Raw genomic sequence first — 54,327 nt, forward strand, 5'->3', positions numbered from 1 at the left:
TGCCCGAGGGCGCGGACGAGGCGGACAACGTCGAGGTCAAGCGTCACGGCAACCCGCGCAACTTCAGCTTCACGCCGCTCGAGCACTACCAGATCCCCGCGGCCAAGCCCGGTCTCGACTTCGAGACGGCGGCAAAGCTGTCCGGCAGCCGCTTCGTCGTCCTGCGGGGCGCGATGGCGCGGGTGCACCGGGCGCTGGCGCAGTTCATGCTGGACCACCACGTCGAGGTGAACGGCCTTGCCGAAACCTCGACCCCCGTGCTCGTGCGTGACGAGATGATGCTGGGCACCGGCCAGCTGCCGAAGTTCGGCGAGGACAGCTACCAGACCACGAACGGCTGGTGGCTGATTCCCACCGCCGAGGTGACACTGACCAACCTCGTCAACGGCGAGACGGTCGAGGAAGCCTCGCTGCCGCGGCGCCACGTCGCCCATACGCTGTGCTTCCGCTCCGAGGCGGGCAGCGCCGGGCGCGACACCTCGGGCATGCTGCGCCAGCACCAGTTCGAGAAGGTCGAGATGGTCTCGGTCACCACGCCCGAGCAATCCGAGGCCGAGCACGAGCGCATGACCCTTTGCGCCGAGTCGGTGCTCGAGGCGCTGGGCCTGCCCTATCGCCGCATGCTGCTCTGCACCGGCGACATGGGCGCGGGCGCGCGGCGCACCAATGACCTCGAGGTCTGGCTGCCGGGGCAGGACTGCTACCGCGAGATCAGCTCCGTCTCGACCTGCGGCGCCTGGCAGGCGCGGCGGATGAACGCGCGCTACAAGCCCGCGGGGGGTGGCAAGCCGGACTACGTGCACACGCTGAACGGATCGGGGCTGGCCGTGGGCCGGACGCTGATCGCGGTGCTCGAGAACGGGCAGCAGGAGGACGGCTCCGTCACGCTGCCCGAGGCGCTGCACCCCTATCTGCGCGGCGCCACCGGCATCGACGCCGAAGGCGCGCTCGTCTGAGGCGCCCGCAGGGGCAAACTGGCTGTCGACTTTACTGACGAACTGGTCTAATGGGGCGGGTCTGCCCTGCGGGGGCGGCCCCTCGCGGCGCCGGCGCCGCCTTCCACTCCAGATCGGCCTTCCATGATTGACACCCTCTCAGAGGCGCTCGCAGAGCGCGGTTACGCCACGTTGACCCCTGTTCAGGAGGCGGTGACCGATCCTGAACTCGAAGGCGCGGACCTTCTGGTCTCGGCGCAGACCGGCTCGGGCAAGACGGTGGGCTTCGGCCTCGCCATCGCGCCGACGATCCTCGAAGAGGGCGGGCGCTTCGGCCCCGCCGAGGCGCCGCTGGCGCTGATCATCGCGCCGACGCGCGAGCTGGCCTTCCAGGTCGCGCGCGAGCTTGAGTGGCTCTATGGCCGCACCGGCGCGCGGGTCGCGACCTGCGTCGGCGGCATGGACATGCAGGGCGAGCGGCGGACCCTGTCGAAGGGCGCGCATATCGTCGTCGGCACCCCCGGCCGGTTGCGCGACCACATCGGCCGCGGCTCTCTCGACATGACCTCCCTGCGGGCCGTCGTCCTCGACGAGGCGGACGAGATGCTCGACCTCGGCTTCCGCGAGGATCTGGAATTCATGCTGGGCGAGGCGCCGGAGGGTCGGCGCACGCTGCTGTTCTCGGCCACCGTGCCCAAGGCCATCGCCACCCTCGCGCAGCAGTACCAGCGCGATGCGGTGCGGGTGCAGGCGCAGTCCAAGGGCGGCCAGCATGCCGATATCGCCTACCAGGCGCTGCGCGTCGTCCCGCACGAGATCGAGACCGCGATCGCCAACATGCTGCGCTTTCACGATGCCGAGAACGCCATCGTCTTCGCGAATACCCGCGCCGCCGTGGCGCGGCTGACCGCGCGGCTGTCTAATCGCGGCTTCGCCGTCGTCTCGCTGTCGGGCGAGCTGAGCCAGACCGAGCGGGGCCATGCGCTGCAGGCGATGCGCGACGGGCGGGCCCGGGTCTGCGTCGCCACCGATGTCGCGGCGCGCGGGATCGACCTGCCGAACCTCGACCTGGTGGTGCATGCCGAGCTGCCGACCAATACCGAAGGGTTGCTGCACCGCTCTGGCCGGACGGGCCGCGCGGGGCGCAAGGGCGTCTCGGCGCTGATGGTGCCGCCGAAGCTGACCAAGAAGGCCGAGCGTCTGCTGGGCTGGGCCAAGGTCAGCGCCGAATGGACCCAGCCCCCCACCGCCGAGGAAATCCGCGCCAAGGACGAGGAGCGGCTGCTCTCGCACGAGGTCTGGGCCGCCCCCCTGGCCGAGGAAGAGACCGCCATCGTCAAGCGCCTGCTGGCCGAGCGCAGCGCCGAGGAAATCGCTGCCGCCTGCCTGCGCCTCTATTCCGCCGGCCTCTCGGCCCCGGAAGAGCTGTCGGATGCCAGCGCCCGCCCCGAGCGGGCCGAGAAGGCGCCGCGCCACGAGCGCGAGCCCTTCGGGCCGAGCGGCTGGATCTCGCTCTCCGTGGGCCGCAACGAGCGGGCCGAGGCACGCTGGCTGCTGCCGCTGCTGTGCCGTGCCGGCGGCCTCGACAAGGACGCCATCGGCGCGATCCGGGTGCAGGGCTCCGAGACCTTCGTCGAACTTTCCGAGCCCAGCATCGCCGGCTTCTTCGCCGGGCTGGGCGCTGACGGCCAGCTTGAAGAGGGGATCAAGGCGCGCCGGGTCGAGGGCACGCCCGACTTCGGCGCCCCCACCGGCGGCAAGCCCGCGCCGCGCGGCAAGCCCGGCGGCAAGCCCGCTGGCAAGCCCCCGCGCGAGGAGCGCCGCGCGCCCCCCGCGGAGCGGGCCGAGGAAACCTCGCGCCCCGCGCCCGAGCCCGCCGAGGCGCGTGCGCCCGAGGCCGCGCCCGACGAGCGCCCCGGCGCCGTGGTCAAGCGTGACTGGCAGGACAAGCCGCGCGAGGAGCGCCCGCGCAAACCCGGCGGCTTCGCCGGCAAGGGCGGCGCGCCCAAGCGCGACGGCAAGCCCGGCGGTCCGCGCAAGGACGGCGGCAAGCCCTATGAGGGCGGCAAGCCCTATGCCGGCAAGCCGGCAGGCAAGGGCGCCCCGGCCCGTGACGGCAAGCCCGGCGGCGGAAAGCCCGGTGCTGGCAAGAGCTTTGCGGGCAAGGGCGGCTCCGGCAAGCCCTGGGCCGGTAAGGACGGCGCGGGCAAGAAACCGGGCGGCAAGCCCGGCGGGCCGAAGCGCGGCGCGGATGCGCGCGACACCTCCAAGCGGTTCACCCCGCCCACCGATCGCGGCGGCGCCGCGAAGCCCCGGCGCAAACCCTGAGGGGAGGGGGGCTCAGCCCCCCTCGGCCCAGTCCCAGGGGACGGTGAATCCGTCCAGCGCCCGCGCGGCGCCGGCCTCGTCCGCGGGGCCGTCGCTGCGCAGTTTCGCGACGAGGCCGCGGCGCTGATCCTCGACGACCTTCTCGACATGGGCCTTGACCCCGGCCTCTCCCAGCGCCGCGTCGAAGACGCGGGTGATGGCGCGGCGGCGCAGGTCGGGCTTGAAGATCTTGCCGACCGCCGTCTTCGGCAGCTCTGGCAGGATCTCAACGTGCTTGGGGCGCGCGGCCTTCTCGTGCACCGTCTTTTCAAGATGCGCGCGCAGCTCCTCTGGCGTGACGCTGGCGCCCGAGACAAGCTCCACATAGGCGCAGGGCAGCTCTCCGGCATGGACGTCGGGCTGGCCGATGGCCCCGGCCATGGCGACGGCGGGATGGGCGGACAGGGCCTCCTCGATCTCGGCGGGGTCGATGTTGTGACCGCCGCGGATGATCAGGTCCTTCGACCGGCCGGTGATCCAGATGTAGTCATCCTCGTCCATCCGGCCCAGATCGCCGGTGCGCAGGTAATGCCGCCCGCTGCCGGGATCGATCCAGTAGAGGCTCTTGTTCTTCGCCTCGTCGGTATAGGTGTGGCGGGTCACGCCGGGGCTGGCGACGCAGATCTCGCCCACGGTGTCCGGCCCCAGCGGCTGGTCCGTGCCGGGGCGTACGATCCGCACCGAGGTATAGGGGAAGGGCAGGCCGATGGAGCCGATCTTCTTCTCGCCGTCGGGCGGGTTGACCGACACGAGGCAGGTTGCCTCGGTCAACCCATAGCCTTCGCAGATGGTCACGCCCGCCGCCGCCTCGAACCGCTTGTAAAGCTCGACCGGCAGCGGGGCGGAGCCGGAGAAGGCCAGCCGCAGCGAGGAAATGTCCGCATCCACCGGGCGCTGCATCAGCGCCGACATGGCGGTCGGCACGGCGATGATGAAGGTCACGCGCCACCGTTCGATCAGCTTCCAGAAGTTGTCGAAGACGCCGTCGCCCCGGTAGCCCGCCGGGGTCGGCATCACCAGATGCGCGCCCGAGGCCAGCGCACAGCCCATCGCCACGACGGCGGCGAAGACATGGAACATCGGCAAGGGGCAGATCAGCACGTCGCTTTCGTCGAAGAGCAGCCGCTGGCCGATCCAGCCGTTGTAGACGAGGCCGCTGTAGCGATGCTCAGCGACCTTGGGCATGCCAGTGGTGCCGCCGGTGTGGAAGCGGGCCGAGACGCGGTCGCCGGCGCTGTCGGCGAAGGTCAGCTGCTTGGGCTGGCGCGCGGCCTCCTTGTTCAGGTCGTAGACGAGCGCCCGGTGCGCCGCCCTCACCCGCGGGCGGATCAGCGGCACGGCAAGGCGCTTCACCCCGGTCAGGTAGCGCGCGAGATCGACCTCGAGCACGGTCTCGACCGAGGGCGCCTGCGCAACCGCCTTCGCCGTCTTCTGGCCGACGTCGGTCTTGGGAAAGCCGCGCAGGGTCACCACGACCTTCGCGCCGCTCTCGCGCAGCAGGGCGGCGATCTGCGCCGGTTCGAGCAGCGGGTTGATCGGGGCGACGATGCCGGCGATCTGCGCGCCGAGGTAGGTGGTCACCGCCTCGGTGCAGTTCGGCAGCAGCATGGCGACGGTGTCGCCCTCGTTCACGCCGAGGCTGCGCAGCAGGTTCGCGACCTGGACGCTGCGCTGGTGCAGGGTCTGCCAGTCCAGCGTTTCGGCAGGGGCATCGGGGTCCGAGAACAGCTGGAAGCTGAACGCGGGACGCCCGGGATGCCGCCGCGCGGTGCGCGTCAGCAGTCCGTGGATCGTGGCGGGCTGGTCCTGAGAGGCCCAGTCGCCCTCAGCTTCGATCGCAGCGCGATCGGCGTAACCGGCGTAGCTCATCGCTCCTCCCTCGATGGCTTGCGTGACCCGAGGCTGGCCTGCAAGGCCTGATGAAGCAAGTCTGACCTTGCGTTCAAGGTTCCGCCGCCGGGTTATTCGGCCGCCATGCCACCGGCGAACTGAAGCCGCGCCAGCCGCGCGTAAAGCCCGTTCTGCGCCACCAGGGCGTCATGGCTGCCCGAGGCGACGATGCGCCCGTCCTCGAAGACGAGGATGCGGTCGGCCTTCTTCACCGTCGCCAGGCGGTGCGCCACGATCAGCGTCGTGCGCCCGCGCGCCAGCGCGTCGACGGCCCGCTGCACCGCCTGCTCGCTTTCCGCGTCAAGCGCGCTCGTCGCCTCGTCCAGCAGCAACACCGGGGCGTCACGCAGGATGGCGCGGGCGATGGCGATGCGCTGCTTCTGCCCGCCCGAGAGCATCACGCCGCGCTCGCCGACGTAGCTGTCGTAGCCGCCCGGCAGGGCCATCAGGAAGTCATGCGCGGCGGCGGCGCGGGCGGCGGCCTCGACCTCGGCATCCGTGGCCTCTGGGCGGCCGAAGCGGATGTTCTCGCGCGCGGTATCGGCGAAGATCACCGGGTCCTGCGGCACCAGCGCCAGCGCGTGGCGGAAGTCCTGCCGGGCCATGCGGTCCAGCGGCACGCCGTCCAGCCGCACCTCGCCCGAGGCCGGGTCCCAGAACCGTAGCAGAAGCTGGATCACGGTGGACTTGCCCGCGCCCGAGGGGCCGACGAGGGCCACGGTCTCGCCCGGGCGGATGTCGAAGCTGACGCCGTCCAGCGCAGCCGTGTCGGGCCGCGAGGGGTAGTGGAAATGCACGTCGTCGAAGCTGATCGCGCCGCGAAAGGCGGGGGCGGGCAGGGGCGTGGCGGGATCGGGGATCGCGTCGCGCGCCTGCAAAAGCTCGACCAGCCGCTCGGTGGCGCCGGCGGCACGCTGAAGCTCGGCCGAGATCTCGGTCAGGGCGCCGACGGCGCCGGCTACGATCACGGCATAGATGACGAACTGCGCCAGCTCGCCCACGCTCATCTGGCCGGCGCTGACGTCGCGGGCGCCGATCCACAGCACACCCACCAGACCGGAGAAGACGAGGAAGATCACGATCGCCGTCATCAGTGCCCGTGTGGCGATGCGGGCCTTGGCGGCGCCGAAGCTGCGCTCCGTGACCGCGTCGAACCGGTCGCGGCTGCGCGCCTCGTGGGTGAAGGCCTGCACCGTCTGCACCGAAAGCAGCGTCTCTGACGCCCCGCCCGAGGAGGCGGCGATCCAGTCCTGATTCTGCCGGCTGAGCGTCCGCACCCGCCGGCCCAGCGTGACGATGGGCAGGATCACCGCCGGCACGATCAGCAGCACCAGCCCCGTCAGCTTGGCCGAGGTCACCAGCAGCAGCACCAGCCCGCCCGAGAGCATCAGCAGGTTGCGCAGCGCGACCGAGGCCGAGGAGCCGATGACCGAGAGGATCAGCGTGGTGTCGGTGGTAACGCGGCTGAGGACCTCGCCGGTCATGATCCGCTCGAAGAAGGCGGGGCTCATGCCGATCATCCGCGCCATGACGGCCTTGCGGATGTCCGTCACCACCCGCTCGCCCAGCCGGGTCACGAGGTAGTAGCGCGCCGCCGTCCCGGCGGCGAGCAGGGCGGCAAGGCCGAGGGCGGCGGCGAAGTAGCTGTCGACCAGCTGCTGCTGCCCGACCTCGAAGTTGTCGATCACCCGCCGCACCGCCAGCGGCAGCGTCAGGCTGATCGTCGCCGTCAGCGACAGCGCGAGAAGGGCGAGGACAAGGGTGACCCGGTAGGGCCTCAGGAAAGGCCAGAGCGCCCGCAGCGCGCCGAGATCGCGCGAGCGGCCCCGCTCGCCGTCCTTTGCCGGTGCCTTGAGCGGGTCGCGCGGAGTGTCGCGGACCGCGGTCTGGGTGTCTGTATCGGCCATCTGGCCCCGCTTGTGGCTGCGCTTCGACCTAGTCCCACAGGGCGAGCGCTGCAAGTCCGTCGGACCCGCTGGCGCGGGGGCGGGGCCGGACCCCTGCGCGGGCGGGTCCAGGGCGGAGTGGGGCACGCGCAGCAAGGTCTGCGCGTGCCATGGTGAGCCGCTATGGAAACAATACCCTCGTGACCGTCCTTGACACGCCGGCTCGGTGCACCTGTAGTTGATCACGCGGCAGAAAATGTCGTTTTCCTGACTATTCGGTTAATTAGAGTGCGGTCCCATTAACTCCCTCGATTCCAGGTCCTCCTTCGACGCCGCCACCCGTTGCGCCCCCGACCCGAGGGCGAGCTTCACCCGGGGCTGGTTCTCGGAGCAGCCGCGGGCGCTGCAGGATGCCGTGCTGCGGCACGCGATGCGGCGGTTTTACGACACGGGCGCCTATACCCACCATATCGGCGACGAGGCGAGCGGGCTCTTCGGGCTGTGCGAGGGGAGTTTCGGTGTGATGGTCGCCAACCGGCGCGCCGGGCTGCTGCTGGGGCATATCTTCCGTCGCGGCGCCTGGTTCGGGCAGGGGCCGCTGCTGACCCGCAAGCCGCGCGGCCTCGCCTTCCGGGCGATGGAGCCGTCCACGGTGCTCTACCTGCCGCTCGGCGCCATCGACCTGATCGCCCGCGAGCTGCCCGATGCCCGGCGGCGCCTGATGTCGCTGAGCGAGTACAACCAGGCCACGGTGATCGAGGCGATCTCTGACCTGCTGCTGCGGCGCGCGGACGAGCGCATCGCGGCCCTTCTGCTGCGCCTGTGCGAGGCCGACACAGCCACGGGTCCGGTCACGCATGTCGTGACGCAGGCCGAGATGGCAGAGATGTCCAATGTCTCGCGCCCCACGGCGAATGCCGTGCTCAGGCGCTTTGCCCGGCAGGGGGCGATCTCCATCGGCTATGGCACCATCACGGTGACCGATGCAGCGGCACTTGAGGATTTTCTGGCGCAGGAGGCCTAGGCCCCATTTGCGGGCCGGCGGCGTGGAGCGGGTGGCGGGAATCGAACCCGCACGTTCAGCTTGGAAGGCTGACAGGCTACCACTACATCACACCCGCGCTGGAGCGAGGGGTTAGACGAGCGCCGCGCAGGGGTCAAGCGCCTGCCGGGTCCTCCAGCCGCAGCACGGCCTCGCCCGCCGCCAGGGCGCCGCGGGCCCGGTCGTAGCGCAGGTAGGCCAGCGCGCTGTCGCCGGCGACGGTGTGCAGCGTCCCGGCCTCCCGCCCCTCGGCGCTGATCGCGGCGCCCGGCTCTGCAATGCCCTCGATCCGCACCCGAGCGAGGCCCTTTCGCAGCTCGGTCTTGTGCTTCATCCGCGCGGCGATCTCCTGCCCGACGTAGCAGCCCTTGCGGAAATCAACGCCGTTCAGACGCTCGAACCCGTACTCGAGGATGTAGCTCTCGGGGCCGAGTTCCCGGCCCCATTCGGGCACCATGGCGGCCACCCGCAGCGCGTCCCAGTCGCTGCCGTCATCGCCGCCCTCCTCGCCGTAAAGCCGCCAGCCCATGGCGGGATCGCGCGGGTCGGGCAGGGCGCCCGCGGGCGGCGTGCCGGTGCCGCGGCGGACCTGCAGCGGGCTTTCGGCTAACGCCACCTTGGCGCGCAGCTTGTACATCGACAGGCGCTGGAACAGCTGCGGCGCGACGGCGGCAGGGGCGTCGATCAGCAGCCCCTCGGCCTGGCCGACGACGAAGAAATCCGCGATCAGCTTGCCCTGCGGCGTGAGCAGCGCGGTATAGACGATCCCGCCGCCGCGCGTGCGGGTCACATCGTTGGTGACGAGGTTCTGCAGGAAGTCCTCGGCGTCCTCGCCGGTGACGGAGATGAGGGTACGGTCTGTCATGCCCCCCATATAGGGGCGCGATCCGCCGGCGTCAGGTGTCCTCGCCGGTGGAATGGCTGCGCATCTGCAGCGCGTGCAGATCGGCGTAAAGGCCGCCGCGGGCGATCAGCTCGGCATGCGTGCCCTGCGCCACGACGCGCCCATGCTCCATCACCACGATCTTGTCGGCATCCGCGATGGTCGAGAGGCGGTGCGCGATGACCAGCGTGGTGCGCCCCTCGCTCAGCCGGTCGAGGGCGGCCTGCACCATCGCCTCGGAGCGGGTGTCGAGCGCGCTCGTCGCCTCGTCCAGCAGCAGGACAGGGGCGTCGCGCAGCAGCGCGCGGGCGATGGCGACGCGCTGCCGCTGCCCGCCCGACAGGGCCGAGCCGCGCGTGCCCACGGGCGTGTCGAGGCCCTGCGAGAGCTGCGGCAGGAAGTCCGAGACATGGGCCGCGTCCAGCACCTCCTTCAGGCGCTTGTCGGTGACCCCCTCGCGGCCCAGCAGCACGTTGTCGCGCAGGCTCTCGTCGAAGAGCAGGGCGTCCTGGCTGACGACGGCGATCTCGGCGCGCAGCCGCTCCAGCGTCATCTGCTGCACTGGCAGGCCGCCGATCCTGACCTCGCCGCTGGCGGGATCGATCAGCCGTGTCAGAAGGTTGAAGACCGTGCTCTTGCCGGCGCCGCTGGCACCGACCAGCGCGGTGGTCTTGCCGGCGGCGGCGGTGAAGCTGACCCCGTGCAGTACCGGCAGATCGCCGTAATGCAGATGCACGTCGGTCAGCGCGACCTCGGGCGGAGAGCCCTCGGGCTCGCGCGGCCGCGCGGGCGAGACGACCTTCGGCTCGGCGTTCAGCACGCTGCGCACCCGCTCGATCCCGGCGGCGGCGTTCTGCCACAGGCCCGACATGTTGCCCAGCCGGCGCAGCGGCTCGAACACGAGGCCCATGGCGGTGAAGAAGGCCATGAACTCGCCCACGGTCTTGTCGCCGGCCGCAATCTGCGTGCCGCCGACGTAGAGCACGCCCAGAAAGCCGAGACCCGCCATGATGTCGACCATCGCCGGGATCGTCCCCTGTCCGAGGGAGGAGCGCACCTGAGCCCTGACCCGGCTGCGGGCGAGCTTGTCGTAGCGGCGGGACTGGTAGGCTTCGAGGCCGTTCAGCTTGATCGGGGCGATGCCATGGAAGACCTCGTCGAGGCGCGTGGACATCAGGCCCGAGATCTCGCGCGCGGCCCGCGCCCGCTTGCGCACGTAGCGCTGCAGCACGAGGCTGGGCAGGATCAGCACCGGCACGCCGACGAGGGCGGTCAGCGTCCACCAGACGTCGACCCGCATCGCCACCACGAAAAGCGCGATGACCGAGACCGCGTCCCGCCCGGCGCCGGTGACGATGCTGGACCAGATCTGGTTGATCGCCGCGACATCGCCCTGCACCCGCTCGATCAGGTAGCCGGGCGGGTGGCTCTGGTGCCAGGCCCCGTCGAGCCGCATGATATGGCGCAGAAGATCGCCGCGCAGACGCTCCATCGTGCGCTCGCGGACCGAGGTCATCATCACCCGCTGGCCTAGGCTGCTGATGCCGCGCATGGCGAAGATGCCGAACATGCCGAGGCCGACAAGCCAGAGGATCGAGCTTTCGCCCTGCACGAAGGCGCGGTCGAACATCGGCTCGATCATGCCGGCGAAAAGACCGAGAGAGCCGCCCTCGATCGTCATGAGGATCAGCGCCAGCGTGAGCTGCTTCCAGTGCCGCTTGAGGTAGTGCTGCCACAGCCAGACGAAGAGGCCGCGGGCGGCCTCTGTATGGGGGCTGTCGTCCGGATCGGGGCGCGGCATCTTCATGCGAGGCCTCGCTTTCGCTTGTAGCTTTGCTTGATCGACTGGGGGTCGTATTCGGTTGCCACCCAGTCCTCGATCCCGATCGAGGCGCTGGCGTGGCGCGCCGCGTAGACATCGAGGATGTGATCCAGCACGCCGGTCTTGCCGCGCCGCAGGTGCAGGTAGCGCCAGTGCAGCTGCGTCTTCGCCGTTTCCACATCCGCCCCCTCATGCGCGAGCAGGTAGAGCGCGCTGGCGAGGCCCGCCCGGTCGGCGCCGGACTTGCAATGCATCATGAAGGGCCGCTCCACGCTGCGGAACAGATCGAAGAGGCGCAGCAGGTTCTCGCGCTGGGGCGGCTTGTTGGCGTTCAGCTTGGTCGTCACCAGCGTCATCCCGAACTGGGCGCAGCTCTCGGTCTCGAAAAGATAGGACGGCTCCTGCGGCTCGCCGCGCAGGTTGATGACGCTGCGCACGCCGAGGTGGGCAAAGCGCTCGAGCCGGCCATGCGTGGGATGGTTTGACCGCCATACCCCCGGCGCCACCTGCCATTCGTTGGTCCAGTAGCGGCGCAAAAAGACGTGGTCGTGCACGATCAGGTTCATCGTCGCGAAGAAGCGGCCCTCGGCGTCCCCGAGGTGGTGGTGGGCGCCGTGGCGGATGCGCTGCTGGAACGCCGCGATCCTGCTGAAAAGTGCCATTGAGCCGCCTGTCGTTGCGGCGCCTCATTAGGCGCTGGGCCGCGCTTGGGCAAGCTTCGCCATGCCGCGGCGGGCGCAACGGCGAGGCCGGGCGCATGGATTGACGCCGGGTGTGGGCGGCGTAAGGCTCCGCCGCGACGCAGTTTCGAAAGGTTGTCCAAGATGTCGCTCGCCCATGGCCGCTCCTACCTCGCGATTCCCGGCCCCTCGGTCATGCCCGACCGGGTGCTGCAGGCGATGCACCGGGCGGCGCCGAACATCTACACCGGAGAGCTGCACGTCCTGACCGACAGCCTGTTTCCCGACCTCAAGGCGCTGGCCCGCAGCACGCAGCACTGCGCGATGTACATCAGCAACGGCCATGGCGTCTGGGAAGCCTCGCTGACCAATGTGCTCAGCCGCGGGGACGCCGTGCTGTCGCTGGTGGTCGGACGATTCGGCGCCGGCTGGGCCGATGTCGCCGCCCGCCTCGGGGCCGATGTCGAGGTGATGGATTTCGGCATGGAGACCGATGTCGACAATGCGCGCCTGCAGGCGCGGCTGGAGGCCGATACCGAGCACCGGATCAAGGTGATCACCACGGTGCATGTCGATACCTCGACCGGCGTGGTCAACGACATCGCCGCCATGCGCGCGGCGATCGACGCGGCGGGGCATCCGGCGCTGCTGATGGTCGATTGCATCGCCTCGCTGGGCTGCGACCGGTTCGAGTTCGACGCCTGGGGCGTGGACGTGATGCTTACCGCCAGCCAGAAGGGGCTGATGACGCCGCCGGGCATGGCCTTCGTCTATTTCTCGGATCGCGCGGCCGAGGCGCGCAAGAGCGCGGGCATGGTCACGCCCTACTGGGACTGGGCGCCCCGCGACGAGGCCGAGCAGTTCTACATGAACTTCGGCGGCACCGCGCCCACGCACCACCTCTACGGTCTGCGCACCGCGCTCGACATGATCAATGAAGAGGGGCTCGAGGCGGTCTGGGCCCGGCACGAGACGCTGGCCCGCGCGGTCTGGGCAGCCGTCGAGGCCTGGGGGCAGGGCGGCTCCATGCGGCTGAACATCCGCGACGCGGCGAAGCGCTCCTGCGCCATCACCTCGGTCGGGATGGCCAGCGGCGAGGCCGACCGCCTGCGCGCCTGGTGCGAGGAGAAGGCCGGCCTGATCCTGGGCATCGGCCTGGGGCGCGACGACAGCAGCGCCTGGTTCCGTATCGGCCACATGGGCCACGTCAATGCCAACATGATCATGGGCGCGCTCGGCACCATCGAGGCGGGGCTGACGGCGTTGCAGATCCCCCATGGCGAAGGCGCGCTGGGTGCCGCGGCGGCGGTGATCGCCGAGGCGTGAGAAAGGGGGGGGGCGCTGCCCCCCGCCGGCCTGCGGCCGCCTCCCCCCGGAGTATTTCGCAGAAACATGAAGAAGGGGGCAGCGGCATCGGGCGGGGCGATCACCGATTGTGCAGCCGGATGCCGCGCGGAGGGCCCTTTGACCCCAGGACACAAAAAAGCCTGAATCTCGCTTGACAGCACTCTTCCCAAGATTGTGTTCTTCCGTGAGGAGGCACAGTCATGGCGATAGACGTAGATATGTCCCGGCAGATCTCGGTCCTGCGGCCGATCTGCATCTTCTTCATGATGACGGTTCACGTGAACCCGGGCTTCTCGGGCCAGCCGCACGACTGGCCGATGGTCCTGATCGGCACGCTCGAGGTCAATATCCTGGGTAGATCGAGCGTGGCGGCGCTGAGCTTCATCAGCGGGCTGCTGCTGGCGATGACCGCAGAGCGCAGCACGCTGGGCGACCAGATGCTGCGGCGCCTGCAGACTGTCTACCTGCCGATGGTCTTCTGGGCCTCTCTCTTCGCGGCGCTCTGCCTCCTGCCTGCCCTGCTCGGGGCACCGACCTCAGCCTCCAGGACGCTGCAGGGTCAGGGCCCGGCGCTGATCCTGATCGAGGGCATCCTGAACCTCTTCGGAGAGCCGGTGTCCCCCGCGCTTGGCTACCTGCGCGATCTTGCGGCGGCGAGCGTGATCACGGCGCTGATCCTGCGGGTGCCGCGGCTGAACCCCGGCTGGCTGCTGCCGGTGATCCTCGGTCTCGCGCTCTTCGACCTGCTCGAGCCGCTGGTGCTTCGCCCGAGCATCCTGCTTTTCATGGTTGCGGGAGCCGCCTTCTACAGGACCGGTCTGCCGCTGCGGGTGCCGCGCTGGGCGGCGATGGCGGGCGCGGCCCTCGTGCTGCTGGCCCACCGGGACATCGGGAGCAGGATCGCGCAGCTGGGCGAAGTCACCTATCTGACCTTTCTGTCCCATACCATCGTGATCTCGATGCTGTGGATGGTCTGGAAGGGCGTCTTCGGCGCGCAGACCACCGGGCTCTACATCGTCTTCTTCCTTGGCGCGCCTCTCGTGGCCTTCAGCGTCGCGAAGCTCGCTTACGGCGCAATCGACGCACTGCCGCCGGCGCTTCAGACGGCGATGCGCGGCAAGGTGCGCCGCCGGCCCCAGGCCGACGCGGGCGGCAGGGGGGCTGCGATCCGCTCCGGCGGCTGACCGGGACGTCAGCCGCGGGCGTCTTGCAGCGCCCCTGGCAGGGCCTCGGCGAGGCGGGCGAGGTCGGCCTCGGTTCCGGCGCTGATGCGGATGCAGCGGCTGAGCGGCGCGGGGCCGGGCATGCGCACGAAGACTCCGCGCGCGGCGAGGCCGGACAGAACGCGGGCGGCGAAGGCGCCGTCCTGCCCGCAGTCCACGGCGGTGAAGTTCGCGGCGCTGGGCAGGGCGGCCAGGCCGTTCCCGGCGGCGATGCCGGCGATGCGGTCCTGCGCCTGCGCCACCTTGCCTCGGACCTGCGCCAGCCAGTCCTGATCGCCAAGCGCGGCAAGCGCGCCGGCCTGCGCGATGCGGCCCATGCCGAAGTGGTTGCGGACCCGGTCGAAGCTGGCGATCAGATCGGCCGGCCCGAGCGCCCAGCCGACCCGCAGCCCGGCAAGGCCGTAGGCCTTGGAGAAGGTGCGCATGCGGATCACGCGCGGATCGGCGGGATCGATCCGCGGCGCGGCGGGGGCGAAATCGACATAGGCCTCGTCGAGCACGAGGAGCGCGCCTTCGGGGATACCGTTGACCATGCGCTCGATGACCTCGGGCGGGTGGCAGGTGCCCATCGGGTTGTCGGGATTGGCGAGGTAGATCAGCTTCGCGCCGACCTCGCGCGCCTTGTCCAGCAGCGCCCCCGGATCCTCGTAATCACCGCGGTAAGGCACCTTGTGCAGCATGCCGCCGAAGCCCGCGACATGGAAGGCGAAGGTTGGATAGGCGCCCTCGCTGGTGACCACGGCATCGCCGGGGCCGACAGTCAGCCGCACCAGCAGGCCGAGCAGCCCGTCGATCCCTTCGCCGAGGCGGATATGCTCCGCCCCGCAGCCGTGGTGGGCGGCGAGGGCGGCGCGCAACTCCTGCGCCTCGGGGTCGGCGTACATCCAGACCTCTGCCGCCGCCGCGCGCATCGCCTCCACGGCGCGGGGGGAGGGGCCGAAGACGCTTTCGTTGGCGCCGAGGCGGGCGGCGAAGGGGCGGCCCGCCGCCCGCTCCAGCGTTTCGGGCCCGGTGAAGGGCACCGTCGCCGGCAGCCCGGCGGCGAGCGGCGTGAGCCGCGGGTCCGTCACGCGATCTCGTCCAGTCGGGCGATGGCCTCGGCGAGGCGGGCACGCTCCTCCATCCGGGCGGCGAGGTTGGCGCGCGTCTCGGCTACGACCTCCTCGGGGGCGCTGGCGGCGAACTTGGGGTTGTTCGCCCGGCCCTCAAGGCCGCGGATCTCCTTGTCGAGCTTGGCGAGGCTCTTCTCCAGTCGCGCCTTCTCGGCACCCGCGTCGATCAGGTCGGCCAGCGGCATCGCCAGCGTCGCGCCGGGCAGGGGCACAGTGATCGCGCCGCGGGGCGCCACTTCGGCCTCTGTCACTTCGCCGATCTTCGCCAGACGGCGGATCATCGCGGCATTCGCCTCCCAGGCCTGGCGGACCTGCGCATCCGCGCCGATCAGCACCACCGGCACTTCGAGGCTGGCGGGCACGTTCATCTGCGCGCGGGCCGAGCGGACGCCGTCGATCATCGCGATGGCCAGCCGCATCTCGGCCTCGGCCGCCGGATCGGCAAAGCTGTCCTCGGGCCGGTCGGCATGGACCAGCATCTTCGGGCGGTTGCCGGTGGTCTGCCACAGCTCTTCGGTGATGAAGGGCATGAAGGGGTGCAGCAGGATCATGCAGCGGTCGAGGACATAGGCCATGACGGCGCGCGTCTCGGCCTTCGTGGCCTCGTCGCCGTCCATCAGCAGCGGCTTGGCAAACTCGACGTACCAGTCGCAGACCACGCCCCAGGTGAAGGCATAGAGCGTGTTCGCCGCCTCGTTGAAGCGGTAGGCGGTCAGCGCGGCATCGACCTCGGCCCGCGCCTTGGCGGTCTCGGCGAGGATCCAGCGGTTGACGGGCGCGGTCGCGGCGGGGGCGGCGGTTTGCGTGGCGTGCCCCTCCCAAACGCCGTTCATCTCGGCGAAGCGGCAGGCATTCCACAGCTTGGTGCCGAAGTTGCGCGTGCCCTTGATCCGGTCGAGCGAGAGCTTCAGCACCCCGCCCATCGCCGCCATCTGCGCATTGGCGAAGCGCAGCGCATCGGCGCCGAACTCGTCGATGATGTCGATGGGGTCGATGACATTGCCCAGCACCTTGGACATCTTCACGCCCTTCTCGTCGCGGACGAGCTGGTGCAGGTAGACGTCGTGAAAGGGCACCTCGTCCACGGTGGCAAGCTGCATCATCATCATCCGGGCGACCCAGAAGAAGAGGATGTCCTGCCCGGTCACGAGGACGGAGGAGGGGAAGTACTTCTCCATCTCTTCCGTCTGCTCGGGCCAGCCCATCGTGCCGATCGGCCAGAGGCCGGAGCTGAACCAGGTGTCGAGAACGTCGGGATCGCGCCAGACCGGGTAGACCAGCTTCGAGGGGTCCTGGTTCGTGGCGTAATCGGCCAGGCTCTGCGCCAGCACGTCCAGCGCCTCGGCCCGGTCGGCGACCTCGGTCACGCGGGCATGGCTGAGCGGGGAGGGGAGATCGGCGATCTCGTCCTGGAAGGCACTCGTCACCTCCTCCAGCGCCTCGCCGGTGTGCATCACGGCGCCGGTGTGCACCATGCCGCCCTCGAGCAGCAGGCCGAGGACATCGACATCGTCGAGGTTGCCGTCGCCGCCCGAGACGGGCGTGCCGAGGTCGAGGCCGTACCAGACCGGGATCCGGTGCCCCCACCACAGCTGGCGGCTGATGCACCAGGGCTCGATGTTCTCGAGCCAATGGTAGTACACCTTCTCGCCGCTTTCGGGCATGATCCGCACGCGGCCGTCACGCACGGCGTCCAGCGCCGGGCCGACGATCTTCGCGGTGTCGACGAACCACTGGTCCGTCAGCATCGGCTCGATCACCACCTTGGAGCGGTCGCCGAAGGGCTGCATGATCGGCTTGTTCTCGACCAGCGGGATGGCGTTGCCTTCCTCGTCGGTGGTCATCACGGCGAGGCCTTCGTCCGTGATCTGCGCCACCACCGCCTCGCGCGCCTCGGCGCGGTCGAGGCCGCGCAGCTCGTCGGGGACGAGGTTGATCGCGGCGACGCTCGCCTCGGTCCAGTCCTCTTCGCCGCGGGCGATGGCCAGCGCGGTCGCGGCCTCTTCGGCATAGGGGCGGCCGTCGGCGCGCATCGCGCCCTTGGTGTCCATCAACGCATAGAGCGGGATGCCGTTGCGCTGCGCGACGCCGTAGTCGTTGAAGTCATGCGCGCCGGTGATCTTCACCGCGCCCGAGCCGAAGGTCGGGTCGGGGTAGCTGTCGGTGATGATCGGGATCAGGCGCCGATGCTCCTTCGGGCCGACGGGGATTTCCACGAATTTGCCGACGATGGGCGCATAGCGTTCGTCCGAGGGGTGGACCGCGACGGCGCCGTCGCCCAGCATCGTCTCGGGGCGCGTCGTGGCGATCGAGATGTAGTCCCGCGTCTCGCGCAGGGTGACCGTGCCGTCCTCGTCCTTCTCGACGTACTCGTAGGTCTCGCCGCCGGCGAGCGGGTACTTGAAGTGCCACATGTGGCCGGCGACCTCGGTGTTCTCGACCTCGAGGTCGGAGATCGCCGTCTCGAAATGCGGGTCCCAGTTCACCAGCCGCTTGCCCCGGTAGATCAGGCCCTTGTCGAACATCTCGCGGAAGACGCGGATCACGGCGTCGTGGTAGGCGCCGTCCATGGTGAAGACCTCGCGGTCGTAGTCCATGGAGCTGCCCAGCCGCCGGTCCTGCCGGATGATCGTGCCGCCGGAATGGTCCTTCCAGGCGCGCACCCGCTCCACGAACTTTTCGCGGCCCATCTCGCGCCGGGTCTCGCCGCCTTCCTTGGCCAGCTCGCGCTCGACGACAAGCTGGGTGGCGATGCCGGCATGGTCGAGGCCGGGCTGCCAGAGCGTGTCGAAGCCGCGCATCCGGTGCCAGCGCGTCAGGATGTCCATCAGCGTGTGGTTGAAGGCATGCCCGGCATGGAGAAAGCCGGTGACGTTGGGCGGCGGCAATACGATGGAGAAGGTCTCGCTGCGCGAGGCATTGGCACCGGCACGGAAGGCGCCCGCCTGCTCCCACATCTGCGAGATCCGCGCCTCGGCGGTCTTCGCGTCGAAGGTCTTTTCCATCGCCATGATAAGGCTCCCGTCTTGGCCTTGGCTCTCTAGCGCGGCGGCGGGGCAAGGGAAAGTGCGCGGGGCAGGGGGCGAGGGAATTGCCCTGCGCCGCGCTTCGTTAAGATCGTTGCCATGCCTCATCGGCTAAACCGGGGGTGCAGGAGGCGGCAGGCAGGCGAGGATGGCCTTTCGGGACTGGATATTGGGCGCCTTCGGCCGGCGCCCCCGGCTGGAGGAGGCCGCCGCGCCGCGGCGCGGTCCCGCCACGCATGTGGTGATCCTCGACGGGACCATGTCCAGCCTCGCCCCGGGGCGCGAGACCAATGCCGGCCTGACCTACAAGCTGCTGCGCGAGGTCGGCTGGCGCGCCAACCTGAGCCTGTATTACGAGGCGGGGATCCAGTGGCGCGACTGGCGCTCGACCCTCGACGTGGTCGCGGGGCGCGGGCTCGACCGGCAGATCGTGCGGGCCTACGGCGTCCTCGCCTCGCGCTTCAGGCCCGGCGACCGGATCGTGCTGATCGGCTATTCGCGCGGCGGCTATGCCGTGCGCTCGCTGGCCGGGGTGATCGGGCGGGTCGGCCTGCTCCGGCGCGACAGGGCCACGGTGCGCGGCGTGCGGCAGGCCTGGCGGCACTACATGCGCGGCGGCACCTCGCAGGCGGCGCGGGCCTTTTCGCGGATCGAATGCCACCAGGGGATCGAGGTCGAGGCCGTCGCCGTCTGGGACTGCGTGAAGTCGCTGGGCCTGCGCCTGCCGCTGCTCTGGCGCCTGACCGAGGCCGAGCATGCCTTTCACGACCATTCCCTCGGGCCGCACGTGCGGCACGGGCTGCATGCGCTGGCGCTGGACGAGACGCGGCGCGCCTATGCGCCGGTGATGTGGGTGCTACCCGAGAACTGGCCGCCCCATCGCTGCGCCGAGGTGGAGCAGGTCTGGTTTCGCGGCAGCCACGGCGACATCGGCGGCCAGCTCGGCGAGGCGCAGGAGGCGCGGCCCCTGGCCAATATCCCGCTGGTCTGGATGCTGGACCGGCTCGAGGGCATAGGCCTGCCGCTGCCCAGCGGCTGGCGGCGCCGCTTCGTGCAGGACATCACCGCGCCCGGCTGCGGCACATGGGGCGGCTGGAACCTGCTGTTCCTGTCGCGCGGCCGCCGGACCGTGGGGGCCGATCCCTCCGAGCGTCTGCACGAGAGCGTGGTGCAGGAGGGCTGGCAGCCAAGGCCGGAGACCGGCGCCGGGCAGACCGCCGCCGAGTAGCCGCACCGCCTCTGCCGCTGGACGGCGCGCGACGCCGCACCTAGGTATGGCTGCATGAAGACGCCGCAGGACGACATGCCGAAGAAGAGGCCGCAGGGCTCCGCGCGTGCGGACCGCCTGAAATCCGCCCTCAAGGCCAATATCGCCCGCCGCAAGGCGCAGGCCGCCGCGCGCAAGCCGCAGGATGCGCCCGGCGATGCGGATGCGGCGCGGCAGGAGGACAGCTGAATGACCGACGAGACCGGCGACGCCCGCTTTGAGGATGGCGGCGAGGCCCCGCTTCGGCTGCGCGCCCTGGATGCCGAGGATCTGGCGGTGATCTCGGCGCTGGCACAGGACGCGGTCCTGCCCGCCAGCGAGATGAGCTGGTCGCGGCGCGAGAGGCGCTTTGCGCTGCTGCTCAACCGCTTTCGTTGGGAAGACGCCGAGGCGGCGGAGCGGCGGGGCAGGGGCCTCGAGCGGGTGCAATCGGTTCTCGTGATCGAAGAGGCCCTCGCCGTGCGGCATCAGGACGTGCCACAGGGCGATGCCGATACCGTGCTGTCGCTGCTGTCGGTGGATTTCGCGCCGGGGCCGGACGGCACCGGCACCGTCACCCTGACGCTTGCCGGCGACGGCGTCATCGCAATCGACGTCGAGGCGCTGGAGGTCCTGCTCAAGGACGTGACGCGGCCCTGGCTCTCGCCCTCCGGCAAGGCCCCCGGTCACGAGGCCTGACCCAACGTCATCCCGTGTCCGGGCGCCGTTCCAAAAGCGCCTGTTTTCCGGGCGCTGCACAATCCTTACGCTAGGACCCATGCTGCCACGGCATCCGTAACGCTTGCGCGAGGCCGTCTTTACCGTATCGTCGCAGCCATGCCGAAGCCGGGGCAAGAAGGCGCGCAACGCCCTGCCCCCTTCGGTTTCAGCCTCCTGGCCGGCCCTCTGGCCGGGCAATCCGGGACGGCGGGCCGCCGCGGACACGCGGCGCGTCCCTCAACGACGACGACAGGGAGACCGACCCAAATGTTCAACCGCAAACTCTATGCCGCAGGCGCCGTCTTCGCCGCCCTCGCCGGCAGCGCCTCGGCGCAGACGCTGGTCTATTGCTCCGAAGGTTCGCCCGAGGGCTTCGATCCGGCGCTCTACACCGCCGGCACCACCTTCGACGCCTCCAGCCGCACGATCTACGACAAGCTCGTCGATTTCGCGAACGACTCCACCGAGGTGCTGCCGGCGCTGGCCGAAAGCTGGGAGGTCTCGGAGGACGGGCTGGAGTATACCTTCACCCTGCGTGAAGGCGTGCAGTTCCACTCGAACGACAGCTTCACACCCTCGCGTCCGCTGACCGCCGAAGACGTGATCTTCAGCTTCGAGCGGCAGATGGACGAGGAAAACGCCTTCCACAATGCCTCGGGCGGGACCTGGACCTACTTCGACGGCATGGCGATGGGCGATATCATCGACAGCATCGAGGCCGTCGACGACCGCACCGTCAAGTTCACCCTGACCCAGCCGAGCGCGCCCTTCATCGCCAACATGGCGATGGATTTCGCCTCGATCCTCTCGAAGGAATATGCCGACAGCCTCGAGGCCGCCGGCACCCCCGAGATGCTGAACCAGGCGCCGATCGGCACCGGGCCCTTCGTCTTCGAAGGCTACCAGCCCGATGCGGTCATCCGCTACAGCGCCAACGAGGACTACTGGGTCGAGGACCAGCCCGCCGTCGACAACCTGGTCTTCGCGATCACGCCCGACGCCTCGGTCCGCTACCAGCGCCTGATGGCTGGCGAATGCCACTTCATGCAGTTCCCGAACCCCGCCGATGTCGCCGCCATGCAGGATGACGACACCATCGAGGTCGCGGAGCAGCAGGGCCTGAACATCGGCTACCTCGCCTACAACACGACGCAGGAGCCCTTCGACAATCCCGACGTGCGCCGCGCGCTGAACATGGCGATCGACAAGCAGGCGATCATCGACGTGGTCTTCCAGGGCTCCGCCCAGGCCGCAAAGAACCCGATCCCGCCGCAGATGTGGTCCTACAACGACAGCATCGAGGACGATCCCTACGATCCCGAGACCGCGCGCCAGATGCTGGCCGATGCGGGCGTCGAGGATCTGTCGATGCGGGTCTGGGCGATGCCGGTGCAGCGCCCCTACAACCCCAACGCCCGCCGCATGGCCGAGCTTCTGCAAGAGGACTTCGGCGAGATCGGCGTCGACGTCGAGATCGTCTCCTACGAGTGGGGCGAGTACCTCTCCCGCGCGCGTGAGACCGATCGCGACGGCGCCGTCCTGCTGGGCTGGAGCGGCGACAACGGCGATCCGGACAACTTCCTCGCCACGCTGCTGGGCTGCGAGGCCGTCGGCAGCGGCAACTCCGCGCAGTGGTGCAACGAGGAGTTCAACGACCTCGTGACCGAGGCGGCGCAGGTCACCGACCAGGACGAGCGCGCGGCCCTCTACGAAGAGGCGCAGGTCGTCTTCAAGGATCAGGCCCCCTGGGCGACGATCGCCCATTCGACGGTCTTCACGCCCTACCGCAGCGAAGTCACCGACTTCGAGCTGGACTCGCTGGGCTTCCTGGTCTTCGGCCAGTACGGCCTGTCGCAGTAAGACGTCACGACAGCCGGGGGGCGGGGCCTGAGGGTCCCGTCCCCCGATCATTATTCCAAGGACAGTCATGGACCGCACCGCCGAGTACCGCGCCACCGCCAGGGCTCTTGGCCTCGACGCCGTCATCCTCGTTCCGGGGCCGAACTTCACCCGCCTCACCGGGCAGGCCTACGGCAGCCACGAGCGCCCGATGCTGATCGCGATCCCCGCCGAAGGGGAGCCCGCCGCCATCGTGCCGAACCTCGAACTGGGCTCCTTCGCGGCGCTGAACTTCGAGGGCGCGGTCTTCGACTGGCGCGACCAGGACGGCTACGAGGCGGCCTTCGCGGCGCTTGCGGCCCATATGCCGCTGGCAAGCGCGGCGGTCGAAGGGCAGGTGATGCGCGTCTTCGTGCACCATGCCCTCGCCGGCGCCTATCCGGGGCTGCGCCTCGTCGATGCGGAAAAGCCGATCTCGGCCCTGCGGCTGAAGAAGACGCCGGACGAGGTCGCGATGCTGGAGCGGGCGATCCGCACCTCCGAGGCCGCGCTCGAGGAGGTTCTGTCGCAGGTTCAGGTCGGCCAGACCGAGAAAGAGGTCGAGAGCCGGCTGGTGCAGGCGCTTTTCGCGCATGGCGCCGATGCGCTCGCCTTTTCGCCCATCGTCGCCGCCGGCACGAATTCCGCCAAGCCGCATGCCCATGCCCGCGACGATTATCGCATTCAGGCCGGCGACGCGCTGCTGCTGGATTTCGGCGCCGCGCTGGGCGGCTTCAACGCCGATATCACCCGCACCGTCTTCGTCGGCCATGCCGATGACCACGCGCGAGAGGTCTACGACACCGTGCTGCGCGCCAACCTTGCCGGGCACGAGGTCACCCGCCCCGGCGTCACCGCGCATGAGATCGACGATGCGGTGACGAGCGTGCTCGAAGCCTCGCCCTTCGCGGATCGCATCCGCACCAAGACCGGCCACGGGCTGGGCCGCGAGGTGCACGAGGCGCCCTACATCATGCGCGGCAACCACGAGGTGCTCGAGCCGGGCTGCGTCTTCACCAACGAGCCGGGGCTTTACGATCTGTCGGCCTTCGGCGTGCGCATCGAGGACGACATCCTCGTCACCGAGGACGGGTGCCGGTCGCTGACGACCTTTCCCAAGGATTTGAGGGTGGTGGGCTGATGCTGCGTTACCTCCTGTCGCGTCTGGCGACCTTCGTGCCGACCTTCATCGGCGTCACGCTGGTCTCCTTCGCCTTCATCCGCCTGCTGCCGGGCGATCCGATCCTCGTCATGGCCGGCGAACGCGGGCTCTCGGATGCCGATTACGCCGCGCTGACGGCGCGCTACGGCTTCGACCAGCCGCTCTGGATCCAGTACTGGGAGTATCTGACGGGCGTCCTGCAGGGCGATCTGGGGCAAAGCTTCCTGACCCGCCGCCCGGTCTGGGACGAATTCTTCGCCCTCTTCCCCGCCACGGTCGAGCTGTCGCTCTGCGCCATCGTGCTGGCGACGCTGCTGGGCATCCCGGCGGGCGTCATCGCCGCCGTCAACCGGGGCAAGTTCTTCGACCGGGCGCTGATGTCCACCGCGCTGATCGGCTACTCGATGCCGATCTTCTGGTGGGCGCTGCTCTTGATCATCTTCTTCTCGGGCACCCTCGGCTGGACGCCTGTCTCGGGCCGGATGAGCCTGATGTTCTTCATCGAGCCGGTGACCGGCTTCATGCTGATCGACTCCCTGCTCTCGGGGCAGGAGGGGGCCTTTGCCTCGGCGGTGTCGCACCTGATCCTGCCGACCATCGTGCTGGCGACGATCCCGCTGGCGATCATCGCCCGGCAGACCCGCTCTGCCATGCTCGAGGTGCTGAGCGAGGATTACATCCGCACCGCCTGCGCCCCAGCCGCGTGAACGGGCTGCATGCGCTGCGCAACGCGATGATCCCCGTCATCACCGTGATCGGCCTCTCGGTCGGCGGGCTGATGGCCGGCGCCATCCTGACCGAGACGATCTTTTCCTGGCCCGGCATTGGCAAGTGGATGGTCGATTCCATCTTCCGCCGCGACTACCCGGTCGTTCAGGGCGGTCTGCTGCTGATCGCGCTGATCGTGATGATCGTGAACCTGACGGTCGATGTCCTTTACGGGCTGATCAACCCCAAGATCCGGAAACGCTGACATGGTCGACGTCACCTCCACCGCCCCCGAGGAAGAGGTCGGCCCGGGCCGGCCCGGCCGCCTGCGCGAGTTCTGGCGCTACTTCCGCGAGAACCGCGGCGCCGTCATCGGCCTCTATATCTTCGCGCTGTTCCTCTTCGTCGCGATCTTCGCGCCGCTGATCTCTCCCTACGATCCGTCGCAGCAGTTCCGCGCCTATGCGCTGACGCCCCCGATCTGGTCGGGCGAGGGGGTCTGGCAGTTCCCGCTGGGCACCGATCCTTTGGGCCGGGACATGCTGTCGCGGCTGATCAGCGGGGCGCGCTTCTCGTTCTTCGTCGGCGTAGTCGTGGTCGTCGTTTCGGCCACCGGCGGCATCCTGGTCGGGCTGATCGCCGGTTTCGCGCCGGGCTGGCTGGACACGCTGATCATGCGAGTGATGGACGTGATCCTCGCCTTCCCCTCGCTCCTGCTGGCGCTGGTGCTGGTGGCGATCCTCGGGCCGAGCCTTCTGAACGCGATGGTCGCCATCGCGGTAGTGCAGCAGCCACATTACGTGCGGCTGACCCGCGCCGCGGTGCTGAACGAGCGGGGCAAGGACTACGTCGTCTCGGCCCGCGTCGCCGGCGCCGGCTACCTGCGGCTGATGTTCGTGACCGTGCTGCCGAACTGCCTTGCGCCGATCATCGTGCAGGCGGCGCTAAGCTTCTCTTCGGCGATCCTCGATGCCGCGGCGCTGGGCTTTCTGGGGATGGGCGCGCAGCCGCCGACACCCGAATGGGGCACCATGCTGGCCGAGGCGCGGGAGTTCATCCTGCGCGCGCCCTGGGTCGTCACCCAGCCCGGCATCGCCATTCTGGTCGCCGTTCTCGCGATCAACCTGATGGGCGACGGTCTGCGCGACGCCCTCGACCCCAAGCTGAAACGGAGCTGAGGGCATGTCTCTTCTGACCATCCGCAACCTCAGCGTCGAGTTCGCAACATCCTCGGGCGGCTTCCGTGCCGTCGACGGTGTCGACGTCGAGGTCGACGAGCGCGAGATTCTGGCCATCGTCGGCGAAAGCGGCTCGGGCAAGTCGGTCTCGATGCTGGCGACCATGGGCCTGCTGCCCTGGACCGCGAAGATCACCGCCGACGAGATGAGCTTTGCCGGCCACGATCTGCGCAGCCTCTCGGGACCGGCCCGCCGGCGCCTGATCGGCAAGGACATGGCGATGATCTTTCAGGAGCCGATGTCTTCGCTGAACCCCTGCTTCACCGTCGGCTTCCAGATCAAGGAGGCGCTGCGCCAGCACCTGAAGCTGGACCGCGAGGGGCGCAAGCGCCGCGCGGTGGAGCTTCTGGACCTCGTCGGCATCCCCGAGCCCGAGCGGCGGCTTGCCGCCTTTCCGCACCAGCTTTCGGGGGGCATGAACCAGCGCGTGATGATCGCCATGGCGATCGCCTGCAACCCGCGCCTCTTGATCGCGGACGAGCCGACCACCGCGCTCGACGTGACGATCCAGGCGCAGATCCTCGATCTTCTGAAGGATCTGCAGCAGGAGACCGGCATGGCGCTGATCCTGATCACCCACGACATGGGCGTGGTGGCCGAGACGGCCGAGCGCGTCTCGGTGCAATACGCCGGCCAGAAGGTCGAGGAGAACGCCGTCGAGGCGCTGTTCGACACGCCGCACCACCACTACACCGCCGCGCTTCTCGCCGCGCTGCCCGAGCGCGCGACCGAGCGGCGGCTGCCGACGATCCCCGGCGTGGTGCCGGGGCAGTTCGACAGGCCGCAGGGCTGCCTCTTCTCGCCGCGCTGCGCCCGCGCCGACGACCGCTGCCGGCAGGTGGACCCGCCGGTGCAGCCCGCCGCGCTCGGCCTCGCCCGCTGCCACTACCCGCTGCACGCGCCGCAAGAGGCGCAGGCGGTGGAGGTGGCCCGATGACCGCCCCCGTGGTGACGGCGACCCACCTGCGCCGCGACTACGAGGTCGGCGGCGGGGTTTTCGGCAAGCCGCAGACCCTGCGGGCCGTTGCAGATGCCAGCTTCAGCGTGATGCCGGGCAAGACGCTGGCCGTGGTCGGCGAATCGGGCTGCGGCAAGTCCACGCTGGCGCGGATGGTCACCCTGATCGAAGAGCCGACGGGCGGCAGCCTGAGCATCGGCGGCCTCGAGGCCAGCCGAGAGCACTGGGCGCAGCTGCGCACCGACGTGCAGATCGTGTTCCAGGATCCCTACGGCTCGCTCAACGCGCGGCACCGGATCGGCGCGATCCTCGAAGAACCGCTGAAGATCAACCGCCCGAAGATGAGCGCGAAGGAGCGCACCGAAAAGGCGCGCGAGATGATGGCGCTGGTCGGCCTGCGGTCCGAGCATTACGACCGCTACCCGCACATGTTCTCTGGCGGTCAGCGCCAGCGCATCGCGGTCGCCCGCGCGCTGATGCTGGAGCCGAAGCTGCTGGTACTGGACGAGCCGGTCTCGGCGCTGGACCTGTCGATCCAGAGCCAGATCCTAAACCTTCTGCTCGACCTGCAGGAGCGGCTGGGGCTGGCCTATCTCTTTGTCAGCCACGACCTCTCGGTGGTGCGCCATGTCGCCGACGAGGTCATCGTGATGTACCTTGGCCGCGCGGTGGAGCGGGGGGCGAAGGACGCGCTCTTCGACGCGCCGCGCCACCCCTATACCAAGGCCCTTCTTTCGGCGACGCCGAAGGCCGATCCGCGCGGCGCGCGGGACCGGATCAAGCTGAAGGGCGAGCTGCCCTCGCCGCTGGCGGTGCCCTCGGGCTGCCCCTTCGCGCCGCGCTGCTGGAAGGCGCAGGACAAGTGCCGCGCCGAGCGGCCCGAGCTGAACGAGGCCGAGGCGCATCCGGCGGCCTGCTTCTTCCCGGAAAACTAGGCCGCGCAAGACAAGGGCCCCCGCACGAGGCGGGGGCCCTTGGTCCGTTATGCCGTGGCAGCGTGCCGATCAGGCGGCAGAGCGCTCGTGACGGCCTTCCTGCACTTCCTCGATGATCTTCGCGACGAAGGCCGGGATGTCATCGGGGTTGCGGCTGGTGATGATCCCCTTGTCGGTCACGACTTCCTTGTCGTGCACGATGGCACCGGCGTTCTTCAGGTCGGTGCGGATCGACGGGAAGGAGGTCGCCTCGCGGCCCCGCAGCACATCGGCCTCGACCAGCAGCCAGGGGCCGTGGCAGATCGCGGCAAGCACCTTGCCCGCATCGAAGAAGTCGCGGACGAGCTTCACCGCCTCGGGCTCGAGGCGCAGCTTGTCGGGGTTGATCTGGCCGCCGGGCAGGACGAGGGCGTCGTAATCCTCGACCCGTGCGTCGGCGATCTTCAGTTCGGCGGGGGCCTCCTGGCCCCAGTCGGTCTGGTCCCACCCGCGGATGGCGGTGCCATCGGGGCTGGCAACATGAACGGTGGCACCGGCCTCGCGCAGCTTGTCGCGGGGCTGGGTCAGTTCGACCTGCTCAAAGCCGTCGGTGGCGATGATCAGGATCTTGGCTTCGGCGATCTGAGTCATGATGTCTCCTTTCTCGCTCGTCGGTCGGTGCAACGCGGCAAGCGCGGCGGCGTTCCATCGCTTGCCCCGGGGGGAGAGCGGGCGTCGCGGGCCCAACGGAAAGTTGTGCCGGCGCGGCTTTTGCGCCGGGGGGCGCGATGCCTATATGAAGGTCATGAAAAGCGTGATCCTGGCCGCCTGCGGCGCGGCGACTTTCTGGGCGGGCTTTCCCGCGGCGACCGCGGCACAGGCCCCGGCCATGGTCGAGGCCCTGGTGAGCGAGCCGACAGCCGAGGCGACGATCGCCGCCTGGCAGGAGGATCCGGCCCGCATCTTCGCGGCAGGGGATGTCGCGCTGTCCGATCTGCTTTATCTTGCGAGGCCGGTGGTGGTCTTTGCCGATACACCGCGCGATCCGGCGTTCTCGCAGCAGATGGCGCTTCTTCAGGACCGGATCGAGGATCTGGCGGTGCGCGACGTGATCGTGCTCGTCGACACCGATCCCGGCGCCGAAAGCGCGCTGCGCGAGGTGCTGCGGCCACGGGGTTTTGCGCTGACCCTGATCGACAAGGATGGCCGCATCGCGCAGCGCAAGCCCAGCCCCTGGAGCGTGCGCGAGATCACCCATGCCATCGACAAGATGCCCCTGCGCCAGCAGGAGATCAACGAGGCGCGCTGACTGCCATGTCGCCGAAATGAGAAACGGCCGCCGAAGTCCCTTCGGCGGCCGTTTCAAGATCTTGCCTGATGCCCCCCGCGCGGCGGGGGGCAGGTGCCCTTACTGGCAGCCGGCGCGGTTCGGGTTCTGCACGCAGGGGGCGATGCCGCCGACGGCGCCGCCGACGAGGGCGCCGGTCACGGCGTCTTCACCCAGAACGCGGGCACCGGCAGCACCGGCCAGGGCGCCGGTGGCGGCGCGCTCACCGGGGGTCTCGCCGCAGGCGGTGAGGGTCAGGGCGACGGCGAGGGCGCCGGAGAGCTTGAGGATCGAGGACATGGAAAACTCCTGTATGTATATTTAACCCCAGTCGAAGACTTGCCTGCCATGGCTCTGCCGAGGGTGCAAGAACCGCTGATGGGGAACAGGTACAACTTCGCTTGTCCCCGCCACCGGAGCGGCCCGGCGGGCGATAGTCTGCCGATCGGCGGCGCGCTGTTTCGCGGATCAATCCTCGTCGTCGGGGTCCCAGTCCTGATCGGCGCCGCCCTCGATCGCGGCGGGATAGGTGCTGCGGGCCGCGGCAGGGTCGATGCGCAGCAGCGCCTCGTAATCCTCGGGATCGAAGGGATCCTCGGCCGGCACGACCTCGCGCCCGAAGAGCCAGCTCAGCCGCCCGGCGTCGAGGTTGCCGCGCTCGAAGGGCTCCTCTCCGAACTGCGCCCAGAGCGCGGCCATGAAGGCCGCGTCCACCCGGCGGTCGAGCGCGCGGCGGTCGGCGTAGCGCTCGCGCCGGATCAGCTTGGTCGGGCCGGCCTTGTGGGCGCGGCGGATGGTGAACTGGTAGTCGGTTCCGGGGAACCGGCTGGGGAAACCGCGATGCTTGATCATCCGAATGGGTCCAGAATGCAGGCGCCGTCCTCGACGCGGAAGGCTTCGAAATATTGCGTGGCCTCGGCATCGAGCGTGCCGAAGGGCAGGTCGCGGTCGGAATAGGACAGGATGACCTGCCCGGCCTCCCATCCGTTCTGCCGCAGCGCGGGCAGGGCGAGCTGTGCGCAGAGCCAGGCGAAATCGGCATCGACCGCCTCGAAGGTCAGCCCATCGGACCCCAGCGCCTCGACGAGAAAGCGGAAGCGCGCGACGTGGAGATCCTCTTCCAGCACCACGCCCAGAAGCTGCGCGCTCGCGCCCGAGGGCGTGTCGATCACCGTCTGCGCGGCGGCGGCAGGCCCCAGGCAGCCGATCGCCGCGAGCGCCGCCAGCACTGTCGATCCTGCCTGCATCATCCGGCTCCTGCCCATAGCGCCGCCACTCTACAGGCCCCGCGGTCGGGAGGCAAAGAGGGCCGTCATCCGCGCGGGGCGCGCCAGCCGGCGGCAAGCGCCTCTTCCTCGGTGCAGAACCAGCGCTCGCCCGCGGCGGTGTCTATACGGGTGTCCTCGTAATGACGGCTGCCGGGCAGATGGTAGATGCGGCCCGAGGAGGAGATGTTGCCCTTGATCCGGCAGTCGCGGCTGGCCTGCGGCACCGGCACGACCTCGCGCCGGCCGGCCCGCCAGTCGGAGGGCGCGGTCAGCCCGCCGCGCCAGATGCCAAGGCCGGCGGCGCGGGCGGTGGCCTCTTCCTCGACGTAGTCGGTGGAATAGGCGCGGTAGGCGGTGGCCAGCCCCTCGGCCGTGAGCATGCTGCCGAGGTCCGCGCCATCGAGGCTGCAGCGCGCGACGCTGCGGCCGTAACGGTCGCGCTCGACCTCCCGGCAGGTGAGGCGCTGCCCCTCCAGCCGGTCGCGCACCACCTCGGTGGCCCAGGCGCCGCACTCCCAGGCGCCACCCTCGCCGTCGGGGCAGTGCTGCGCGGATTCGGGGGCGTCGACGCCGAAAAGGCGGATGCGCTCTCCGTCGAGGACGAAGGTATCGGCATCCACGACCCGCTCGACCCTTGCAGCACCGCCGGGGCCGGGCGCGCCGGAGAGCATCGCGGCGGCGAGGCCGGCGCAGCACAGCAGGAGGGCGATCAGCGCGAGGAACCGGAGGCGGGGCATGGCCTGCGCCTTGCCGCCGCGGGGCTTCCGCGGCAATCCATGCCGTTAAGGAAGGTAAACCGCAGTCCTGTCAGGGACGACGGTGCGGCGCCTGCGCGCGCCGGTGTTTCCGCTATGGCGCCCGGCGAGGCGCTTTGATACAGAGCGCCGGAATATCGGGGCGCGTTCCGGCGCCCCGTTCAGACGTGCGGGTGTGGCGGAACTGGTAGACGCACTTGGTTTAGGTCCAAGCGCCGCAAGGCGTGGGGGTTCGAGTCCCTTCACCCGCACCACGAGATGACAAGAGAAAAGGACGGACAATGCAGGTCACCGAGACGCTCAACGACGGGTTGAAGCGCGGCTACACCATCACTCTGCCGGCGGCCGAGCTGGACGCCAAGGTGCAGCAGAAGCTGACCGAGGCCCAGCCCGACATCGAGATGAAGGGCTTCCGCAAGGGCAAGGTCCCGCTGTCGCTGCTCAAGCGCCAGTTCGGCCCGCGCCTGATCGGCGAAGCCATGCAGGAAAGCATCGACGGCGCGCTCTCCGAGCACATGGAAGAGACCGGCGATCGCCCCGCCAGCCAGCCCGACGTCAAGATGACGAACGACGACTGGAAAGAGGGCGAGGACGTCGTCGTCTCGGTTTCCTACGAGAAGTTGCCCGACGTGCCGGAACTCGATGCCTCCTCGATCTCGCTCGAGCGGATGACCGTGAAGGCCGACGAGGCCGCCGTCGACGACGCGCTGTCGAGCCTCGCCGAGACCGCGACCGACTACGAGGACAAGGACGGCGCCGCCGAAGAGGGTGACCAGGTCACCATCGACTTCGTCGGCAAGGTCGACGGCGAGGCCTTCGAAGGCGGCACCGCCGAGGATTACCCGCTGGTCCTGGGCTCCAACAGCTTCATCCCCGGTTTCGAGGATGGCCTGAAGGGCGTGAAGGCCGGCGAGGAGAAGGCCGTCGAGGTCTCCTTCCCCGAGGAGTATCAGGCCGCCCATCTGGCCGGCAAGGCGGCGGTCTTCGACTGCACCGTCAAGGCCGTGAAGAAGCCCAAGCCCGCCGAGATCGACGACGAGCTGGCCAAGCGCTTCGGCGCCGAGGACCTTGAAGGTCTGAAGGGCCAGATCCGCGAGCGTCTCGAGGCCGAATACGCCCAGGCCGCCCGCTCGGTCACCAAGCGCACGCTGCTAGACCGCCTGGACGAGGCCGTCAGCTTCGAGCTGCCGCCGAGCCTGGTCGATGCCGAGGCCAACCAGATCGCCCACCAGCTCTACCACGAAGAGCACCCGGACGATCACGGCCATGACCACGGCGAGATCGAGACCACCGAAGAGCATCGCAAGCTCGCCGAGCGCCGCGTGAAGCTGGGCCTGCTGCTGGCCGACATCGGCCAGAAGGCCGAGATCAAGGTCACCGACCAGGAGATGACCCAGGCGGTGATGAACCAGGCCCGCCAGTACCCGGGCCAGGAGCGTCAGTTCTTCGAGTTCGTCCAGCAGAACCCGCAGATGCGCCAGCAGATCCAGGCGCCGCTGTTCGAGGACAAGGTGATCGACCACCTCTTCGAGCAGACCAAGATCGAGGAAAAGGAAGTCTCGAAGGAAGAGCTCGAGAAGGCCGTCGAGGCCCTCGACGAGGAGTGATCCTTCGGGGCCGGCGCAAGCGCGCCGCCCCGAGACGACAGGGGGCTGCCTTCGGGCGGCCCCCTTTTCTTTTGCGCCCACCCCCGGGACCCGCGCATGAAAAAGGCCGCCCCAAGGGCGGCCTTTTCCGGTCAGTGCTGCGCGGCCTCAGGCGGCTTTTTCGCGCATCGGCTTGAGCGTCTCGGCCCAGGTGGCAAGCTCGGCCAGCATGCCGGTGGCGCCCTGGATCATCGGCTCGTTCGCCTGGATGCCGGCCTCGTCCATCACCTGCGGGTAGAAGGGAATCGGGACCACGCCGCTCAGCGGCATCATCCCGACGTTGCCGATCAGCTCGCGCAGGACCTGCGCGGCCTTCAGCCCGCCCGAGACGAAGCCGTAGCTGACGACGCCGGCCGGCTTCTGATTCCATTCGGCGACGAGGTACTGGATCGCGTTGATCACGGCCGCGGGCGGGAAGCCGTCGTATTCGGGCGTGACGAAGACGAAGGCATCGGCCTCGCCCATCTCGGCGCTCAGGCGCTTGGTATGGGCATGCTCGTAGCTCTGCATCGCCGGGTGGTTCGGCTCGTCGAAGAGCGGCAGGTCCATCTCGGCAAGGTCCACCACGCCGACGTCGAAGCCGCCGTTGGCCTTCGCCAGGTCCGCGATCCAGTCGGCGACCTTGGGGCCGACGCGGCCGGGGCGGGTGCTGGAGATGATGATCTTGAGTTTCAGTGCCATGAGGCCTCCGTGCCGGCGCCTGCCGCTGTGGGGGGAGGGGCGCCTGTCTGTTTGTTCTGCCGGCCCCCTCGGGGGCAGCGGGAGAGGACAGAGCTAACATCGCTGCAGCGCGGCACAAGACGGCCCCGACGTCCCTGTCGGCGCCTGAGCGCACAGTCCGGGTGCGGCGGGGCGCCTCAGCCCCCGGGCGCGGTCTCCGGCCTGTCCTCGTCCAGCTGGCGGCGGGTCTCGTCGCGCAGGAGGCGCAGCTCGTCCAGCGTCACCGCCAGCTCCTGCTGCTGCTGCTCAAGCACCGAGAGCTGCCGGTCGGCGAGGTCGAGCAGGCGCCGCCGCTGCGCCTCGTTCCCCTCGCGCTCGTAGATCAGCAGCCACTGGCGGATTTCCTCGAGGCTGAAGCCGTAGCGCCGGCCGCGCAGGATCAGGGTCATCCGCGCGATCTCGCGCGGGCCATACCAGCGGGCGCGGCCGTCCCGCAGCGGCGACAGAAGCTCGATGTATTCGTAATACCGCAGCGTGCGCGGCGTCACATCGAACCTTGCGGCCATTTCCTTGAAAGACAGGCGCTTGTCGTCCATCGGATCCTCTTTTGCACGAGATCTAGGGGGCGCGGCGGCCTGTGGCAAGGCGCGGCAAAGCCCTCTGGAACCCCGGGCGGCAATGCGTCATGCCTGCAAGGCGACGCTTAGGGAATGTCGGAGCAGGGTCATGCCACAGGATCGAAGAGAGAAGCTTGCGCAGCAGTTCATCGCCGCGCTGCCGCATGCCGCCGCCCTGCGCCTCACGATCCGCGAGATCGGCGCCGGCAGCGCCGTGGTGGCGATGCCCTATGACAAGCGGCTGATCGGCGATCCGACCACCGGCGTGATCCACGGCGGCGCGGTCTCGGCGCTGATGGACACGGCCGCCGGGGCGGCGGTGCTGGCGCATCCTGCCGCGCCGCGCACGGCGGCGACGCTGGACCTGCGCATCGACTACATGCGCAGCGCCACCCCCTGGCAGACGATCACCGCCCGGGCCGAGTGCTGGCACATGACCCGCTCCGTGGCCTTCGTCCGGGCCGTCGCCAGCGACGAGGACACGAACCGCCCCGTCGCCACGGCCACCGGCACCTTCACCGTCGACGGCGTCAGCCGCGCCGGCGACGGGATGCACGGCCAGGCGGAGGAGGCGTGATGGCCGATCTTCTGGACAGGCTGGTCGAGCAGGTGCCCTACCTCGGCTTTCTCGGCATCCGCCTCGATCGCCACGGCGACGAGTTGACGGTCGTGCTGCCCTTCAAGGAGGCGCTGATCGGCAACCCCGTGCCGCGGGCCCTTCACGGCGGCGCCACGGCCGCCTTCCTCGAGGTGACGGCGGTCGGCCAGCTGTGCGCCGAGACGGGCCTTGTCGGCACCGACCAGAACGGCGAGCCGGGCGCCGGCTGGCCGCTGCTGCCGCGCACCATCGACTTCACCATCGACTACCTGCGTCCCGGCCTGCCGCGCGACGCCTATGCCCGGGCCCATGTCTCGCGCGCCGGGCGCCGCTTTGCCAGCGTGCGGGTCGAGGCCTGGCAGGAGGCGCGCGCGAGGCCCTTCGCCCAGGCGGTGGGGCATTTCCTGATGCCGCCGCGCCCGGGCAGCGGGGCCGGGGCATGAGCGCGCCGGCCGAGGCGGCGGTGCCGCCGCCGCGCCTGACCAGCGCGCGGGTGCTGCGCATCGCGCTGCCGATCGTGCTGTCCAATGCCACCGTGCCGCTGATCGGGATCGTCGATACCGGCGTCGTCGGCCAGCTTGGCGATGCCGCACCGATCGGCGCGGTGGGGCTGGGCGCGGTGATCCTGACCAGCTTCTACTGGATCTTCGGCTTCCTGCGCATGGGCACCACCGGCCTCGTGGCGCAGGCGCGCGGTGCTGGCGACAGCGCCGAGGTCGCGGCCCTTCTCAGCCGGGCGCTGCTGATCGGCGGCGCGGCGGGGGCCTTCTTCATCCTCGCGCAGCTGCCGCTCTTCGCGCTGGCCTTCCGCATCGCCCCCGCCAGCCCCGAGGTCGAGGCGCTGGCCCGCGACTACATGGCGATCCGCATCTGGTCGGCGCCGGCGCTGATCGCGATCTACGGCGTGAACGGCTGGCTCATCGCGCAGGAGCGGACGGGCGCCGTCTTCTGGCTGCAGCTCTGGATGAACGGGCTGAACATCGCACTCGACCTGCTGTTCGTGCTCGGCCTCGGCTGGGGCGTGCAGGGCGTCGCCGCGGCGACCTTCGTCGCCGAATGGAGCGGGCTGGCGCTGGGCCTCTGGCTGTGCCGCGCGGCCTTCGCGCATGGCGCCTGGCGCGACCGGGCGCGGGTGCTGGACGGGGCGCGGTTGCGGCACATGGCGCAGGTGAACGCCGATATCCTGATCCGCTCGGTCCTCGTGCAGGCGACCTTCACCGGCTTCGTCTTCTGGGGCGCGGGCATGGGCGACGTGCGGCTGGCGGCGAACCAGGTGCTGATGCAGTTCCTGCAGGTCACCGCCTTCGCGCTGGACGGTTTCGCCTTCGCCGCCGAGGCGCTGGTGGGGCAGGCGATGGGCGCACGCGCGCCGCTGGTGCTGCGCCGCGCGGCGCTGCTGTCCAGCGGCTGGGCGCTTGCGGCCTCGGCCCTGCTGGCGCTGGGTTTTGCCGTGCTGGGGCCGGGGGTGATCGACCTGATGACCACCGCCCCCGAGGTGCGCGAGGCGGCGCGAGCCTTCCTGCCCTGGATGGTGGCGGCGCCCCTCGTGGGGCTGGCGGCCTGGATGCTGGACGGCGTCTTCATCGGCGCCACCCGCAGCCGCGACATGCGCAACATGATGATCGTCTCGGCGGCGATCTACTTCGTCGCCGCCTGGCCGCTAATGGCGGTCTTCGGCAACCACGGCCTCTGGGCGGCCCTGATGCTGTCCTTCGTCGCGCGCGGCGTCACGCTGGCCCTGCGCTATCCCGCGCTCGAGCGGGCGGCGGGCCCGGCCTGATCCGGCGGCGCTTGCCGCAGGTCGCGGGCAGGCCTATCTTGTGGGGCAGGGGCCGATGGCCCCCCTCACCAGATCATCGCCCGCCGGATAGCCGCCGCGCTGATTTTCTGAGCCTACCGCCGGGTTTCGCCCGGCGGATCCCGTTCCAGATGAGGACATCATGGGAAAAGGCGACTCGAAACGCGGCAATCGCGAGACCAAGAAACCCAAGCAGGAAAAGCTCAAGGTGCTGGCCACGGCCAACTCGCTCGAGGGCAAGGGCCTGAACATCGGCGGCAAGAAGGGCAAGTAGCCCCGCCTTGCCCGGGGCGCGGTCACAGCCAGTCGCCGCGCCCCGTTCCCACCGCCTCACTGACCGAGGCGAAACCGTCCCGCTTCAGCAGCGCCTCGAGGCCCAGAGCGATCTCGCGTGCCAGCGCCGGGCCGCGGTAGATCAGGGCCGTGTATAGCTGCAGTGCAGATGCACCGGCGCGGATCTTGGCATAGGCCTCCTGCGCCGTCGAAATGCCGCCCACGCCGATCAGCGGCAGCGCCGTCAGAGTCGAGAGCCGCGCCAGCACCCGCGTCGATTTCTCGAAGAGCGGCGCGCCCGACAATCCGCCGGGCTTGTCCGCATCCGCGCTGCGCAGCCCCTTGCGCGAGAGGGTCGTGTTCGTCGCGACGATCCCGGCGATACCGGCCTCTTCCGCCGCTTCGGCAATATCCGCCAGCTCCGCCTCCGTCAGGTCGGGGGCGATCTTCAGCAGGATCGGCAGCGGGCGGGGCAGGGCGGCATTCGCCTCCTGCACGCGGGCCAGAAGGGCCGCTAGCGCAGCTCGCCCCTGAAGATCACGCAGCTTCTCGGTATTGGGCGAGGAGACGTTGACGGTGGCGAAATCGATATGCGGCCCGCAGCGCGTCAGCACCGCCGCGAAATCGCCGGCGCGATCCGCGCTGTCCTTGTTGGCGCCGAGGTTCAGCCCGAGGCATTGCCCCGCGGGCCGCCGCGCCAGCCGCTCTGCCGCGGCTTCCATCCCCTCGTTGTTGAAGCCGAAGCGGTTGATCGCGGCGCGATCCTCGGTCAGCCGCCAGAGGCGCGGGCGGGGGTTGCCGGACTGCGGGCGCGGCGTCACCGCGCCCACCTCGACCCAGCCGAAGGCGCAGCGCGCGAGGCCGTCCAAGGCGGCGGCGTTCTTGTCGAGGCCGGCGGCAAGGCCGACGGGGTTCGGCAGCGAAAGACCCGCAAGGCTGACCGCCAGCCGCGGGCTGCGCACCGGCCCGCCGCGCGGCCCCAGCCCGGCCCGCAGCGCCGAAAGCGCCAGACCATGCGCCCGCTCGGGGTCGAGGCGGCGCAGCCCGGCGAGGGCGAGCCTTTTGGCGCCGCTCATTCCAGCTCCGGAAAGTCGTGGCGCCCGCCAACGAGGGGCAGCGGCTTCGACCACAGCACGTCATCGAGGCGCAGCGGCCGGTAGAGATGCGGGAAGAGGGCGCCGCCGCGCGAGGGTTCGCACCGCAGGCCCTCGCCCAGGCTCTCCGCCTCGAGCGCGATCAGCATCAGCCCGTCCTCGCCGGCGAAGTGCTTCGCCGCCGTCTCTTCTACCTGTGCGGCGGTCGAGATGTGGATGTAGCCGTCGGTGACATCGATGGGCGCGCCGTCGGTCTGGCCCGCTTCCTCGAGCGCGGCCCATTCGGGCGCGCGGAAAATCTTGTAGATCAGCATGGGTCTGCTGATGCCGCCGCGGGGCGCCCCGGTCAAGGCGCTTGCCCTGGGCGCCATTGCCTGAAGGAAAGGCGCTTTGCGTCATCGGCCTGTCATTCGCCCGCGATAGCCGAACGTCAGCTTTGACACAGGCGTGTCGTTGCGCCCAGTGTACCCGTGACCAACCCAAGGGGGAAATCCATGACGATCAAGCTTTTGTCCACCAGCGCCGCGCTCGCGCTGATCGCGGGGGCCGCGCAGGCCGATCTGTCGATGACGATCCTGCACACCAACGACTTCCACGACCGGTTCGAGCCGATCAACGCCTATGATTCGACCTGCTCGGCCGAAGAATCCGACGCGGGCGAATGCTTTGGCGGCATCGGCCGGCTGGTCGCCGCCGTGGCCGAGGCGCGCGAGCGGGCGGGCGACAACGTCCTGCTGCTGGACGCGGGCGACCAGTTCCAGGGCTCGCTCTTCTTCACGCAGTACGGCGGCGATATCGCGGCCGAGTTCATGGGCGATCTCGATTACGACGCCATGGCCGTCGGCAACCACGAGTTCGACAACGGCCCCGAGGGTCTGTCGGACTTCCTCGACCAGGTCGATTTCCCGGTCCTCTCGGCCAATATCGACGTCAGCCAGAACGACCAGCTGGCCGGCCGCGTCGAGAAGTCGGTGACGATCGAGGTCGGCGGCGAGCAGGTCGGCATCGTCTCGGTTCTGGCCGAGGACACGCCCGAAACCTCCTCCCCCGGCGATACGGTCATCTTCTCCTCCGACGTCGATGCCGCGCAGGGTGAAATCGACCGCCTGACGGAAGAAGGCGTCAACAAGATCATCCTGCTGACCCACGTCGGCGTCACCGAGGACAGCCGCCTGGCCGAAGAGCTGACGGGCGTCGACCTGATCATCGGCGGCCACAGCCACACGCTGATGACCAACGACGGCGAGGCCGAGTACAGCTACCCGACCATGGTCAACGACGTCCCGGTCTTCACCGCCTATGCCTACGGCAAGTACCTCGGCGAGATTCAGGTGACCTTCGACGACGAGGGCAACGTGACCGAACTGAGCGGCGATCCGATCCTGCTCGACGCCTCGGTGACCGAGGACGAGGCCGCCGTGGCCCGCGTCGCCGAGCTGGCCGCCCCCCTCGAGGAGCTGCGCAGCGAGGTCATCGGCGAAAGCGCCGGGCCGATCGACGGCTCGCGCGAGACCTGCCGTGCCGGCGAATGCGAAATGGGCAACCTGGCGACCGACGCCATGCTCGACCGCGTCGCCGACCAGGGCATCCAGGTCGCGATCACCAATGGCGGCGGCCTGCGCTCCAGCATCGACGCGGGCGAGGTCACCATGGGCGAGGTCTTTACCGTCCTGCCGTTCCAGAACACCCTCGCCACCTTCGAGGTCGACGGCGCCACGCTGATCGAGGCGCTCGAGAACGGCGTCGGCCAGATCGAAGAGGGTGCCGGCCGCTTCCCGCAGGTCTCGGGCATGAGCTACACCTTCGACGCCAGCGCCGAGCCGGGCAGCCGCATCTCGGACGTGATGGTCGGCGGTGAGCCGATCGACGAGAGCGCGACCTACGGCGTCGTGTCGAACAACTACGTCCGCAACGGCGGCGACGGCTACGCGATGTTCGAGGATGCCGCCAATGCCTACGACTTCGGCCCCGACCTGGCCGAGGTGATGGCCGAGTACATCACCGAGAACTCGCCCTACGAGCCCTATACCGACGGCCGCATCACCGCTGCCGGCGAATAAGACAGGCCGCAAAGCGGCACCCAGCGGGCGCGTCTTCGGACGCGCCCGTTTTTTGTCGGGGATCTCAGAGCCGCTGGTCGTAGGCCTGTCGCGCCGTCTCGACTGCGCCGAGGTTCTCGTAGGTCCAGCGGTAGAGCGCGCGGAAGGGGGACTGCAGCGATCGGCCCAGCGGCGTGATCTCATAGCGCACCGCCACCGGCGAGCTGGCGATCACCTCGCGGTGGACAAGGCCGTTCCGCTCGAGCTTGCGCAGGGTCTGGGTCAGGCTTTTCTGGCTGATCCCCTCGAGCTGGCGCTTGATGTAGTTGAACCTCTGCGGCCCCTCGTCGAGGACATGGAGGATCATCATCGACCATTTGTCCGCGATCTCGGAGAAGAGGGCGCGGTTCGGGCATCCCGCGCTGAAGCATGTGGGCTGCTGGGTCATGGTGGTTACCTTCGCTGCACCTGATGGTCTGAAAGTGCGTTCTTGCGCTCAGGTATCTATTTTATACCTAGGCGTCCAGATCAACTGGAGAGCCTTCCATGTCCACCGATATCCTGTTTCAGCCGTTCCGCCTTGGCGCGCTCGAGCTTGCCAACCGCATCGTCATGGCACCGATGACCCGGGCCCAGGCGCCCGAGGGCATCCCCGGGCAGCCGCAAGCCGACTATTACCGCCGCCGGGCCGAGGGCGGCGCCGGGCTGATTTTGTCCGAGGGCACGGTGATCGACCGCCCCGCCAGCCGCAACCTCGCCGGCATCCCGCTTTTCCACGGGGAGGCCGCGCTGGCCGGCTGGAAGGGCGTGATCGACACGGTCCATGCCGCCGGCGGCCGGATGGGGCCGCAGATTTGGCATACCGGCTCCACCCGCGCTGGCGCTTGGGAGCCGGAGGCCCCGGTCGAAAGCCCCTCGGGCCTCGTGGGGCCGGGCGATCCGCGAGGCGTGGCGATGACCGACGAGGATATCGCCGATGCCATCGACGCCTTCGGCCGTGCGGCGGGCGACGCCAAGCGCCTTGGCTTCGATCTGGTGGAGCTGCACGGCGCGCATGGCTACCTGATCGACCAGTTTCTCTGGGCGGGGACCAACCTGCGCGAGGATGCCTGGGGCGGGCAGACCCTGCCGGAGCGCGCGCGCTTCGCCGCCGAGGCAGTCAAGGCCGCCCGCGCTGCCGTCGGCCCGGACTTTCCGCTGGTCCTGCGCCTGAGCCAGTGGAAACAGCAGGATTACGCCGCGCGCCTCGCCACTACCCCGGCCGAGATGGAGGCCTGGCTCCAGCCGCTGGCCGAGGCTGGCGTCGATATCTTCCACGCCTCCCAGCGCCGCTTCTGGGAGCCGGAATTCCCCGAGATCGACGGCGAAGAGGGGCTGAACTTCGCCGGCTGGGCCAAGAAGGTGACGGGGCGTCCGACGATCAGCGTCGGCTCTGTCGGCCTGTCGGGAGAGTTCCTCGCAGCCTTTACGGGCGAAAGCTCGCAGACTACGGATTTGGGCCGGCTGACCGCGCGGATGGAGCGCGGGGAGTTCGACCTGATCGCGGTAGGCCGCGCGCTGATCAGCGACCCCGACTGGCCGCGCAAGGTCCGAGATGGGCTAAGCGAGGACCTCAGGGGCTTCGACGCCGCCGACCTCGCAACGCTGGCCTAGGCGGGGTCGGAGAGGTTCATCCGCCGCGCCGTGCGGCGGATGAACCCCTCGTAGAAGGCCCAGAGGAGGGCGGCGAAGAGCACGATGGCGATGCCGATCACGCCGAGGCCCCAGATCCGCGTGGCCCAGCCCGTCAGCGCCACCAGCACCGCGCCGCCAAGACCGGCGGAGGCGATCTGGAAGCCGATGGCACTGTCGGCATGGGCGCGGCCCACCCGCTCGGGCGTCATCGCCACGAGCGAGGCGAAGATCGGCGCCAGGAAGAAGCCGATGCCCATCAGCCCTGCCAGCGCGAGGGCGGGCGTCGGCTGCAGCCAGAACAGCAGCGCGCCCAGCAGCGCCAGGATCATGCAGCCGCGCAGGACAGGCACCAGCGGCACCCGGTCGGCGATCAGCCCGAAAAGTACGCGCCCCACCATCAGGCTGCCCCAGTAGAGGGTGACGAAGACGCCGGCGCGGGTCGGATCGATCCCCCGCTCCAGCGTCATCAGCGAATAGCTCCACTGCGCGGTCGCCATCTCGATCCCGCTGTAGAAGAAGAACAGGCCCATCCCCAGCCAGACCGAGGGGCGGCGCAGGGTTGCCCATGTGCTGGCATCCGGCATATCTGGCGCGGCCTCCTCGGCGGCGGCGATGGCCTCGGGGTCCTCGGCCCAGCGGGCGCGGGTGGCGAGGAAAGTCGCCGCCAGCGCCAGTTGCGCCACGCCGACGATCACGTAGCTCAGTCGCCAGCTGAGACCCGCGCTGAGAACGCCGGTCACGATCAGCGGCCCCAGCGTGGTGCCGAGGCCGAAGAAGGCATGCAGCCAGTTCAGCGTGCGGGCGCTGAAGTGCCGGGCGCCATAGGCGTTCAGCCCGGCATCCACCGCGCCGCCGCCCAGCCCCGCCAGCACGCCCAGCACCAGCAGCGGCGGAAAGGCGGGCGCGGCGGCAAAGCCCAGCAGCGCCAGCGCCGCCGCGAGGGTCGAGGCCGCCAGCACCATGCCGAGCGAGACATGCCGCAGGATCGCCCCGCCGAGAAAGCTCGAGGTCAGGTAGCCCGCCGTGGTCGCGGCGGCGACGAGGCCGAGGTTGTCGAGCGCGACATCGAAGCCGCGGCTGATCGAGGGCCATGAGACGCCCAGCAGCCCGTCCGGCAGGCCGAGGCTGATGAAGGCCAGAAAGGCCAGGCTGGCCAGCAGGGTCGCGCGCGACATGGGGGCTCCTCTCGCTGCGGGGGGCAGCCGGGACAGCCATACCGCGCTGGCGCGCAGGCTCAAGCCGGGGGCTGGACCCGCGCGCGCCGGGGCGGCAGATTGGCCGCGGGTCCGAGAGGAGAGGCGCGATGTGCGGACGCATGGCGATCACGCTGCCGCATGCGGCGATGGCGCAGGTCTTCGAGGCCGCGGCGTCGAACGACCTGCCCGAGGGGCCGAACTACAACGTTTGCCCGACGAACGATGTCGCCGTCGTCACTGCGCAGGATGGCGCGCGGCGGCTGCGGGCGATGCGCTGGGGCCTGCTGCCGCGCTGGTACAAGGCACCGAATGGCGGGCCGCTGCTGATCAACGCCCGCGCCGAGACGGTGGCCGAGAAGCCCGCCTTCCGCGAGGCCGTGCGCCAGCGCCGCGGCATCCTGCCCGCCAGCGGCTACTACGAATGGACCCTGGGCGAGGGCGGCGCGAAGCTGCCCTGGTTCGTCCACCGCCGCGACGGCGCGCCGCTCGCCTTCGCCGCGCTCTGGCAGGACTGGGCGGGGGAGGGCGGTCCGCTGACCACCTGCGCCGTCGTCTCCTGCGCGGCGCAGGGCACGATGACCGCGATCCATGCGCGCATGCCCGTGGTGCTTGAGGCCCCGGACTGGCCGCTGTGGCTGGGGGAGGCGGGGCATGGCGCGGCGCCCCTGATGCGCCCCGCCGAGGAGGGGGTGCTCGCCTTTCACCGCGTGGACCGTGCGGTGAACTCCAACCGCGCCGCGGGGCCGGAGCTGACCCAGCCGGTGGAGGCCTAGGGGTTTACGCATCGCCCGACCGCGCCATCTGGCGCGTCAGGAGGTACGACCATGACCCTGACCCTCAACGCATCCTGCCGCTGCGGCGCCGTCCGCTTTTCCTGCGAAAGCCACGCGCCGGTGCCCTTCATGCGCTGCTACTGCTCGATCTGCCGCAAGACCCAAGGGGGCGGCGGCTACGCCATCAACCTCTCGGCCCGCGCCGAGACGCTGACGGTCGAGGGCGAGGAGGCGATCGGCGTCTTCCACGCCGAGATCGCGGACGAGGCGGGCCATTGCGAGGTCAGCTCCGGCGAGCGCCGTTTCTGCACGAAATGCGGCACCGCGCTCTGGGTTTTCGATCCCTCCTGGTCCGAGCTGATCCACCCCTTCGCCAGCGTCATCGACACGGAGCTGCCCGTGCCGCCCTCCTCGGTGCACATCATGCTCGACTTCAAGCCGGACTGGGTGGCGGTGGAGGCGGGGCCGGAGGACGCCGTCTTCGACCGCTACCCGCAGCAGTCGCTGGAGGACTGGCACAAGGAGAGAGGGCTTTGGGTGGAGTAGCGGAAACTAATCCGTCAGCGCTTCGGCGACTTCTTCACGCAATTCCTCGGGCCACCCTTTCGGAAGGAGGTCCTCGAAAACCTCGTGTTCCATGAGTTCGAGGTATTCGTCGATCCGATGGTCCTGACCTGCATTAGATCCTTGGGGGTTCAGCCAGAGGGTCTTTCCGATGTGTCTGAAGCCTAGGAACCCCATGGGGACATGGCAGACCGTATCATCGCTACGGCAGATATTCATCACGAAGTCCTCGCCCTTGATGCGCTGAGAGCTTCGGAGCGTCTTAGGCGACGCAAAGCAAAGTGCCGGAATTTGAAGAGAGCTTCCAACAATTTGCGCAGAGGCCGCTCCCAAGGAATGACCGATTATGAGCTTGGGTTTCAGTGGTTTTGCGAAGGCATATACAGTTGTAGCGTGCTCTAGAAAGCCGGCGTGGTATGACGCACCGCTATCGCCCCGAGCGACATCGAAACCCTCTGCCGTCCCTCCGAATAGATCGTACACATCAAAGTTGAACCGGTACCAATCGCTGAACTCGTTTGTGCCGGGAATAATTAGTGTGCCATCATTCAGGTAGGCCGCCTGTACGCCCGATAAGTCAATCTCGGTATGAACGTCGATGCGATCCCTTGAGCTGTAGATTTCCTTTATCAGATTGGCAGCGTTAATGATTTCCATAAAAAGACCTCAATCAAGATAAGTCTTGAGATGGCGCCGAAAAATAAAATGGCGCCGCGCTAGAATAGCGCGACGCCAAAAGTCATGCAACCTTAAGTTGTTTAGGCCGCCTTCGCCAGGTTCCGCAGCACGTAGTGCAGCACGCCGCCGTTCTGGATGTACTCGATCTCCACGGCGGTATCGATGCGGCAGCGCAGGGTGACGTCCTTCGTCGACCCGTCTGCGTAGGTGATCGTCGCCGTCACCTCCGAGAGCGGTTTGACGTCGGACAGGCCCTTGATGTCGACCGTCTCCTCGCCCATCAGCTCCAGCGTCTTGCGGGTGTCGCCGCCGGTGAACTCGAAGGGGATGACGCCCATGCCGACGAGGTTCGAGCGGTGGATACGCTCGAAGCTTTCGGCGATGACCGCCTTCACGCCCAGAAGCGCGGTGCCCTTGGCCGCCCAGTCGCGCGAGGAGCCGGCGCCGTATTGCTCGCCGCCGAAGATCACCAGCGGGCGATCCTGCTCGGCCCAGGCCATGGCGGCGTCGTAGATCGCCATCTGGCTGCCGTCAGGCCCCTTGGTGTAGCCGCCCTCGACCCCGTCCAGCATCTCGTTGCGGATGCGGATGTTGGCGAAGGTGCCGCGCATCATCACCTCGTGGTTGCCGCGGCGCGAGCCGTAGGAGTTGAACTCGCGCTGGGGCACCTGGTGCTCGACCAGGTACTTGCCGGCGGGGGTCGTGTCCTTGAACGATCCGGCGGGGCTGATGTGGTCGGTGGTGACCATGTCGCCCAGGATGGCGAGGACCTTGGCGCCCTCCACGTCGTGGATCTGGCCCGGCTCGGGGTCCATGTCCCGGAAGTAGGGCGGGTTCTGCACGTAGGTCGATGCCGGCGGCCAGTCGTAGGTCTCGCTGTCCGGCGTCTCGACGCCCTGCCAGCGGTCGTCGCCCTTGAAGACATCGGCGTACTTCGACTGGAAGGCCTCGCGCGTCACGGTCTTCTGGACGAGGTCGGCGATCTCCGCCTGGCTCGGCCAGATGTCCTTGAGGTAGACGTCGTTCCCGTCCTTGTCCTGGCCGATGACGCCATGGGCCAGATCGACGTTCATGTCGCCGACCAGCGCATAAGCCACGACCAGCGGCGGGGAGGCGAGGTAGTTCGCGCGCACGTCGGGGCTGATCCGCCCCTCGAAGTTGCGGTTACCCGAGAGGACCGAGGTCGCGATCAAGTCGTAGTCGTTGATCGCCTTCGAGATTTCGGGCTCCAGCGGGCCGGAGTTGCCGATGCAGGTGGTGCAGCCATAGCCCACGAGGTTGAAGCCGATGGCGTCCAGATCCTCCTGCAGCCCAGCCGCCTCGAGGTAGTGCGACACGACCTGGCTGCCGGGGGCGAGCGAGGTCTTGACCCAGGGCTTGCGGGTCAGGCCAAGCGCGCGCGCCTTGCGGGCGACGAGGCCGGCGCCGATCATCACGTAAGGGTTCGAGGTATTGGTGCAGCTGGTGATCGAGGCGATCACGATGCTGCCGTCGTGCAGCTGGTAGTGGCCGTCGTCGGTGGCGACATAGCCGCGCTGGTGGTGGCCCTCGTCACCGGGGATGTCCATCGGCTCGGGCTGGCCGCCTTCGCCTTCCCAGCGGATCTCAGACTTGGCCGAGGTGTCCTGCGCGCTGCGCTGGGCCTTGATGTACTCACCGAAGGTGGTCGAGGCCTTGTCGAGGGCGATGTAGTCCTGCGGGCGCTTGGGGCCCGAGATCGCTGGCACGATGGTGCCCATGTCGAGGTGCAGCGTGTCGGTATAGACCGGGGCGTAGTCGTCGCCGCGCCACATGCCGTTTTCCTTGGCATAGGCTTCGACGAGCGCAATGCGGTCCTTGTCGCGGCCGGTCTGCTCCATGTAGCGCAGGGTCTCGGCGTCGATCGGGAAGAAGCCGCAGGTGGCGCCGTATTCGGGGGCCATGTTGCCGATCGTCGCGCGGTCGGCCAGCGGCAGGTGATCGAGGCCTTCGCCGTAGAATTCGACGAACTTGCCGACGACGCCCTTCTCGCGCAGCATCTCGACGACCTTGAGGACGAGGTCGGTGCCGGTCGTGCCTTCCATCATGCGGCCGGTCAGCTCGAAGCCGACGACCTCGGGGATCAGCATGGAGATCGGCTGGCCCAGCATCGCGGCCTCGGCCTCGATCCCGCCGACGCCCCAGCCCAGAACGGCGGCGCCGTTGACCATGGTGGTGTGGCTGTCGGTGCCGACGAGCGTGTCGGGATAGGCGACCTCTTCACCGTTCTGGTCGGTGTCGGACCAGACGACCTGCGCGAGATACTCGAGGTTCACCTGGTGGCAGATGCCGGTCCCCGGCGGGACGACGCGGAAGTTTTCAAAGGCCTTCTGGCCCCACTTCAGGAACTGGTAGCGCTCGATGTTGCGCTCGTACTCGCGCTCCACGTTCATCGCGAAGGCGCGCGGGTTGCCGAATTCGTCGATCATCACCGAGTGGTCGATGACAAGGTCCACGGGGTTCAGCGGGTTGATCTTCTGCGCATCACCGCCGAGGCCGAGGATGCCGTCGCGCATCGCGGCAAGGTCCACGACCGCCGGAACGCCGGTGAAATCCTGCATCAAGACGCGGGCCGGGCGATAGGCGATCTCGCGCGGGTTCTTCCCGCCCTGCGCGCCCCATTCGGCGAAGGCCTTGATGTCGTCGGTCGAGACCGAGAAGCCGCCGTCCTCGAACCGCAGCAGGTTCTCCATCACCACCTTGAGGCAGGCGGGCAGGCGAGAGAAATCGCCAAGGCCTGCTTCGGTGGCAGCGGGGATGGAATAATAGGCAAGGCTCTGGGAGCCTGCGGTCAAGGTGCGCCGGGTCTTGGCGCTGTCCTGCCCAACGGTGATCGGCATGCTGCGTGCCCCTTCTGGCTGTATGGCTCGGCTCTGCAATCCGCTTGTGCCCCAGGGCCCGCAAGCGATCAAGTCTGGCCGTGCCCCGTGATGTATACCATCGCACACCGAAGTCCAGTGGCGGCCCGGCGCTGCATGACCTACGGTCCGGCTCTCTCGCGCTTGGTTGATTGGCCTGACGGAAGCGGTCAGGTTAAGCCTGTCGGGCACTGAGGCAGCTGGGGAGCCCATCATGCGCAGGATCATCTTTGGCGCGGCCGCGGCGGTCACGCTGCTCGCCGGCGGCGTGCGCGCCGGTGACGATCCGGTGGTGGTGGAGCTGTTCACCTCGCAGGGGTGCTCCTCCTGCCCGCCGGCGGACGAGATGCTGGCCGACCTCTCGCGGCGCGACGATGTCATCGCGCTGGGGCTGCATGTCGACTACTGGGACTACATCGGCTGGCCGGACCGCTTCGCCGATCAGGCCTATACCAGCCGCCAGCAGCACTACGCCGCCGAGGCGGGGGAGCGCACGATCTACACGCCGCAGTTCGTCGTCGGCGGCCGCAGGCAGGTCACCGGCGCCCGGCCGATAGAGCTGATGGACGCGATCCAGGCCCATGAGGAGGCGCCCGAAGAGGTCCATGTCGCGCTGGAAGAGGGGGCGGACGGGCTGTGGCTGACCGCACCGGCCGCCCAGGCGCCGCGGCCCATGGCGATCCACCTCGTGCACTACCAGCCCGAGTCGCGGGTCGAGATAGAGGCCGGCGAGAATGCGGGCCGGACCCTGACCTACGCCAATATCGTCACCTCTTGGGAGGTGCTGGGCGAGTGGGATGGCAGCACGCCGCTGCGCATGCAGCTGCCGCAGGGCGGGGGGCCGGGCGCCGTCCTCGTGCAGGCCACCGGCCACCACGGGCCGGGCGCGATCCTCGCCGCCGCGCGGCTGGACTAATCCGCGCCGCCGGCACGCGCCTTGCCGGCACCGCCCTTCCAGCGGCGATGGATCCAGAACCACTGACCGGGATGCGCCTCGATCCGCGCCTCGAGCCGGCGCGTCATCTCGCGCGTCATCTCCACCGGGTCGCCATGCGGGATCGGGGCCTCGACCGCGACCTCGAAGTCGAGGCCGTTCGGCTGCCGGATGCCGAAGTAGGGCACCAGCAGCGCGTCGTAGCGCAGCGCCAGCTGCGCGGCTGACAGCGAGGTGCTGGCCGGGCGCCCGAGGAAGGGGATCGGCGTGCCGCCCCGCTCGTGCACGTCGAAAAGCAGCGTGGCCATGCCGCCGCCGCGTAGGTGGCGGACGAAGCCGGTGGTGCCCGCGCGGCTCTTGGCGAAGACGGGCCCAGAGAGGTCCTCCATCGTCGCGGCGTAATGGGCGTTGAAATAGGGATTGGACATCGCGCGGTAGAGGCCGCCGATGGTGTAGCCCAAGCGGGTCAGAACCACGCGCGGTGCCTCGTGGTTGCCGAAATGGCCGGTGACGAAGATCACCGGGCGGCCTGCCTCGCGTGCCTCGGCCAGCGGCGCGAGACCCTCGCCCCGCGGCTCGACCCGGGCCAGGCGCGCCGCGAAGTCCCGGCGCGAGTAATTCTCGATCAGCGTGCGGCCGAGGTTCTCGCAGCAGTCAGCGGCAATGGCGCGGCGGCGCGCCTCGGGCATATCCGGCCAGATCAGAGCGAGGTTCGCCAAGGCGCGGCGCCTGTAGCCGGCCAGCGGCGCCACGGCGCGGCGGCTGAGGCGGCCCATCGCCGCCACCCGTGCGGGATAGGGCAGGCCATGGGCGCCGGCGATCAGGCCGCGCATCGCCCGGTCGGCGATCCAATCCGTCCTCGTCCCCTCGGCCGTGGCCTTGCGCGCCGCCATGCGCCCGTCCTTCCCGTTGCGCCACCGGGTGGCGCTGGGGCCGCCCGCATCGGGCAGACCTAGGCCCTTGGCGCGGCGAAGCCAAGCCGGGCGCGGCGCGGGCCGGCAAACCCGCGCCGCTGCCCCGGGGCGGGGCTGCGGATCACTCGGCCTCGTCCGGGACCGACAGCTCGATGTCGCCGGCATCGGCGCGGTCGCGGATCAGCGTCACCAGCTTCTGCATCGCGGCCTCGCCATCGCCTTTGCGGATGCGGCCCTTCTCGGCGATCTCCTCGCGCAGCTGCTCGGCCATGCGCTTGGACATGTTGGACAGGATGTAGTCGCCCGCCAGTCCTTCCGGCCCGCCGGCTCCGGCGGCGGCGGCAAGGGCGGTGACCAGCTCTTCCTGGTCGAAGCTTTTCGCGAGCTTGGGGATATCCGTCGGGGCGACGCGGGTCGGGATGTCGGGGAAGGTGAAGATCGCGCGCCGCACCTCTTCGGCGAAGGGGGCGTCGTCCTGATGCAGCCCGTCGAGCACCGAATCCCGCATCTGCGACTGGGCGGAGTTCAGGATCGCGCCGACGCGGTTGCTGGCCGGGATCGGGAAAGCCGGGGCGGGCCGCGTGCAATGCTCTGCCGCGAGCGCCTGGCCGATCCGGCTTACTGCTTCGGGCAGCACGCTCGCCGTCTGCGACATCGCGTAGGTGATGCGCCGCGCCCGTTCCCCGGGCAGGCGGCCCAGCACCTCGGCCGCCTTGGAGACCGGCAGCTTCGAGAGGGTGACGGCGGCAACCTCGGTGCTTTCGTCCTGCATGATCGGCAGCAGCTCCGCGGGCTCGAGCTCGATGATCTGGACCCAGGGGTCCGATCCGTAGGTGCCGGCCGATTCGGCGCGCAGCCGCGCGGCGGCGGCGGGGCTGATCTGACCGGCCAGCGCCGCGAGCGCCTTGTCGACGCCGCCCATCGCGGGCACGCCCAGCTGTTCCACCTGGTCCGCGAATTCCTGCACCACCTGCGAGAGGATGCCGCGATCTGCCATCGGCAGCGTCCCAAGCTCTCGCGTCAGGTTAAGCTGCACGTCCTCGGGCAGGTTGTTCAGCGCCAGCTTGCGTCCGTCGGACAGCAGCAGGCGCACCACCAGCGCCGCCTTGCGGCGGCGGGACAGGGTGGCGGGATCGGTTCCGGCGAGGCTGGGCATGGCGGACCTCTGCGCTGAAGGCGGGCAGGATGATCCTGCACCGGGCCTCCTTGCCAGATGGTTAGCGCCGCCTTCACGACCCGCAGGTCAGGGCTGGCTGAAGGTCACCGCCATCTGCCGCAGGCTCTCCCGGAACTCCGGGTGCAGCGTCTCTTCGTTGGCGGTCAGCCCGTGCATCGTCTCGGCCAGGTCCGCGATCTCGTCGCAGTCCTGCTGCGAGAAATCGCGATCCGAGCGGGCGAAGCTGCAGACCGACCGGCTGCCGCCCGTCTGCGTGGCATAGGTGACGCCATGGGCAAGGCCGTATTCGGCCGCGATGGCCAGGATGCCGGCCTCGTCCTCGGGCGCGAGGTCGGACCAGCGGATCATTCCGGTGTTGCGAAGGCCCCAGCGCACGGTGGGATCGGTCATGATCAGCCCGCGCCGGGTATAGGCATCGGTCCATTCGCGCGAGTAGGTCCGGAACATGAAGGCGGGCGTCGTGAAGGCCACGTGCAGCGCCATCGCGAATCCCGCCGGCGCAAGCTGTTTCAGGCGGCCGAGGGAACGGCCCATCTCTTTGGATCGGATCACGTCGTTGCCAACCTTTCCGGGCAATTCTTGCCCAACCTCATACAGTAAACTATCTTCATAAACGGGAACACCTAGACTTTTGGATCGGTTCGACCGTGGTGGCGCCTTTGGGCGGAAAGGACAGTGGTTTGTACGATGACAAGGCCGCCGATCGTGACGCTCTGCCCGGTCTCGCCCCGGCAGGGTACTACCTGGCGCTGAGGGTCGGCTTTGCCTTCCCGATCGAGGAGGTCAACGCCCTGCCAAAGGCCTGGGTCGATCACTACACCCGAGGCGGCCTGCTGCTGGACGATCCGGTCATGCGCTGGGTCCATGGCCACACCGGCACAGTGCGCTGCAGCGAGCTCGCGCAGAGCGATCCGGTGGGCGTGCTGCAACAGGCAAAGCGCTTCGGCATGGTCTACGGCCTCGTCGCGGCGGTGACGGATGCCAAGGGGCCGGAGCGGTCCTGGGGCATGTTCATGCGCGACGACCGCGAATACGACGATGCAGAGGCGGTGCGGTTGCTGGCCCTGGTCGAGGCCCTGCACCGCGAGAAATCGCCGCCCACCAACCTGACGCGGGCCGAGATCGAGGTGCTGCGCATGGTCAAGAACGGCCTGCGGATCAAGCAGATCGCCTACGAGATCGGGGTGACGGACGGCGCGATCAAGCAGCGGCTGAAGAACGCGCGGATCAAGCTGGACGCCGCCACCGCCACGCAGGCGGCCACGCTGGCCAGCGACTTCGGCCTGATCTGACGATCCTGCAATTTCGCTATTTACGCAGGGTATGATTCAGCCTGCCGGACTTCGATAAATGGCCATGTCCATTTGGAGAGGTTCCATGCAACACATCACCTTCGGCTTCACGTCCCTGCACACCCGCGGCGAGGCCTTCTTCGGCTTTCTCGCCCTCAGGAAGCGGTTCTTCGTCGATACCCTGAACTGGGACATCCCGCATGATTCGGTTCTGGAGATGGATCAGTACGACAATCCACTGGCCCATTATTCACTGGTCCTGCGCGACGGGATGGTGATCGGCGGGGCGCGCACCATGCCGACCACGGCGCAATGGGGGCAGCACAGCTACATGCTGCGAGACGCCCTGATGGGCAAGCTGGGGGATATCCCCCCCGCGGTCATGCCCGGCGACGTCGCCAGCCCCGAGGTCTGGGAATGCACTCGCCTCGTCATCTCGGACGAGGTGAAGGGGGCGACCGACCGCGCGCGCTGCCTGTCGCTGATCGTCGGCGGGCTTGTCGACGTGGCGGGGCGGGGCGGCGCCTCGCAGCTGATCTCGCTCTCGCCGCTCTCGCTGACGCGCACGCTGCGGCAGCTGGGCTTCGGGGCAGAGCGGCTGGGCGAGCCTTACGTCAACGCCACCGACGGGCGGCGCTACGCGGTCCTGACGATGCCCTGCCGCGCCTCCCAGCGGGTGCGCGAGGTCGAGCAGCCCCTGGCCGCCTGAGGCGGGTCTTTTAGGGGGGACTGCGACGGGCGGCGCCGGTGGCGCCGCCCGTGCCATGCTACGCGCCGAAGACGCGGGCGAAGATGCGGTCGACCTGCTTGGTGTGATAGCCGAGGTCGAACTTCTCCTCGATCTGCTGGGGGCTGAGCGCGGCGGTCACCTCCGGATCGGCGAGCAGCTCGGTACGGAAGTCGGCGCCCTGTTCCCAGACCTTCATCGCGTTGCGCTGCACCAGCGTGTAGGCATCCTCGCGGCTGACGCCGGCCTGCGTCAGCGCCAGCAGCACGCGCTGGCTCATCACGAGGCCGCGGAACTTGTGCAGGTTCTTCTCCATCGTCTCGGGGTAGACGACCAGCTTCTCGACGACGCCGGCCAGCCGGCTCAGCGCGAAATCGAGGTGCACGGTCGCATCCGGCCCGATCCCCCGCTCCACCGAGGAATGCGAGATGTCGCGCTCGTGCCAGAGCGCCACGTTCTCGAGCGCGGGTGTCACGGCAGAGCGGACCAGCCGGGCGAGGCCGGTCAGGTTCTCGGTCAGGACCGGGTTGCGCTTGTGCGGCATCGCCGAGGAGCCCTTCTGCCCCTTGGAGAAGAACTCTTCCGCCTCGAGAACCTCGGTGCGCTGCATGTGCCGGATCTCGGTGGCGATGTTCTCGATCGAGCTGGCAAGGACGCCCAGCGTGGCGAAGAACATCGCGTGCCGGTCGCGCGGGATGACCTGCGTGCTGATCGGCTCGGGCGCCAGGCCCATGGCGGCGCAGACATGCTCTTCGACCGCCGGGTCGATATTGGCGAAGGTGCCGACGGCGCCCGAGATCGCGCCCGTCGCCACCTCGGCGCGCGCGGCCTTCAGCCGGGCGAGGTTGCGATCCCATTCGGCGTAGAAGCGCGCGAAGGTCAGGCCCATCGTCGTCGGCTCGGCATGGATGCCGTGGCTGCGACCGATGCGCACCGTGTCCTTGTGCTCGTAGGCGCGGGTCTTCAGCGCCTCCATCAGCCGCTCCACATCCGCGATCAGCAGGTCGGCGGCGCGGGTCAGCTGCACGTTCAGCGTGGTGTCCAGCACGTCCGAGCTGGTCATCCCCTGGTGCACGAAGCGCGCCTGCCCGTCGCCGATGAACTCCGCGAGGTGGGTCAGGAAGGCGATGACGTCGTGCTTGGTGACGGACTCGATCTCGTCGATGCGGGCGACGTCGAACTCCGCGTCCTTCGCCTTCCAGACGGCCTCGGCGGCCTCCTTCGGGATCACGCCCAGCTCGGCCTGAGCATCGCAGGCATGGGCCTCGATCTCGTACCAGATGCGGTACTTGGTCCGCGCCGACCAGATCTCGACCATCTCGGGGCGGGCGTAACGTTCGATCATCGGCGGGGGCCTCCCGTTGCCTGTTTTCGCGCAGGGTCTTAAGTGGCGGTGCCCCGGGGGACAAGGCCCGGAGGCGCGCGGGTCAGGGGGCGGCACCATGGACATCGAGGCACGCTTCGGCGGGGACTGGCTGTTGCGCCGCCGCGTGGCGCAGAAGGGGGCCGGGGGTCTGACGCTGATCGCGCGCCTCGAGGGCCGCGCTTGGCTCGAGCCGGCGGGCAGCGGCCGGCTGCTGTACCGCGAGGCGGGGCAGCTTTCCCTGCGCGGCGGCCCCGTCCTGCCGGCCGAGCGGCGCCTGATCTGGCAGCCGCGGGGGCACGCGGTGGAGGTGACTTTCGAGGACGGGCGCGCCTTCTTCACCTTCGATCTGGGGCAGGGCACGGCGACGCCGCATCCCTGCGGCAACGACCTCTACCGGCCGCGCCTGACGCTGCAGGGGCCGGAGGTCTGGTGGCTGGGATGGGCGGTGACCGGGCCGAACAAGGCGCAGGTGATCGCAAGCCGCTACCGGCGCCCCTGAGCGGGGCGCCGGAGCGCAGGCATCAGAAGCCCAGCGGCAGGGAGATCTGGTTGGCGTTCGACAGCGTCGTCAGGATGCACAGCCCCGAGACGGCCAGGGCCGAGATCCGCATCAGCACGGTCTGCGTCCGGCTCCGCTCGCCCGGCTGGGTGCTGCGCACGCCGCCGGTCGGGGTCGCGGCCTCCAGCGCCGCGTTCACCCGTGCGATTTCGGGATGCATCGGGCGCGGCATGTCCGGCGTGTCGTTCGCGGGACTGGCGTTCGCGGGGCTGGCGGTGGCCCGCCGGCTGCGCGCCGCGAGGATCTCTGAGGCCGGGACCGGCCGTGCCGGGCGGACGCGGGGCTTGTCCTTGCCACCGGCCGGAGCCTCGGCCTCGGCGCGGGGCGCCCCAGCGGCGCGGTTGGCCGGCTTCGCCTGATCCGCGTCGGGAGCGGCTTCGGCGCCGCGTTCGGCCTGTTGGGCCGATCCGGTCGCGGCGCGCAGCGCCTCCCAATCGATGTCCGCGTCCTCGGGGGGCGTCGCGGGCTGCTGCGGCTTGCGGTCG

52 protein-coding genes, 2 tRNA genes and 1 pseudogene (2 of these 55 cut by a window edge) are annotated in these 54,327 nt (G+C 69.4%); 29 read left to right on the forward strand and 26 right to left on the reverse strand.

Features of this window, described 5'->3' with window-relative positions; genetic code table 11:
- On the forward strand, positions 1–956 hold the 3' portion of the coding sequence (gene serS / locus DFP88_RS00570; RefSeq protein WP_110812513.1) for a serine--tRNA ligase. 337 nt of this gene lie to the left of the window's left edge; 956 of the gene's 1,293 nt are visible here — the last part of the coding sequence; its start codon lies beyond the left edge, outside the window; the stop codon is at positions 954–956.
- A gap of 123 nt (positions 957–1,079) precedes the next feature.
- Positions 1,080–3,263 (forward strand): DEAD/DEAH box helicase, encoded by a 2,184-nt coding sequence (locus tag DFP88_RS00575; protein WP_110812514.1) that lies wholly within the window; start codon positions 1,080–1,082, stop codon positions 3,261–3,263.
- Positions 3,264–3,275: 12 nt separating this feature from the next.
- Here DFP88_RS00575 and DFP88_RS00580 read toward each other — a convergent pair whose 3' ends face one another.
- Positions 3,276–5,171 carry an acyl-CoA synthetase gene (locus DFP88_RS00580; RefSeq protein ID WP_110812515.1) on the reverse strand — a complete coding sequence of 632 codons (1,896 nt, stop codon included), beginning with the start codon at positions 5,169–5,171 and terminating at the stop codon, positions 3,276–3,278.
- A 92-nt stretch (positions 5,172–5,263) separates the two neighbouring features.
- Positions 5,264–7,099: an ABC transporter transmembrane domain-containing protein gene (locus tag DFP88_RS00585; protein WP_110812516.1), complete on the reverse strand. Its 1,836-nt coding sequence runs from the start codon at positions 7,097–7,099 to the stop codon at positions 5,264–5,266.
- A 394-nt stretch (positions 7,100–7,493) separates the two neighbouring features.
- Here DFP88_RS00585 and DFP88_RS00590 point away from each other — a divergent pair, with 394 nt between their 5' ends.
- A complete protein-coding gene (locus tag DFP88_RS00590) occupies positions 7,494–8,102 on the forward strand; it encodes a Crp/Fnr family transcriptional regulator (protein WP_110812517.1) in 609 nt (202 codons plus the stop codon).
- A gap of 23 nt (positions 8,103–8,125) precedes the next feature.
- Here DFP88_RS00590 and DFP88_RS00595 read toward each other — a convergent pair.
- The 4 genes from DFP88_RS00595 to DFP88_RS00610 all read right to left on the reverse strand — a co-directional run bounded on the left by DFP88_RS00595 (position 8,126) and on the right by DFP88_RS00610 (position 11,487).
- Positions 8,126–8,199: transfer RNA gene (locus DFP88_RS00595), tRNA-Gly, on the reverse strand.
- Between the two features lie 36 nt (positions 8,200–8,235).
- Positions 8,236–8,985, reverse strand: a complete 750-nt coding sequence (ygfZ, locus tag DFP88_RS00600; RefSeq protein ID WP_110813257.1) for a CAF17-like 4Fe-4S cluster assembly/insertion protein YgfZ — start codon at positions 8,983–8,985, stop codon at positions 8,236–8,238.
- A 31-nt stretch (positions 8,986–9,016) separates the two neighbouring features.
- Positions 9,017–10,804 carry an ABC transporter ATP-binding protein gene (locus DFP88_RS00605; RefSeq protein WP_110813258.1) on the reverse strand — a complete coding sequence of 596 codons (1,788 nt, stop codon included), beginning with the start codon at positions 10,802–10,804 and terminating at the stop codon, positions 9,017–9,019.
- A 2-nt stretch (positions 10,805–10,806) separates the two neighbouring features.
- Positions 10,807–11,487, reverse strand: a complete 681-nt coding sequence (locus DFP88_RS00610) for a fused DSP-PTPase phosphatase/NAD kinase-like protein (RefSeq protein ID WP_110812518.1) — start codon at positions 11,485–11,487, stop codon at positions 10,807–10,809.
- A 162-nt stretch (positions 11,488–11,649) separates the two neighbouring features.
- Here DFP88_RS00610 and DFP88_RS00615 point away from each other — a divergent pair, with 162 nt between their 5' ends.
- Both DFP88_RS00615 and DFP88_RS00620 read left to right on the forward strand, forming a co-directional pair.
- Complete coding sequence (locus tag DFP88_RS00615) at positions 11,650–12,831, forward strand: pyridoxal-phosphate-dependent aminotransferase family protein (protein WP_110812519.1); 1,182 nt, start codon at positions 11,650–11,652, stop codon at positions 12,829–12,831.
- 221 nt (positions 12,832–13,052) lie between these two features.
- Positions 13,053–14,036, forward strand: coding sequence for an acyltransferase (locus tag DFP88_RS00620; protein WP_146227387.1), 984 nt, complete (start codon positions 13,053–13,055; stop codon positions 14,034–14,036).
- 8 nt (positions 14,037–14,044) lie between these two features.
- Here the strand turns inward: DFP88_RS00620 and DFP88_RS00625 are convergent, their stop codons facing one another.
- Positions 14,045–15,145 carry a pyridoxal phosphate-dependent aminotransferase gene (locus tag DFP88_RS00625; protein WP_110812521.1) on the reverse strand — a complete coding sequence of 367 codons (1,101 nt, stop codon included), beginning with the start codon at positions 15,143–15,145 and terminating at the stop codon, positions 14,045–14,047.
- The gene (locus tag DFP88_RS00630) at positions 15,142–18,198 is read right to left on the reverse strand and encodes a valine--tRNA ligase (RefSeq protein WP_110812522.1); all 3,057 of its coding nucleotides are present in this window, start codon (positions 18,196–18,198) and stop codon (positions 15,142–15,144) included. The genes DFP88_RS00625 and DFP88_RS00630 overlap by 4 nt, the downstream gene beginning before the upstream one ends.
- 163 nt (positions 18,199–18,361) lie before the next feature.
- On the opposite strand from DFP88_RS00630, the gene DFP88_RS00635 reads away from it, so the two are divergent.
- The 9 genes and pseudogenes from DFP88_RS00635 (at position 18,362) to DFP88_RS00670 (ending at position 27,058) form a co-directional block, all read left to right on the forward strand.
- The gene (locus DFP88_RS00635) at positions 18,362–19,441 is read left to right on the forward strand and encodes a DUF2235 domain-containing protein (protein WP_110812523.1); all 1,080 of its coding nucleotides are present in this window, start codon (positions 18,362–18,364) and stop codon (positions 19,439–19,441) included.
- Positions 19,442–19,495: 54 nt separating this feature from the next.
- The gene (locus DFP88_RS16955; protein ID WP_181418526.1) at positions 19,496–19,669 is read left to right on the forward strand and encodes a hypothetical protein; all 174 of its coding nucleotides are present in this window, start codon (positions 19,496–19,498) and stop codon (positions 19,667–19,669) included.
- Positions 19,670–20,158: a DUF2948 family protein gene (locus tag DFP88_RS00640; protein ID WP_110812524.1), complete on the forward strand. Its 489-nt coding sequence runs from the start codon at positions 19,670–19,672 to the stop codon at positions 20,156–20,158. It begins immediately after the preceding gene.
- A gap of 288 nt (positions 20,159–20,446) precedes the next feature.
- A complete protein-coding gene (locus DFP88_RS00645) occupies positions 20,447–22,039 on the forward strand; it encodes an ABC transporter substrate-binding protein (protein ID WP_110812525.1) in 1,593 nt (530 codons plus the stop codon).
- A 67-nt stretch (positions 22,040–22,106) separates the two neighbouring features.
- On the forward strand, positions 22,107–23,198 hold the full coding sequence (locus DFP88_RS00650; protein WP_110812526.1) for a M24 family metallopeptidase: 1,092 nt from the start codon (positions 22,107–22,109) through the stop codon (positions 23,196–23,198).
- Positions 23,198–24,192 (forward strand): annotated as a pseudogene (locus tag DFP88_RS00655) (ABC transporter permease subunit). Before DFP88_RS00650 ends, DFP88_RS00655 begins: the two are co-directional and overlap by 1 nt.
- 1 nt (position 24,193) lies before the next feature.
- A complete protein-coding gene (locus DFP88_RS00660) occupies positions 24,194–25,105 on the forward strand; it encodes an ABC transporter permease subunit (RefSeq protein WP_110812527.1) in 912 nt (303 codons plus the stop codon).
- Between the two features lie 4 nt (positions 25,106–25,109).
- Positions 25,110–26,102, forward strand: coding sequence for an ABC transporter ATP-binding protein (locus DFP88_RS00665; RefSeq protein ID WP_110812528.1), 993 nt, complete (start codon positions 25,110–25,112; stop codon positions 26,100–26,102).
- Positions 26,099–27,058, forward strand: coding sequence for an ABC transporter ATP-binding protein (locus DFP88_RS00670; RefSeq protein WP_110812529.1), 960 nt, complete (start codon positions 26,099–26,101; stop codon positions 27,056–27,058). The genes DFP88_RS00665 and DFP88_RS00670 overlap by 4 nt, the downstream gene beginning before the upstream one ends.
- Before the next feature lie 69 nt (positions 27,059–27,127).
- On the opposite strand, the gene DFP88_RS00675 is transcribed toward DFP88_RS00670, so the two are convergent.
- The gene (locus DFP88_RS00675) at positions 27,128–27,688 is read right to left on the reverse strand and encodes a type 1 glutamine amidotransferase domain-containing protein (protein ID WP_110812530.1); all 561 of its coding nucleotides are present in this window, start codon (positions 27,686–27,688) and stop codon (positions 27,128–27,130) included.
- A 154-nt stretch (positions 27,689–27,842) separates the two neighbouring features.
- Between DFP88_RS00675 and DFP88_RS00680 the strand changes: the two genes are divergently transcribed.
- Positions 27,843–28,346, forward strand: coding sequence for a DUF4174 domain-containing protein (locus DFP88_RS00680; RefSeq protein ID WP_245904618.1), 504 nt, complete (start codon positions 27,843–27,845; stop codon positions 28,344–28,346).
- 99 nt (positions 28,347–28,445) lie between these two features.
- Here the strand turns inward: DFP88_RS00680 and DFP88_RS00685 are convergent, their stop codons facing one another.
- The 4 genes from DFP88_RS00685 to DFP88_RS00700 all read right to left on the reverse strand — a co-directional run bounded on the left by DFP88_RS00685 (position 28,446) and on the right by DFP88_RS00700 (position 30,369).
- Entirely contained in the window at positions 28,446–28,664 is a 219-nt protein-coding gene (locus DFP88_RS00685) for a hypothetical protein (RefSeq protein ID WP_110812531.1), read from the reverse strand.
- Between the two features lie 168 nt (positions 28,665–28,832).
- A complete protein-coding gene (locus DFP88_RS00690; protein ID WP_110812532.1) occupies positions 28,833–29,216 on the reverse strand; it encodes a hypothetical protein in 384 nt (127 codons plus the stop codon).
- Positions 29,213–29,611 carry a DUF6497 family protein gene (locus tag DFP88_RS00695; protein WP_146227389.1) on the reverse strand — a complete coding sequence of 133 codons (399 nt, stop codon included), beginning with the start codon at positions 29,609–29,611 and terminating at the stop codon, positions 29,213–29,215. Before DFP88_RS00695 ends, DFP88_RS00690 begins: the two co-directional genes overlap by 4 nt.
- A 65-nt stretch (positions 29,612–29,676) precedes the next feature.
- Positions 29,677–30,369: a thermonuclease family protein gene (locus DFP88_RS00700; RefSeq protein ID WP_181418527.1), complete on the reverse strand. Its 693-nt coding sequence runs from the start codon at positions 30,367–30,369 to the stop codon at positions 29,677–29,679.
- Positions 30,370–30,556: 187 nt separating this feature from the next.
- Between DFP88_RS00700 and DFP88_RS00705 the strand changes: the two genes are divergently transcribed.
- A tRNA-Leu gene (locus tag DFP88_RS00705) sits at positions 30,557–30,641 on the forward strand.
- 27 nt (positions 30,642–30,668) lie between these two features.
- Entirely contained in the window at positions 30,669–31,994 is a 1,326-nt protein-coding gene (gene tig / locus DFP88_RS00710) for a trigger factor (protein WP_110812534.1), read from the forward strand.
- 147 nt (positions 31,995–32,141) lie between these two features.
- On the opposite strand, the gene DFP88_RS00715 is transcribed toward tig, so the two are convergent.
- Positions 32,142–32,714, reverse strand: coding sequence for an NADPH-dependent FMN reductase (locus DFP88_RS00715; RefSeq protein WP_110812535.1), 573 nt, complete (start codon positions 32,712–32,714; stop codon positions 32,142–32,144).
- A gap of 176 nt (positions 32,715–32,890) precedes the next feature.
- Positions 32,891–33,289, reverse strand: a complete 399-nt coding sequence (locus DFP88_RS00720) for a MerR family transcriptional regulator (RefSeq protein WP_110812536.1) — start codon at positions 33,287–33,289, stop codon at positions 32,891–32,893.
- 130 nt (positions 33,290–33,419) lie between these two features.
- Here DFP88_RS00720 and DFP88_RS00725 point away from each other — a divergent pair, with 130 nt between their 5' ends.
- From DFP88_RS00725 to DFP88_RS17430, 4 genes are all read left to right on the forward strand, one after another.
- Positions 33,420–33,887 carry a PaaI family thioesterase gene (locus tag DFP88_RS00725; protein WP_110812537.1) on the forward strand — a complete coding sequence of 156 codons (468 nt, stop codon included), beginning with the start codon at positions 33,420–33,422 and terminating at the stop codon, positions 33,885–33,887.
- Positions 33,887–34,351 carry a PaaI family thioesterase gene (locus tag DFP88_RS00730; protein ID WP_110812538.1) on the forward strand — a complete coding sequence of 155 codons (465 nt, stop codon included), beginning with the start codon at positions 33,887–33,889 and terminating at the stop codon, positions 34,349–34,351. Before DFP88_RS00725 ends, DFP88_RS00730 begins: the two co-directional genes overlap by 1 nt.
- Positions 34,348–35,688, forward strand: a complete 1,341-nt coding sequence (locus DFP88_RS00735) for an MATE family efflux transporter (RefSeq protein ID WP_110812539.1) — start codon at positions 34,348–34,350, stop codon at positions 35,686–35,688. Before DFP88_RS00730 ends, DFP88_RS00735 begins: the two co-directional genes overlap by 4 nt.
- Positions 35,689–35,848: 160 nt before the next feature.
- The gene (locus DFP88_RS17430) at positions 35,849–35,980 is read left to right on the forward strand and encodes a hypothetical protein (RefSeq protein WP_281268135.1); all 132 of its coding nucleotides are present in this window, start codon (positions 35,849–35,851) and stop codon (positions 35,978–35,980) included.
- A gap of 22 nt (positions 35,981–36,002) precedes the next feature.
- Here the strand turns inward: DFP88_RS17430 and DFP88_RS00740 are convergent, their stop codons facing one another.
- Together DFP88_RS00740 and DFP88_RS00745 are read right to left on the reverse strand one after the other, a co-directional pair.
- Positions 36,003–37,055, reverse strand: a complete 1,053-nt coding sequence (locus DFP88_RS00740; protein WP_110812540.1) for a quinone-dependent dihydroorotate dehydrogenase — start codon at positions 37,053–37,055, stop codon at positions 36,003–36,005.
- Positions 37,052–37,387 (reverse strand): DUF952 domain-containing protein, encoded by a 336-nt coding sequence (locus tag DFP88_RS00745; protein ID WP_110813261.1) that lies wholly within the window; start codon positions 37,385–37,387, stop codon positions 37,052–37,054. Before DFP88_RS00745 ends, DFP88_RS00740 begins: the two co-directional genes overlap by 4 nt.
- Before the next feature lie 180 nt (positions 37,388–37,567).
- On the opposite strand from DFP88_RS00745, the gene DFP88_RS00750 reads away from it, so the two are divergent.
- The gene (locus DFP88_RS00750; RefSeq protein ID WP_110812541.1) at positions 37,568–39,133 is read left to right on the forward strand and encodes a bifunctional metallophosphatase/5'-nucleotidase; all 1,566 of its coding nucleotides are present in this window, start codon (positions 37,568–37,570) and stop codon (positions 39,131–39,133) included.
- A gap of 64 nt (positions 39,134–39,197) precedes the next feature.
- On the opposite strand, the gene DFP88_RS00755 is transcribed toward DFP88_RS00750, so the two are convergent.
- Positions 39,198–39,560 (reverse strand): winged helix-turn-helix transcriptional regulator, encoded by a 363-nt coding sequence (locus DFP88_RS00755; RefSeq protein WP_110812542.1) that lies wholly within the window; start codon positions 39,558–39,560, stop codon positions 39,198–39,200.
- 98 nt (positions 39,561–39,658) lie between these two features.
- Between DFP88_RS00755 and DFP88_RS00760 the strand changes: the two genes are divergently transcribed.
- Positions 39,659–40,765, forward strand: coding sequence for an NADH:flavin oxidoreductase (locus DFP88_RS00760; RefSeq protein ID WP_110812543.1), 1,107 nt, complete (start codon positions 39,659–39,661; stop codon positions 40,763–40,765).
- Here the strand turns inward: DFP88_RS00760 and DFP88_RS00765 are convergent.
- Entirely contained in the window at positions 40,762–41,961 is a 1,200-nt protein-coding gene (locus tag DFP88_RS00765; protein WP_110812544.1) for an MFS transporter, read from the reverse strand. The genes DFP88_RS00760 and DFP88_RS00765 overlap by 4 nt on opposite strands.
- A 128-nt stretch (positions 41,962–42,089) precedes the next feature.
- On the opposite strand from DFP88_RS00765, the gene DFP88_RS00770 reads away from it, so the two are divergent.
- Positions 42,090–42,755 (forward strand): SOS response-associated peptidase, encoded by a 666-nt coding sequence (locus DFP88_RS00770; RefSeq protein WP_110812545.1) that lies wholly within the window; start codon positions 42,090–42,092, stop codon positions 42,753–42,755.
- 51 nt (positions 42,756–42,806) lie between these two features.
- A complete protein-coding gene (locus tag DFP88_RS00775) occupies positions 42,807–43,301 on the forward strand; it encodes a GFA family protein (protein WP_110812546.1) in 495 nt (164 codons plus the stop codon).
- 6 nt (positions 43,302–43,307) lie between these two features.
- Here the strand turns inward: DFP88_RS00775 and DFP88_RS16785 are convergent, their stop codons facing one another.
- Positions 43,308–43,976, reverse strand: coding sequence for an alpha/beta hydrolase family protein (locus DFP88_RS16785; RefSeq protein WP_146227391.1), 669 nt, complete (start codon positions 43,974–43,976; stop codon positions 43,308–43,310).
- 101 nt (positions 43,977–44,077) lie between these two features.
- Positions 44,078–46,855, reverse strand: a complete 2,778-nt coding sequence (gene acnA / locus DFP88_RS00785) for an aconitate hydratase AcnA (protein WP_110812548.1) — start codon at positions 46,853–46,855, stop codon at positions 44,078–44,080.
- Between the two features lie 232 nt (positions 46,856–47,087).
- Here acnA and DFP88_RS00790 point away from each other — a divergent pair, with 232 nt between their 5' ends.
- A complete protein-coding gene (locus DFP88_RS00790; protein WP_110812549.1) occupies positions 47,088–47,789 on the forward strand; it encodes a DUF1223 domain-containing protein in 702 nt (233 codons plus the stop codon).
- Here the strand turns inward: DFP88_RS00790 and DFP88_RS00795 are convergent.
- The 3 genes from DFP88_RS00795 to DFP88_RS00805 form a co-directional block, all read right to left on the reverse strand.
- Entirely contained in the window at positions 47,786–48,700 is a 915-nt protein-coding gene (locus tag DFP88_RS00795; protein ID WP_110812550.1) for a lysophospholipid acyltransferase family protein, read from the reverse strand. The two genes, DFP88_RS00790 and DFP88_RS00795, sit on opposite strands and share 4 nt — an antisense overlap.
- Positions 48,701–48,842: 142 nt before the next feature.
- Positions 48,843–49,877 carry a FliG C-terminal domain-containing protein gene (locus tag DFP88_RS00800; protein WP_110812551.1) on the reverse strand — a complete coding sequence of 345 codons (1,035 nt, stop codon included), beginning with the start codon at positions 49,875–49,877 and terminating at the stop codon, positions 48,843–48,845.
- Positions 49,878–49,964: 87 nt separating this feature from the next.
- Positions 49,965–50,450: an autoinducer binding domain-containing protein gene (locus DFP88_RS00805; RefSeq protein WP_146227393.1), complete on the reverse strand. Its 486-nt coding sequence runs from the start codon at positions 50,448–50,450 to the stop codon at positions 49,965–49,967.
- A 128-nt stretch (positions 50,451–50,578) separates the two neighbouring features.
- Here DFP88_RS00805 and DFP88_RS00810 point away from each other — a divergent pair, with 128 nt between their 5' ends.
- Both DFP88_RS00810 and DFP88_RS00815 read left to right on the forward strand, forming a co-directional pair.
- Entirely contained in the window at positions 50,579–51,190 is a 612-nt protein-coding gene (locus tag DFP88_RS00810; RefSeq protein WP_245904619.1) for a helix-turn-helix transcriptional regulator, read from the forward strand.
- Between the two features lie 85 nt (positions 51,191–51,275).
- Entirely contained in the window at positions 51,276–51,899 is a 624-nt protein-coding gene (locus DFP88_RS00815; protein WP_110812553.1) for an acyl-homoserine-lactone synthase, read from the forward strand.
- A gap of 58 nt (positions 51,900–51,957) precedes the next feature.
- On the opposite strand, the gene purB is transcribed toward DFP88_RS00815, so the two are convergent.
- Positions 51,958–53,262 carry an adenylosuccinate lyase gene (purB, locus tag DFP88_RS00820; RefSeq protein ID WP_110812554.1) on the reverse strand — a complete coding sequence of 435 codons (1,305 nt, stop codon included), beginning with the start codon at positions 53,260–53,262 and terminating at the stop codon, positions 51,958–51,960.
- A 97-nt stretch (positions 53,263–53,359) separates the two neighbouring features.
- On the opposite strand from purB, the gene DFP88_RS00825 reads away from it, so the two are divergent.
- Positions 53,360–53,782 carry a DUF6314 family protein gene (locus DFP88_RS00825; protein ID WP_110812555.1) on the forward strand — a complete coding sequence of 141 codons (423 nt, stop codon included), beginning with the start codon at positions 53,360–53,362 and terminating at the stop codon, positions 53,780–53,782.
- 22 nt (positions 53,783–53,804) lie between these two features.
- Here DFP88_RS00825 and DFP88_RS00830 read toward each other — a convergent pair whose 3' ends face one another.
- Positions 53,805–54,327: the end of a hypothetical protein gene (locus DFP88_RS00830; protein ID WP_110812556.1), read on the reverse strand. The gene runs 587 nt beyond the window's last position; 523 of the gene's 1,110 nt are visible here — the last part of the coding sequence; its start codon lies beyond the right edge, outside the window — the gene reads right to left on this strand; its stop codon occupies positions 53,805–53,807.

Source organism: Pseudoroseicyclus aestuarii, from assembly GCF_003217255.1.
Taxonomy (GTDB): domain Bacteria; phylum Pseudomonadota; class Alphaproteobacteria; order Rhodobacterales; family Rhodobacteraceae; genus Pseudoroseicyclus; species Pseudoroseicyclus aestuarii.

Excerpts from the sequence above, each read along its gene's own strand:
- DFP88_RS00575 (WP_110812514.1), top strand. The coding sequence starts at position 1,080 with ATGATTGACACCCTCTCAGAGGCGCTCGCAGAGCGCGGTTACGCCACG.
- DFP88_RS00580 (WP_110812515.1), bottom strand. The coding sequence starts at position 5,171 with ATGAGCTACGCCGGTTACGCCGATCGCGCTGCGATCGAAGCTGAGGGC.
- DFP88_RS00585 (WP_110812516.1), bottom strand. The coding sequence starts at position 7,099 with ATGGCCGATACAGACACCCAGACCGCGGTCCGCGACACTCCGCGCGAC.
- ygfZ (WP_110813257.1), bottom strand. The coding sequence starts at position 8,985 with ATGACAGACCGTACCCTCATCTCCGTCACCGGCGAGGACGCCGAGGAC.
- DFP88_RS00605 (WP_110813258.1), bottom strand. The coding sequence starts at position 10,804 with ATGCCGCGCCCCGATCCGGACGACAGCCCCCATACAGAGGCCGCCCGC.
- DFP88_RS00610 (WP_110812518.1), bottom strand. The coding sequence starts at position 11,487 with ATGGCACTTTTCAGCAGGATCGCGGCGTTCCAGCAGCGCATCCGCCAC.
- DFP88_RS00615 (WP_110812519.1), top strand. The coding sequence starts at position 11,650 with ATGTCGCTCGCCCATGGCCGCTCCTACCTCGCGATTCCCGGCCCCTCG.
- DFP88_RS00620 (WP_146227387.1), top strand. The coding sequence starts at position 13,053 with ATGGCGATAGACGTAGATATGTCCCGGCAGATCTCGGTCCTGCGGCCG.
- DFP88_RS00630 (WP_110812522.1), bottom strand. The coding sequence starts at position 18,198 with ATGGCGATGGAAAAGACCTTCGACGCGAAGACCGCCGAGGCGCGGATC.
- DFP88_RS00635 (WP_110812523.1), top strand. The coding sequence starts at position 18,362 with ATGGCCTTTCGGGACTGGATATTGGGCGCCTTCGGCCGGCGCCCCCGG.
- DFP88_RS16955 (WP_181418526.1), top strand. The coding sequence starts at position 19,496 with ATGAAGACGCCGCAGGACGACATGCCGAAGAAGAGGCCGCAGGGCTCC.
- DFP88_RS00640 (WP_110812524.1), top strand. The coding sequence starts at position 19,670 with ATGACCGACGAGACCGGCGACGCCCGCTTTGAGGATGGCGGCGAGGCC.
- DFP88_RS00645 (WP_110812525.1), top strand. The coding sequence starts at position 20,447 with ATGTTCAACCGCAAACTCTATGCCGCAGGCGCCGTCTTCGCCGCCCTC.
- DFP88_RS00650 (WP_110812526.1), top strand. The coding sequence starts at position 22,107 with ATGGACCGCACCGCCGAGTACCGCGCCACCGCCAGGGCTCTTGGCCTC.
- DFP88_RS00660 (WP_110812527.1), top strand. The coding sequence starts at position 24,194 with ATGGTCGACGTCACCTCCACCGCCCCCGAGGAAGAGGTCGGCCCGGGC.
- DFP88_RS00665 (WP_110812528.1), top strand. The coding sequence starts at position 25,110 with ATGTCTCTTCTGACCATCCGCAACCTCAGCGTCGAGTTCGCAACATCC.
- DFP88_RS00670 (WP_110812529.1), top strand. The coding sequence starts at position 26,099 with ATGACCGCCCCCGTGGTGACGGCGACCCACCTGCGCCGCGACTACGAG.
- DFP88_RS00675 (WP_110812530.1), bottom strand. The coding sequence starts at position 27,688 with ATGACTCAGATCGCCGAAGCCAAGATCCTGATCATCGCCACCGACGGC.
- DFP88_RS00680 (WP_245904618.1), top strand. The coding sequence starts at position 27,843 with ATGAAAAGCGTGATCCTGGCCGCCTGCGGCGCGGCGACTTTCTGGGCG.
- DFP88_RS00685 (WP_110812531.1), bottom strand. The coding sequence starts at position 28,664 with ATGTCCTCGATCCTCAAGCTCTCCGGCGCCCTCGCCGTCGCCCTGACC.
- DFP88_RS00690 (WP_110812532.1), bottom strand. The coding sequence starts at position 29,216 with ATGATCAAGCATCGCGGTTTCCCCAGCCGGTTCCCCGGAACCGACTAC.
- DFP88_RS00695 (WP_146227389.1), bottom strand. The coding sequence starts at position 29,611 with ATGCAGGCAGGATCGACAGTGCTGGCGGCGCTCGCGGCGATCGGCTGC.
- DFP88_RS00700 (WP_181418527.1), bottom strand. The coding sequence starts at position 30,369 with ATGCCCCGCCTCCGGTTCCTCGCGCTGATCGCCCTCCTGCTGTGCTGC.
- tig (WP_110812534.1), top strand. The coding sequence starts at position 30,669 with ATGCAGGTCACCGAGACGCTCAACGACGGGTTGAAGCGCGGCTACACC.
- DFP88_RS00715 (WP_110812535.1), bottom strand. The coding sequence starts at position 32,714 with ATGGCACTGAAACTCAAGATCATCATCTCCAGCACCCGCCCCGGCCGC.
- DFP88_RS00720 (WP_110812536.1), bottom strand. The coding sequence starts at position 33,289 with ATGGACGACAAGCGCCTGTCTTTCAAGGAAATGGCCGCAAGGTTCGAT.
- DFP88_RS00725 (WP_110812537.1), top strand. The coding sequence starts at position 33,420 with ATGCCACAGGATCGAAGAGAGAAGCTTGCGCAGCAGTTCATCGCCGCG.
- DFP88_RS00730 (WP_110812538.1), top strand. The coding sequence starts at position 33,887 with ATGGCCGATCTTCTGGACAGGCTGGTCGAGCAGGTGCCCTACCTCGGC.
- DFP88_RS00735 (WP_110812539.1), top strand. The coding sequence starts at position 34,348 with ATGAGCGCGCCGGCCGAGGCGGCGGTGCCGCCGCCGCGCCTGACCAGC.
- DFP88_RS17430 (WP_281268135.1), top strand. The coding sequence starts at position 35,849 with ATGGGAAAAGGCGACTCGAAACGCGGCAATCGCGAGACCAAGAAACCC.
- DFP88_RS00740 (WP_110812540.1), bottom strand. The coding sequence starts at position 37,055 with ATGAGCGGCGCCAAAAGGCTCGCCCTCGCCGGGCTGCGCCGCCTCGAC.
- DFP88_RS00745 (WP_110813261.1), bottom strand. The coding sequence starts at position 37,387 with ATGCTGATCTACAAGATTTTCCGCGCGCCCGAATGGGCCGCGCTCGAG.
- DFP88_RS00750 (WP_110812541.1), top strand. The coding sequence starts at position 37,568 with ATGACGATCAAGCTTTTGTCCACCAGCGCCGCGCTCGCGCTGATCGCG.
- DFP88_RS00755 (WP_110812542.1), bottom strand. The coding sequence starts at position 39,560 with ATGACCCAGCAGCCCACATGCTTCAGCGCGGGATGCCCGAACCGCGCC.
- DFP88_RS00760 (WP_110812543.1), top strand. The coding sequence starts at position 39,659 with ATGTCCACCGATATCCTGTTTCAGCCGTTCCGCCTTGGCGCGCTCGAG.
- DFP88_RS00765 (WP_110812544.1), bottom strand. The coding sequence starts at position 41,961 with ATGTCGCGCGCGACCCTGCTGGCCAGCCTGGCCTTTCTGGCCTTCATC.
- DFP88_RS00770 (WP_110812545.1), top strand. The coding sequence starts at position 42,090 with ATGTGCGGACGCATGGCGATCACGCTGCCGCATGCGGCGATGGCGCAG.
- DFP88_RS00775 (WP_110812546.1), top strand. The coding sequence starts at position 42,807 with ATGACCCTGACCCTCAACGCATCCTGCCGCTGCGGCGCCGTCCGCTTT.
- DFP88_RS16785 (WP_146227391.1), bottom strand. The coding sequence starts at position 43,976 with ATGGAAATCATTAACGCTGCCAATCTGATAAAGGAAATCTACAGCTCA.
- acnA (WP_110812548.1), bottom strand. The coding sequence starts at position 46,855 with ATGCCGATCACCGTTGGGCAGGACAGCGCCAAGACCCGGCGCACCTTG.
- DFP88_RS00790 (WP_110812549.1), top strand. The coding sequence starts at position 47,088 with ATGCGCAGGATCATCTTTGGCGCGGCCGCGGCGGTCACGCTGCTCGCC.
- DFP88_RS00795 (WP_110812550.1), bottom strand. The coding sequence starts at position 48,700 with ATGGCGGCGCGCAAGGCCACGGCCGAGGGGACGAGGACGGATTGGATC.
- DFP88_RS00800 (WP_110812551.1), bottom strand. The coding sequence starts at position 49,877 with ATGCCCAGCCTCGCCGGAACCGATCCCGCCACCCTGTCCCGCCGCCGC.
- DFP88_RS00815 (WP_110812553.1), top strand. The coding sequence starts at position 51,276 with ATGCAACACATCACCTTCGGCTTCACGTCCCTGCACACCCGCGGCGAG.
- purB (WP_110812554.1), bottom strand. The coding sequence starts at position 53,262 with ATGATCGAACGTTACGCCCGCCCCGAGATGGTCGAGATCTGGTCGGCG.
- DFP88_RS00825 (WP_110812555.1), top strand. The coding sequence starts at position 53,360 with ATGGACATCGAGGCACGCTTCGGCGGGGACTGGCTGTTGCGCCGCCGC.